Genomic DNA, 57671 nt, shown 5'->3' with positions numbered 1-57671 from the left:
AGCAGCGTGTTGCAACCTGGCAGAAAGTTTTGAAACAAATCCGTCAATTGATGTCAATTTTTCTGATGCCTTAACAGGGACCAAACAGATAAAAATGTTGGGTCTTACAAGTCCTTATCTGATGATTACCGAAGAAAACATCCCTTCGGTTCGTGGAGCTTCACAGGCTTACGGATTATCTTTTACTCCAGGAACATGGATCGAAAGTGTGCAGATTACCAAAGGTGCAGGAAGTGTAATTAATGGATATGAAAGTATTTCGGGACAAATAAATACGGAACTTTTAAAGCCTTTAAGCGATATTCCGTTTTTCCTGAATGCTTATGGATCTACCGATGCACGTTTTGAATTGAATACGCATTTCAACAAAAAATTATCTGATAAATGGGCAACAAGTTTGTTTCTTCATGGTAATGCGCGTGTAGCAAAAAACGATATGAACGATGATGGCTTTTTAGATAACCCGTTAGGAAAACAAATCAATGTTTTAAATCGTTATCAATATTATAATCCTGAAAGCGGCTTGGTGAGTTTTATCAATTTCAGATACATGAATGATAAAAAACAAACGGGAGAAGTAGATTTTGATAAAGATCGTGATCGCGGAACTACAAATTATTGGGGATCAGAAATCAATACAGAACGTTTTGATGTGTCTACGAAGATTGGGTACGTTTTTAAAGATATGCCATATCAGAGCATTGGTTTTCAAAACGCTTTTAATAGCCATAAACAAGATTCTTATTTCGGACTGAATCAATATAATATCAAGCAGGATAGTTTTTATTCGAATTTAATTTTTAGTTCGATTATTAATAACACGATGCATAAATTTACTACAGGTCTGAATTTTTCTTACGATAAATATCAGGAATTAGTATATGTAAATGATTATAACCGAATTGATAATTCTGTTGGGGCATTTTTTGAATATACTTATGATAATACGGATAATTTCAGTTTGATTTTGGGTGGAAGAGTTGATAATCATAACCGTTTAGGACTTTTTGTGACACCTCGTCTACATGTAAGGTATAATCCTTGGAAAAATGGAGTAGTTCGTTTTTCTGCCGGAAGAGGAAAACGTTCAGCCAATATTTTTGCCGAAAACCAGCAGCTTTTTGCAAGCTCAAGAACTTTCTCAATTTTGGATAACAGCGGAAAAATTTATGGTTTGAATCCGGAAATTGCATGGAATTACGGAGTGAGTTTTTCTCAGAAATTTAAAATTTTCAATAAAAATGCCGAAGCAGGTTTTGATATATACAGAACCGATTTTCAAAACCAGGCTGTTGTCGATTTAATGCAGAGCCCTCAGGAGGTTTTGTTTTATAACCTAAAAGGAAGTTCGTTTGCAAATAGTCTTCAGTTTGAGTTTAATTATGGGCTAATCCGTAACCTGAATTTGAGAACAGCATATAAATATTACGATATTCAGACCTCTTATTTAAGAGGAACTTTTCAGAGGCCGTTGCAGGCAAAACATCGTTTTCTAGGTAATCTGGAATATGAAACCACTGTAAATGATGATAAACAATGGAAGTTTGATTATACTTTCAACTGGACAGGAAAACAGCAATTGCCATACACGGCATCAAATCCTGAAGCAGATCAGTTTCCTGAATTTTCACCTTCTTATGTTGTGATGAATGCTCAGGTGACACGTGTTTTTTCTCCGGTTTTTGAAGTGTATATTGGAGGGGAAAATATAGGAAATTACAAGCAGCAAAAAGCAATCTTAGGTGCTGATGATCCGTTTGGTACTAACTTTGATGCTTCAATAGCATACGCACCTATTTTTGGTCAGATGTATTATGCGGGATTACGATTTAAAATAAAATAAATACAATTATCAATTTCAAAAATCAATTACAATTACAATAAATAATTTATAAAATGAAAAAATTAATTTTAATAGCAGTACTAACATTTTTAGGGTTTTCAGCTCAGGCTCAGACTAAAAAGAATAAGAATTTAAAATACACTACAGAAGTAAACGGTAATTGTGAGCAGTGTAAAAAACGTATCGAAAAAGCGGCTTTTGGTGTCCCTGGAGTAAAATCGGCAACCTGGGATGTTGACTCACACCAGTTAACGGTAATTTTAAATGAAGAAAAGTGTTCAACAGCAGATTTAAATAAGGCTGTGGCAAAAGCAGGACATGATACCAAAGAGGTTAAGGCAACGCAAAAAGATTATGATAATTTGCATAGCTGCTGCAAATACGAAAGAGAATAATTATTGATAGCCCGGCTTTAAAAGTCCGGGCTTTTTTAATAGTTAATTTATGTTTAAAATACCGTATTTTATTGTGGTTAAAGTAAATTATTGTTACTTTCACACACTTAATAAATATAACCAAACTCATTTATGAATAATTTTGAATGGACTCAGTTAGTCAACCCTGAATTTTACATAACATTAAGCATCGGAGGTGTTCAAATAGGTTTATTTATTGTACTGTTTATAGTTTTTGCTGAAACAGGACTTTTTGCGGGTTTTTTTCTTCCTGGGGACAGTTTGCTTTTTTTGGCCGGAATCTATAGCCGCGATTTAATTCAGAATGTTGTATTTATTCCAAGTGATTTTATAAATGTGCTTTTATTGTCGACTGCGGTTGCAATAATGGGAGTTTTCGGAAATATGACCGGGTATTGGTTTGGTGCCAAAAGCGGATACTATTTATTCAAAAAAGAAGACTCTTTTTGGTTTAAAAAGAAATACCTCTTACAATCGAAGGATTTCTTCGAAAAGTATGGAGGTAAGGCTATTATTTATGCAAGGTTTTTACCAATTTTCAGAACATTCGCTCCAATTATAGCGGGCATTGTTTCAATGGATAAAAAGAAATTTATGTTCTATAATGTTCTGAGTTCTTTTTTATGGTCTTTTATATTAATCTTCTCTGGCCACTACTTATATGGCGTATTTTTAAAACAGGGAATTGATCTGAAACATTATATTGAATACATAGTTGTTGTCATTATAATCATTTCTACATTCCCGGTTATATTGAAGCTTTTAAAGAAAAGACCAATCGAGAAAATATAAATTAATTTTAAAAGGGAAAAGAATAAAAATTAACTGTTTCCAAAAAGATTGAAAATAGATCTGGCGAAACGTGAATTGTTTTTTTCTTCGACTGTTTCATAACATGAAAAGCCTAAAATAATTTTAATTCCGGGAGGGATGCTGTTTAAGATGTCTCTTTTCTGATCATCTAAAAGCACTTTTAAACTTGAAATTAATTCGGAGTTATATTTCAAATACGAAATAATAAGTAGTGCAGAAAAATTTAAAACTTCTCGTGCTGTTTCACTTTTGATACCAACCTCGTTTGAAATCATTTCAGAAATCCTGCCTTTTTTAGCAGTAAAAATTTGTTCCAAAAGGGGATTGCCTTCTAATTTGTAATTGTCGTCCACAGATAAAATCCTGGCAGAAGCAAAATCAATTTCTTTGTAAAATGCTGATTTCTCAACAAGTTCAGTCATTTCTTCTAATGTTTTCTCTTCAAAATTATTGTAGTATCCCATTAAAACAGTACCTAACGAAACATCGATAGCCTTAATTAATAAGGCATCATTTTCGAAATAAAATTTGTTTAACTTGGAGATGACATTGGAAGAGATAAAGCGGCGTAGTTCAATTTGTAGATTTGGGGTCATAATTGTATTACTGGATTAATTAATATTTTGCTGTCAATAATCGATAAATGTGGTATTTCATCGATTATAGCGATAAAAATATAAAATATATTAACATATCCAAAAATAAAGTTAAATATTTTGTTTTTGTTTTTTTGGTAATTTAACCATGAAAAAATCGTACAATCAATAAATATAACTCCTTAGTTCTCAAATGAAAGTATAAATTGTTTCGAAAAAAGTTTTTTTACTTTTTCGAAATTTTAGAAAAATAAGAAAAAGCTTAAGATTTGATTAAGCCATTAAAACAAATCAGTTCTGTTTTGCCATACTATGCTCAGAAATAATCCCAAAAAAACAATGCAAAATAGAAAATTGATAAAACTTGAAGCCAAAAAGCCAAGTAACGACCCTGTAGCTGCTTTTAATGCTCTTTTATGATTTTTTGAGTCATAGATTATTTCACCAATAAAAGCGCCTGCAAAAGGTCCGATAATTATTCCGAAGGGTATAGGAGCAAGGATACCAATTATCAAACCGATGTTAGTTCCCCAAATCCCGTAAGAACTGCCACCAAATCGTTTAGTTCCTTTTGCCGGAATTATATAATCTAAAATGGTAATAGTAATCATTATGATAAAAGTGATACCCAAAATCCAATAGTTGTTTTCAACAGCTTTGGTTAAATACAATAATAATAAACCAACCCAACAGCTTGACAAACCAGGTAAAATAGGTAAAAAACTGCCTAATATTCCTACTATCATGCAAACAAATCCGAGAGAAACTAATAACAAGTCCATATTATTTTTGTAAATTGATTTATGTTTTATAAATGATAAACTGTGAAAAGATTTATTTATAAAAATAATAGAAAAAAAGACTTTTAAAAATATATCAGGAATATTTGCAATAGAAAGCTTGCCAAAAAAAATAATTGTATTTTTACATTATAAGTTAAATCAACATCAAAATCTTGAAACAGCATTTCCTTTTTTTAGTTTTTTTAATTTTTAACTCTTGTCAATATTTTGAGAAGCAGGTACCTTCTGAAAAAGAATTGCTTCAAAAAGAATTAAAATCAATTAACTGGAAAGAAGTTGATGAATATCCGTCTTTGGCAGATTGCGAAAAAATCAATAATAAAAGCCAGCGCCAGCGATGTTTTTTTGAAATTATGGCACAGCTAATACAGGAAAAATTAGATATCGACACTTTGTCTGTTTTATATCCTGAACTCGATACGATAGAAGTAAAGATAACCGTTTTTCCAGATGCGACCATTAATTTTGAACCGCAATTCCCTAAAGATTCTGTGAATTATGACAGAATTAAAATCGATAGTATTCTTCGTGCCCGTTTGGTTGATTTTCCCAAAATTAATCCGGCCATCAAACGTGGTATTCCGGTAAAATCACAATTTATTTTGCCCGTAATTCTTAAGGAAAAAGAAAAAAAACAAAATTTGTAGTTTAATTAGGAGCTATTTCCCGCTATTCACTGCACACGAGCGATAGCGAACTGACGAAGTAATCTTTTATGCCGAACCACGGCACAAAAGGATATCGGGGCTAGGAAAGAAAGTAATATTCAGGAGAAATTACTTTTGAAAACGACGACCTTTCCATTCATAAGAACCAAATAAACTGTATAACGCCACTGCAGAACTGAAAAAAGGATAGAATAAACTGCTCAGCAAAAAACTTTTAATCCTGGCTTTTGTCAAAAAATGATTGGTAACAGAAAGAAGGGCAAAATCTATTAAAAATTTAAAAAAAGCAAATAAAACAAAAAGTGGATACGACCAAATCCCCAAAAGGAGGAAGAAAAATCCAATAACAAAACTCAGATTTCCAAAGAAAACAATAAGTCCAAGAAACTTTCCGAAAGTACTTTTATAAGAGCTTGTTTTGGCTGCCCAGCGTACTCTTTGGTGAAATAGAGTTTGCCAGTTATCAGTTGGTTTTGTAATCACAATTGCTTCATCGGCTTTTAAATAATGAACTTCGTTTTGGGAATTTTCAATCGCTTTTTGTAATAAAAAAACATCATCTCCGCTGGCAATTTTGTCATTCCCTTCAAAGCCATTCAGATTTTCGAATAAAGATTTTCTGTAAGCAAAATTGGCTCCGTTACACATAAAACCTTTGTTCAGGCCAAAACTCCCAATCGTAGCGCCTTGCAGACTTGTTAAATCCAATTGCTGAAAATGCTCCAGAAAAGAATTTATACATTGATAGGTTACAGCACCTGCCAGCATCGAAATTTTGTTCTCCTGAATCTGAATATAGTTGTCAAAAGTCAAAAGCCAGTTTTCAGGAACAATACAATCGGCATCGGTTGTAATAACCCAATCGGTTTTTACATGTTGCATGGCTGTTGTAATCGCATCTTTTTTCGGAGAATTTGAAACACGAATATTGTCAATTTGTGAAATGTGAAATGTGAAATGTGAGATTTGAAATTTCTCATTTGAATTATCATCAACCAAAATAACTCTAAATAACTCCTTTGGATAATTCAAATTTGAAAAACTCTCTAAAAGTATGGGAAGATTTTCTTTTTCGTTTCGAAACGGAACTACAATCGTAAAACTTGTTTTGGGCTCTAAATCCTTTTTTTGATATGTTTTTATTCTGAAAAAACCATAAATCAGCAGCGAAATACTAATAAAATAAATTGCTAATATGGCGAACAATTCGAGAATCATGCTGCGGTTTTAGTTTTAAAATTCAGTACGAAATAACTTCCGAGAACTACCGGCAGAACCACGTTTAAAAACCACATCAAAGTACTGATGAAAATGACAATCCACTCATTTACTCCTAAAATTCCGAAGAAATAAATAGCAACACTTCCTTTTACAGCAAAATCCAAAAACTGAAAAGTAGGCAATGAAGATGCTAAAAAGTAAACCGACGTTATGGCCGCCATTAAAGTTAAATAAGGCAAATCAACATCAAAACCTAAAAATAAAAAGTAATACTGATGTGAAAATACCAAATAACGACAGATTCCTAAAAAGATATTTTTTTGATGAATTGATTTCGGTATTTCATTGATTTTGTGAATTAGTTTTTCGATAGAATATCCTTTAACTTTTATCTTTTTTATTGAAAACAAAACAATCAGAATAAGTATAAATCCGCCAAAAAGAATCAGGACGGTCTTCGTTGTGATAACATTAAATTGAGCATTGAAATACAGCAGTCCGAAAATTCCAAAAAGTACCGTTAAAACCATCTGGATTCCGTTGCAGATCAGGTTAAGGAAAACTACTTTTTTAGCTTCAGATTTTGGGTAATATAACGCTTTTCCGGCATATTCCCCAACTCCATTTGGTGTAAAAATTCCGGCGGTTAAAGCAGCTAAAACCTGTTTTGTAGATTCGTAAACAGAAATTTTATGAATAACCTGCGCCAGATTCTGCCATTTCAAAATCTCAAAATAGCGGTTTAAAATACTCAAAAGCAAAATAAACCCAATTCCTAAAACTGACTGATTTTTTCGAAACACAGCGATAAACTTCTGCCAGTCTAATTTATCATTGTTAGCCAGCTGATTGTAAATAAAATAAAATGCGCCGCCAACAATCAAAAGTTTGACTACAAGAACAAGGAATTGCTTAGCTTTGTGAGAAATTGAAATCATGTCGCAAAGTAAAGAAAACTATTGCGAAAAAGCTATTTCACAAAGATTCACAAAGTGATCACAAAGACATACAGAGAAACTAAAAAAACTTTGTGAATCTCTGTGTTAACTTAGCGAAACTTTGTGTAACCCAAATAAAAAATTTTGACAAAAGAACGCATCATATTAGGTATTGATCCCGGAACCACAATTATGGGTTTTGGACTAATTAGGGTAACCAATAAAAAAATGGAATTTCTGCAGTTGAATGAATTGCAGCTTTCCAAATACGATAATCATTACCAAAAACTAAAAATCATCTTCGAAAGAACAATTGAACTAATCGAAACGCATTGTCCTGACGAAATTGCGATTGAAGCACCTTTCTTTGGAAAAAATGTGCAGTCGATGCTGAAACTGGGGCGTGCGCAAGGTGTTGCTATGGCAGCCGGGCTTTCAAGAGGTATTCCTATCACAGAATACGAACCCAAAAAGATAAAAATGGCAATTACCGGAAACGGAAATGCCAGTAAAGAACAGGTTGCCAAAATGCTGCAACAGCTTTTAGGTTTAAAAGAATTACCAAAAAATCTTGATTCAACTGACGGTTTAGCGGCTGCGGTTTGTCATCACTTCAATTCAGGAAAAGTTGTTGCCGGAAAAAGTTATTCTGGCTGGGATGCTTTCGTAAAACAGAACGAAGATCGTGTAAAAAAATAATGTGTCAATTGAGAAAATTTGTCAATTAGATGATTCTATAGACAAAGAAAAAAATTATCTCATTTTCTAATTGACAAATTCTCTAATTAAAAAAATGTCAGGAATTTACATTCACATACCATTTTGCAAACAGGCTTGCCACTATTGCGACTTTCATTTTTCAACTTCTATGAAAAAGAAAGACGATATGGTTTTTGCATTAGCTAAAGAAATTGGAATGCGAAAAAATGAGTTTGAGAATGAGGTTATAGAAACTATATATTTTGGTGGAGGAACACCTTCGGTATTAAGCAACACAGAAATAAATTTTTTGACTTCTGAAGTTTATAAGAATTACAAAGTCACCGAAAATCCGGAAATCACACTTGAAGCCAATCCGGATGATTTGTCTTCTGAACGAATTTTAGAGTTATTTAAAAGTCCAATAAATCGTCTCAGCATCGGAATTCAGTCTTTTTATGAAGACGATTTGAAAATGATGAACCGTGCCCACAATTCGGCGGAAGCAAAAAAATGTCTGAAAGAAGCAACAAAATACTTTGACAATATTTCACTGGATTTGATTTACGGAATCCCGGGAATGAGCGATGAAATGTGGAAACAGAATATTCAGACTGCTCTGGATTTTGGTGTTCCACATATTTCAAGTTATGCTCTGACGGTTGAACCGAAAACGGCTTTGAGTAAATTAATCCAAACTGGAAAAATTGCAGAGCCAAAAGACGAAACTGCTTCCAATCATTTTATGATTTTGGTTGAAATGCTTCAGAAAAATGGTTTTATTCATTACGAATTATCGAATTTTGGAAAAGAGAATTATTTCTCGAAAAACAATTCGGCGTATTGGCTAGGAAAAAAATACATAGGAATAGGGCCTTCTGCGCATAGTTATGACGGTGAAAAAAGAGGCTGGAATATTGCTAATAATTCGCTTTACATAAAAGCAATTCAAAACAACGAACTCCCAATTGAAACTGAAATTTTGACTATTTCTGACCGTTATAATGAGTATATTATGACAGGTTTACGAACTATTTGGGGCGTTTCTTTAGATAGAATCGGAAAGGAATTTGGAGCAGAATATCTGGATTATTTATTAGAACAATCTCAGAAATTCTTAAACGACGATTTACTTTCTATCGAAAACAATATCCTAAAACCAACTTTAAAAGGGAAATTTTTAACAGATGGAATTGCAAGTGATTTGTTTTATTTAAATTTGGAAGAATAAAACTTGAGCGCTGATAAAAATCCGTTAAAATCTGCGTTAGAATATCCGTATAATCCACGTCCCTATGCTAGCAGTAATTGACAATCAATATCAAATCGATTTATCAAAACCCATTGATATATCCATTTCATTAACCAATACAGATGAAAACCCAATTGCCTGGTACATAGAAAAACCGGTTATTGAGCCCGTAGTTTTTGGTGACTGGATCGGGAAAGTTTCTGAAGGAAAATCGTCTACGAATTTCAATAATATCTTCTTCAATCCGCATGGACATGGCACACATACGGAATGTCTAGGGCATATTACAAATGATTTTTACAGCATTAATCAATCGCTTAAAAAGTTTTTCTTTACAGCTAAATTGATTACGATTGAACCTGAAAAAATCGGGGAAGATTTAATAATTACTAAAGAACAGATTTCATCTTTAGTAAACACAGAAACAGAAGCTTTAATTATAAGGACACTTCCTAATTTAAAAGACAAAAAATCAAGGAAATATTCGAATACCAACCCACCGTATTTATCTGAAGAAGCAGCGGCTTTCATCTGCGAAAGCGAAATTCAGCATTTATTAATTGACCTGCCAAGCGTTGACCGGGAACATGATGAAGGAAAATTATTGGCTCATAAAGCTTTTTGGAATGTAAAAGACACTCATAATCTAAATTCAGATGCTAGATTAAATGCTACGATTACCGAAATGATTTATGTTTCAGACGAAATCGAAGATGGAGATTATATTTTAAATCTTCAAATAGTTTCGTTTGAAAACGACGCAAGTCCAAGCAAACCTTTATTATTTAAAATCTACAATAAAAATGATTAGTGTCTCAACCGATAAAACCAAACTTGATGTTCGGTTTATTCAGAACTTCCTGAAAGATATTTATTGGGCTGCGGGGCGAACTATAGAAGAAGTCAAGACAACCATTGATGCTTCGGTTTGTTTCGGAATTTACTTGGATGACGAACAAATTGGTTTTGCCAGAGTAATAACCGATTATGTTGTTTTTGCTTATTTAATGGATGTTTTTATTGATGAAAAATATCGCGGAAAAGGTTATTCGTCTATTTTGATCGATGCCATGATGAATGAACCGCAGCTACAAGAAGTCAAAATATGGCGTTTGGCAACAACAGATGCTCACTTTTTATATGAGAAATTCGGTTTTACGGCCTTAGAGTACCCGGAAAAAATGATGGAAAAGAAAATAGTATAATTTTAGATAAAATGAATTTAGAAACATATTACGAATACTGTCTTTCGAAAAAAGGTGTTAGTGAACATTTTCCTTTTGATGAAGACACTTTGGTATTCAAGGTTGGAGGAAAAATGTTTGCGTTGTCTTCTTTATCGCAATGGGAAAAGAATGAAGCTTCAGTCAATTTGAAATGTGATCCAGAGCGTGCACAAGAACTCAGAGCAGAATATGATGAAATTAAACCAGGATATCATATGAGCAAAGTGCATTGGAATACAATTGCATTAAACGGAAATTTACCTACACCTTTTCTCAAAGAACTCATTGATCATTCGTACGAATTGGTTTTCAAAAGTCTGACAAAGAAAATTCAGAATGAAATTATTGAATTAGAAAATTAGGCATTACATTTGTATGGAATGTCAAAAACATAACACTCAATTAATTTGCAACTTAGTAGTTTATAGAATATGAAAGAACAATTTAAAAAGTTTCTGAACGAAGAACAAGACCCAAAAGCAATTGAAAAAATTACTTCAAAACTAAGTGATTTATTGATGAAAGGAGAAGAAGTAGGGTATATCGCTGTTCAAAAAAAACCGGCAATTACTGTTTTTCCGGACAGTATTGTATTAACGAATAAAAGAATTATTATTTGCGAGCCTAAAAATTTGGGGCTTTCAATGGATTTTACAGATTATACCTGGGACAATATAGCCGGTGCTTTTGTAAAAGAAAATATTCTGGGTTCAGAATTCTCATTTAATACAAAGACTGATTTCTCCATTTCGATAGATTATATTCCAAAAATTCAGGCTAGAAAAATATATACTTACGCTAAAGAACAATTGGATTTACTGAAGAATCCGGTTGTAATAGATGCGCCTGTTTTTGAAACTTCAAAAGCTATAGAAGAGGAAAGCAATACTATTGATGAGGTTGAAGAGGTTGAAGTTGAAGAAGTATCAAATTTTGCCGAAATTTTACCAGCAGCTCCGGTTTATACAGAAACTATTGAGCCTGTTCAACAAACTCAGTCAACAGGAGAACGCAAATTAAGCGAATTGTCTAAAGAAGAGCTCTTCGATAAGCTGCAGAATTACAAAAAGTTATTGGATAATGGACTCATTCTTCAGGGAGAGTATGATACTTATAAGAAAGAGATTTTAAGTTATATGTAAAAAAAAATCCGGAGTCTAAAACTCCGGATTTTTTTTTGTTTATTATTTTTAAGGTTACCATTCATTAACCTTATTCGCATCCATTTTAAGGAATATAAAAAGTAAAATGGTAAATCCCCATAAGCCCGATCCTCCATAAGAAAAGAAAGGTAAAGGGACTCCAATTGTTGGAAAGATACCGATTACCATGGCGATGTTCACAAAAAAGTGAATGAATAGAATACTGGCAACACAATATCCGTAGACCCTGCTAAATTTGGTTTTTTGTCTTTCTGCTAAGTAAATTATTCTTAAAAATAAACAGACAAAAAGAATAATAACTATTGAAGAACCTGCAAAGCCCCATTCTTCACCGACAGTTGTATAAATGTAATCAGTATGTTGTTCTGGTACAAATCCTCCTTTTGTTTGTGTTCCTTGTAAAAAACCTTTTCCAAGCCATCCTCCGGATCCAATAGCAATTTCAGATTGATTGGTATTGTATCCTATGCCTTTCATATCTACTGTTTTACCAAGTAAAATATTAAATCGGTCTCTGTGATGCTGTTTAAAAACATGATCAAAAACATAGTCTACAGAAAGAACAAATCCTGAAATAATGGCTAATAAAATAGTACTAAGAAGAAGGTTTCTATCAACAACTCTTCCTTTGAAATATATTATTGCCAATACACCAGCAGCAATTAAGATTACTGCATAAGTTTCTAAAACCAATGTTAAGACAAATAGCAGGATAGTAATAAAGCCAGTCCATACATACCAGGAAGGTAATCCTTCTCTAAACAAAACAAGAATGAAAACACTATATATTAAAGCACTTCCCGGATCTGGCTGAGGTAAAATAAGCATTACAGGCAAAAATATAATAGCTAAAGCCTGTAATTGTCTGTTTGTTTCTTTAAGGTTGATTTGGGTGTCGCTAAGATATTTGGCCAGCGCTAATGAAGTAGCAGCTTTAGCAAATTCTGAAGGCTGAAGTGTAAAACTTCCTATTGCATACCAGCATCTTTGTCCCGCAATTGTTTTTCCAAAGAGGAATAATCCGGCCAGGGACAATAATGAAACTATAAAAATTATACTGGCGTATTTTTCATAAAATTTTCCATCAACAAATAATACGACAAAAATCAAAGGGATGGTACAACCGATAAATATCAACTGTTTTTCATAAGTTCCCTCCGTAGAAGACAGGGAAGAAGAATATATATTTAACCAACCCAGAATCACCAGAGCACTGTAGATGATAACACTTATCCAGTCAATATTGTTTTTTACGCTTTGATTTTTCATTTGAAATAATCCGTATTAATTTTTTTTAGTAGTGTCTACTGCTGTTTTCGTAGGCTCTGTTTTTGGTGCTGGTGTTTTTGGAGTAACAATTTTAGCCTTAAGAACAGAATCTTTCGGTGTCGATTCAATTACTTCTGCTTCTTTCATACCGCCTAATTTTGCGTATTCGCTTCTAAGGCTTATGTTTAAAACTCTTGTTTCTAAATCTGTTCTTGAAATTTTCTTTTTCAAATATTTTTCAATCATCAAACTGGCAATTGGTCCGGCAATAGTAGCACCAAAACCTCCATTTTCAATCATAATTGCAATAGCTATTTTTGGATTGTCTTTTGGTGCAAAAGCAACAAATATAGAGTGGTCTTTTAGTTTTGTTCTTACGCCATTAATTTTTGTATAGTTTTCTGCTGTTCCGGTCTTTCCGCAAATATCGATACCTTCAACTCTAAGTCTGCTGGCAGTTCCCATGTTATAAACATCAAATAAACCGCTGATAATTGGCGGGAAATATTTTTTGTCAATGCTAGTGGTATGCTTGGTTGTAAATTTGGCATCAATTTTTTCACCTTCAATTTTTTTAATGATGTGAGGCGTATAATAATACCCCTGATTGGCAACAGTTGCCATCATATTTGCTAATTGTATTGGTGTCATTACGACTTCTCCCTGACCAATTGCATTAGAAACAATTGCTGTACTTCGCCAGCCTCCATTAGGGTACATTCTTTTATAGGTTTTTGAAGTAGGTATTTTACCTCTTTTTCCGGTTGGCAAATCGTATCCCATGAATTCACCCAATCCAAATGTCTTAAGGTGATTACTCCAAACATCTACTGCGGCAGCCGGTTTAGTATATTTATTAATTGTTCGCATGTAAGATGTTGCGAAATAACTGTTGCAGGATTGGTAAATAGCCCTGTGTAATTGCAATTGTCCTCCACTACAGTGACATCTCATAAATCGCCCTCTCGCATAACTGAAGCCATGATGGCAGGAAACAGAAAAGTTCTCGTCAATAACTCCTTCCTGTAAAGCTACCAGTCCAGTTAAAATTTTAAAAGGCGATCCCGGCGGATATTCTGCCAAAAGCCCTCTGTCATAAAGAGGTTTGGCAATAGAATCATGATATAAAAGGGTATAGTTTTTAGAACGCTGTCTTCCAACTAAAATTCCAGGGTCGTAAGAAGGAGCCGTAACAAGCGCCAAAATTTCTCCCGATTTAGGTTCAAGCGCTACAATTCCTCCTCGTTTATTAATCATTAATTCTTCACCGTATTTTTGAAGTTCAGCGTCAATGGTTAAAGTAATGTCTTCTCCTTGTACGGCAATAGTATCGTATTTTCCATCTTTATAAGAGCCAATCTCACGATTGTATTTGTCTTTTTGGATGTATTTAACCCCTTTTATGCCTCTTAGGATTTCCTCGTAACTTTCTTCAACACCTTGTTTTCCAATTAAATCACCACTATTGTAGTAAGGATTTCTTGCAATAAGCTTTTCATTTACCTGAGTGATAAAGCCAAAAATATTTGCACCATAGTCTACCTCATAATCGCGAAGAGAACGTTTTTGAAAATAAAAACCTTCATATTTTCTAATTTTTTCCTGAAAAGCAGCAAATTCGGATTTATTAAGTTGTGCTAAAAAAACAGAAGGTAATCTAGGGCTGTAAACCTTCGCTTTTTCTATTCTTTTATAATAATCTTCTTTTGTAATATTTAATAATTGACAGAACTCTGTAACATTCAGATCTTCTTTAATATCTCTTGGAATCACCATAATGTCGTAAGAAGACTGATTCGCAACAAGCAATTTTCCGTACCTATCATAAATATAGCCTCGTTCAGGATAATCGTATTTTATTTTGATAGCGTTATTCTCTGATTTTAGTTTGAAAGAATCATCAATAACCTGTAAATAAAATATCCTGATTACTAGCAAAGATGCTGCAATAATAATTAAAGTGGGCAGCAGAACTTTTCTCATCGTTTATTTGGCTTAATAAGATATATGATTATTATAGAAATGAGTATTGTGAAAACAGAACTGAATAAGGTCCTGAGTAAAATATCCCAGATAAATTTAAATTGAAAGGCGAGAAGGATAAATAAGACTATATGATGCAGTAAAACTGAAACCAGAATGAATGAAAATCGTTCAGGTGTCAATGACTCATTTAGTTTTATAGTCTGATATTCATAACTTAACCCAAAAGAAAATTTAAAAATATAAGGCCTGTAATACGATAAAATTACGCACGAAGCAGCGTGAATCCCACCTGAATTACAGAACATGTCCATGGTAAGTCCTAATAAAAAACTAGAAATTATTAAACCGGTTCTGTTACTGTTTACCGGATATAAAATGATATATAAGATATACGGAAAAGGACTTATGTATCCCAGAAAATTCATATTATTAAAAATAACAACCTGAATTGCCAGCAACATAATAAACCGAAAAATATTGACTAACAAAGCGCTATTCATCTTTTTCCTTGTTTTTGTTTTCTAAATTAATAAGTTCTTCTCTGTCTTTGCTTTTGATGATATAGACATGCCCTAAATTAGTCATGTCGTTAAATAGCTTAACATTAATTGTATAAAAAGTAGTCTTTTTGTCGGTATATACCTTATCGACTGTTCCAATGTTAATGTTTTCAGGGAAAATTACAGATTGCCCACCTGTGACAATAGTGTCACCTTTTCTAACCGAAGCTAGTCTTGGAACATCGGTCAGTTGTACGAAGCCTGTACTTTTTCCATTCCACGTAAGCGAACCAAAGTGATTTGATTTTTTTATTTTAGCATTAATTTGGGATTTCATATTCAAGATGCTGACTACTGTAGAATAATTTGGAGAAGTGTTGTCTACTATTCCAATAATACCTAAGCTATTAATTACACCCATGTCTTGTTTTACACCTTCATTAGATCCGGAGTTTAAGGTAAGGTAATTTTCGTGAGTACTGTATGAATTATGAATTACTTTTGAAACAATAATATCTGCCGGTTTCACACCTTTAAGACTGTCGATCATTGGTGCTTTTGTAGTGTCTTCTATGTTGAATAAAAGACTTTTTAATCTTGCGTTTTCAAGTACCAGTTCGTCATTTTCAGTTCTTAAATTCAAATACTCGTTTACAGTATTTATTTTTTCATAAACACCGCCACTTATAAAATTAGCAGAACTGATAACCCTGCTTCTGTGAAAAGAATGAGATTGAATTGTGAGTGCCAATGATACGCCTAAAAGCAGCAAAAACAGCAACCGGTTACTGTTTCGTATAATGAAATTAAAAATTTGCTGCATTTCTTGTTCGGTTATTTTGTTTCAGGATATGCTTTTGGTTTCAAATTTATCAGAGCCGAATGGTTAGATTCAACTCTGATTTTTTTTGATTTGTTATTTTGAATCTTATTTAATTAAGATGCTTTTGAATTTTGTAATGTTTTTAAGTGCCATTCCTGTTCCACGGACAACAGCTCTTAAAGGATCTTCTGCAATGTAAACAGGTAAATCTGTTTTTTGGGAAATACGTTTGTCAAGACCTCTTAACATTGATCCACCACCTGCTAAATAAATACCTGTGTTGTAAATATCTGCTGCTAATTCAGGAGGAGTCTGAGATAAAGTTTCCATTACGGCATCTTCAATACGCTGAATTGATTTGTCTAATGCTTTAGCAATTTCACGGTATGAAACATCAACCTGTTTAGGTTTCCCTGTAAGCAAATCTCTACCCTGAACAGACATATCTTCAGGTGGCCCGTCCAAATCTTCGATAGAAGCTCCGATTTGAATTTTTATTTTTTCAGCTGTACTTTCACCAACAAAAAGGTTATGTTGTGTACGCATATAATAAACTATATCGTTTGTGAAAACGTCCCCTGCAATTTTTACAGATTTGTCACACACAATTCCACCTAATGCGATAACGGCAATTTCAGTTGTACCACCGCCAATGTCCACAATCATGTTTCCTTTTGGCTGCATGATATCGATTCCAATACCAATTGCTGCAGCCATAGGCTCGTGAATCAGATAAACTTCTTTTCCATTTACTCTTTCACAAGATTCTTTTACTGCACGCATTTCAACCTCAGTAATTCCGGAAGGAATACATACTACCATTCTTAAAGCTGGAGTAAACATTCTTTTTTTCAATGCCGGAATACTTTTAATGAACATATTGATCATTTTTTCCGAAGCATCGAAATCAGCAATTACACCATCTTTCAAAGGCCTTATGGTCTTGATGTTTTCATGTGTTTTACCTTGCATCATGTTGGCTTCTTTACCAACAGCGATGATTTTGCCTGAAATTCTGTCGCGCGCCACGATAGAAGGGCTGTCAATAACAACTTTATCATTATGAATGATTAAAGTGTTTGCGGTACCAAGGTCTATCGCAATATCCTCAGTCATGAAATCAAAAAATCCCATAAGTTTTTTAGGGGTTTAAAATGTTATAAATTATTTTGAACAAAGTTAAACAAATTAATGTTTAAAATGACGTGTTCCTGTAAATACCATTGCAAGATTATTTTCGTTGCAATAATTGATGCTCAACTCATCTTTTATAGAACCTCCAGGCTGAATTACAGCTGTTATTCCTGCTTTTTTTGCCAGTTCTACACAATCCGGAAAAGGGAAAAATGCATCACTTGCCATTGAAGCTCCGTTCAAATCAAATCCAAAAGCTTTTGCTTTATCAACGGCCTGTATTAAAGCATCAACTCTCGATGTCTGACCTGTGCCAGAAGAAATCAATGTTCCGTTTTTTGCAAATACAATAGTGTTTGATTTTGTATTCTTACAGATTTTAGAAGCAAAGATCAAATCTTCAATCTCCTGAGCAGTCGGTTCTGTAATTGTAACGGTTTTTAAATGCTCTTTAGTATCTGTAATGTTATTTCTGTCCTGAATTAACAAACCATTAAGACAAGTTCTTACTTGACGAGTTGGTAATTCAACTTCATTTTGAACTAAAATAATTCGGTTTTTCTTCTCTTGTAAAACCGTAACAGCCTCATCATCATAAGCTGGAGCAATTACAACTTCGCAGAATAGTTTGTTGATTTCCTGTGCAGTTTCTAAATCAATTTTAGTATTAGAAATTAACACTCCTCCAAAAGCTGAAGTTGGGTCACAAGCTAAAGCTGCTAAATAAGCTTCGCTGATCGTTTTTCTTGAAGCTAATCCACAAGCATTGTTGTGTTTTAAAATAGCGAATGTTGGTCCGTCAGTTTTAAACTCAGCAATTAAGTTAACAGCAGCATCAACATCAAGTAAGTTGTTGTATGATAATTCTTTTCCGTGAACTTTTTTGAACATAGCGTCAAAATCTCCAAAGAAGAATCCTTTTTGGTGAGGGTTTTCACCGTATCTTAAAACCTGACCGTTTGCAATACTTTCTTTGTAAATAGTCTCATCTGTATTGAAATAATTAAAAATTGCTCCATCATAGTGAGATGAAACGTGGAATGCTTTAGTAGCAAATAATCTTCTGTTCTCCAAAGTTGTTGCCCCGTCTTGCTCGGTAATCAAATCTAAAAGCAAACTGTATTCGTTTACAGAAGCAACAATTACTGTGTCTTTGAAATTTTTTGCACCGGCACGAATTAGTGAAATACCTCCGATATCAATTTTTTCAATAATATCCTGCTCGCTTGCACCAGAAGCAACAGTTTTTTCAAAAGGATATAAATCAACAATTACTAAATCAATCTGTGGAATATCAAATTCTTTCATCTGCTGAACGTCACTTTCGTTATCCTGACGGTTCAAGATACCTCCAAAAATTTTTGGGTGTAAAGTTTTTACTCGTCCGCCAAGAATTTCAGGAAAAGAAGTGATGTCTTCAACAGGAACTACCGGAATACCAAGGTTTTTAATGAAATCTTCTGTTCCTCCTGTTGAATAAAGTGTTACGTTTTGTTCGTGTAATTTTCTAACGATTGGTTCTAATCCATCTTTCGAAAAAACAGATATTAACGCTGATTGTATTTTTTTAGTTGTGCTCATTGTGTAGTTATGAATTTTGAGACTGCAAAAGTAGTTTTTTTATATATTATTTTAAAGAAAATTAATGTAACATTATGCTAAAAAAATCTACTGATGAGTAAGTTAACTTTTATTAGGTTTTTGTTTTTAAAATATTGAATTTTACTTTATTGAAAAATACTATTATATGCTTCTTTATCTGAGATTATTAAAAGAAAGTCTGAGTTTTGCCATCAATGCTTTGCGCAATAATAAATTACGCACATTGTTGTCATTGCTGGGTGTTACAATTGGTATTTTTTCGATTATTGCCGTTTTGGCTGCTGTAGATTCTTTAGACAGGAAAATTTCTAAAGACCTGAGCAGCTTAGATAAAAATACGATTTATTTAATAAAATTTAGTTTCGGGCCTTCAGAAATTCCACAATGGAAGAGAGAGCAATTCCCGAATGTGAAATATGATGAATATGTGGCGCTTAAAAATTCGCTTAACAACACTAATCAGGTAGGATACCAGCTTTTTGTAAATCATGAAACGTTAAAATATGATTCAAGAACAGTTGCAGATGTAAATATTGTTCCGTCTTCATTTGAAATGGTAGACATCGACGGATTAAGTTTTGATAAAGGAAGGTTTTATAATGAATCGGAATCTAACTCTGGATCAGCCGTTATTGTACTTGGGTATGATATTGCAGAAGGGCTTTTTGGCGCAAGTGATCCCATTGGAAAAAATATCCGTTTGTACGGGCAGCGTTTTACTGTAATTGGTGTAATTGCAAAACAAGGTGCGGGTTTTTTTGGGGATAGTAATGATACCTCTGTTTACCTTCCTGCAAATTTTTTACGCCGAATGTACGGTGATAGTGATTCAATGACTCCGGTTATTGTTTTAAAACCTGAAAAAGGAGTTGATATGGATGCTTACAAGGCAGAAGTAACACAAAAACTTAGGGCTATTCGTGGAATGAAAGCAGGAGAAATGGATAACTTTTTTCTAAATGTGCTTTCCGGATTTACTGATTTTATCGATAGTATTTTAGGGCAGTTAAATGTTGTAGGATGGATTATCAGTGGATTTTCTCTTCTAGTGGGAGGTTTCGGAATCGCCAATATTATGTTTGTTTCGGTAAAAGAAAGAACCAATTTGATTGGAATTCAAAAATCGCTGGGAGCTAAAAACCGATTTATTTTATTTCAGTTTTTATTTGAAGCCATAATTCTTTCTGTAATTGGCGGAATCATCGGATTATTGATGGTTTGGGGAATTGCATTTATCTTAACAAAAGCACTCGATTTTGAATTTGTCTTAAGTTTCGGAAATATAATTTTAGGAACCACTTTAGCAGGTCTTATCGGATTGATTTCCGGGATTCTTCCGGCAATTTCAGCTGCAAATCTGGATCCGGTGGAAGCGATCCGTACTGGAATGTAGTTTTTTTATTTTAATTTTGGCTTTATAAACGGAAGAGTGATTCTATTTTGATCCCATTTTATGTCTTGAGGAGAATAATATTTATCTTCAAGTTTGTATTTTAAAACGGTATCTTCTTCTTGTGTTGTTCGTCTTATTTGATATGCTATTAATTGATTTTTATTTATAAAATTAAAAAAAGATGTGTTTTTTATTGTATCATTTTGAGATGCAACAATTAGTATTCTTCTGTTTATTACCTTGTTTAAGATGTTTTGTGAAAGGAAATTAGTTAAACTTTCTTCTGGAATTATGATTATATCGTTTGGTTTTAAATTTATAAAGTGTGGAAGTGTGTCGCTTTCTTCTTTTGTTCCGCATCCAGCTCTAAAATGTTCTTTTTGATAATAATAAAAATGACCTTTTTTATCAATTAATAATTGACTTTCACTGTAGAAACCTTTAGGTGGAAGAGGAATGTTTTTCTTCTTTAAATAATTTGATGATTTAATGTCTTCATAAGCAATAATATATGGTTTGTTTTTTATGATGATATTTTCTTTTTTCTTGGCACAATTCCCAAGAAGAAAACAAATTATAAAACCAATAATAATTCTAGCCATGAAGAATAAGATTTAAAATAAAGATATAAAAAATCCCAAGAAGCGATTTTTCTTGGGATTTTCTATTTTAAATAGTTAAAACTATCGGATATCATTATTCTGAATCAAATCGATATATAAGTTAATCTTATCTTTCAATTCTTTTCTAGGCGTGATAAAGTCTAAGAAACCGTGTTCTAATAAGAATTCAGCAGTTTGGAAACCTTCAGGTAAATCTTTTCCTGTAGTGTCACGAACAACACGCGGACCAGCAAAACCAATCAAAGCACCCGGTTCAGAGATGTTGATGTCTCCTAACATGGCGTAAGATGCAGTTGTTCCTCCAGTTGTTGGATCTGTACAAAGAGAGATGTAAGGTAATTTAGCTTCCGCTAATTGAGCTAATTTTACAGAAGTTTTTGCTAATTGCATTAAAGAATAAGCAGCTTCCATCATACGAGCCCCACCAGATTTAGAAATCATTACAAACGGAAGTTTGTTTTTAATAGCGTGATCAATACCTCTTGCAATTTTTTCACCTACTACAGCTCCCATAGATCCACCGATGAATGCAAAATCCATACAGCAGATCACAAGCTCTCTTCCTTTAGATTTTCCTACTCCTGTACGTACAGCGTCTTTAAGATGAGTTTTGTCCATTACGTCTTTTAATCTTTCTGCATATTTTTTTGTGTCCACAAAATGCAGAGGATCTTTAGAGGTCATGTTTTTATCTAACTCAACAAATTCGTTGTTGTCGAATAAAATTTCAAAATAGGTTGCGCTTCCAATTCGAACGTGAAAATCATCTTCAGGACTAACGAATAGATTTCTTGCTAATTCGTCAGCATCAATAATTTTTCCAGTAGGAGATTTGTACCACAATCCTTTCGGAACGTCCATCTTGTCTTCTGTCGCGGTCGTAATCCCTTTTTCTTGTCTTTTAAACCAAGCCATATTTTTAATTGATAATTGATAATTGACAATTGATAAGATTAATTGTCAATTGTTAATTGTTAATTACAACGTGTTTACGTTATTTAAATCAGCAAAAGCTTGTTCAAGTCTTGCATTGAATGTTACTTCGCTTTCACGAACCCATCTTCTTGGATCGTAGTATTTTTTGTTTGGAGCATCCGGACCTTCTGGGTTACCAATTTGAGATTTTAAATAGTCAAGGTTTTTAACCATATAATCACGAATACCTTCAGTGTATGCAAATTGTAAATCTGTATCGATGTTCATTTTGATAACTCCGTAGCTAATTCCTTCTCTGATTTCTTCAAGTGTAGAACCTGAACCTCCGTGGAAAACGAAATCAACTGGGTTGTGTCCAGTGTTGAATTTGTTTTGTACGAAATCCTGAGAATTTTTTAAGATTTTTGGAGTTAATTTTACGTTTCCTGGTTTATAAACACCGTGAACGTTTCCAAAAGCAGCAGCAATTGTAAATTTAGGGCTCACTTTAGATAATTCTTCGTAAGCGTAAGCTACTTCTTCTGGCTGAGTGTATAATTTTGAGCTGTCTACATCTGAGTTGTCAACGCCATCTTCTTCTCCACCTGTAATACCAAGTTCGATTTCTAATGTCATTCCCATTTTGCTCATTCTAGCTAAATATTCTTTACAGATTTCGATGTTCTCTTCGATTGGCTCCTCAGACAAATCGATCATGTGAGAACTGAATAATGGTTTCCCTGTTTCTGCAAAATGTTTTTCAGAAGCATCTAATAAACCATCAATCCAAGGCAATAACTTTTTTGCGCAGTGATCAGTATGTAAAATTACAGTTGCACCATAAGCCTCTGCCAAAGTATGAATATGTTTTGCTCCCGCGATTCCTCCTGCGATAGCTGCTTTTTCTCCAGCGTTTGATAATCCTTTTCCAGCGTTGAATTGTGCTCCTCCGTTTGAAAATTGAATGATAACCGGTGCGTTAAGTTTTGCTGCAGTTTCAAGAACTCCGTTGATTGTACTCGATCCTGTAACGTTTACTGCAGGTAAGGCAAATCCTTTTTCTTTTGCATAATTAAAGATTTCCTGTACCTGATCTCCTGTAGCCACTCCTGGTTTGATATTGTGTGCCATTGTAATTTTTTTTAGTTGTTTTTAGGTTTTTAGGTTGCAAAAATAAGAATTAATTAGCATTAGAACGGATAATTTATTCCAAAATTTAAAACCGAGTGCCCAAAATTGTACTCTTTGAACCAGCGTTCACCTGGTTCATGCGCCGGATTATAAGTCTTGAAGCCTAAATCCAGACGAACAACAAAAAAACTTAAATCATATCTCAAACCGAATCCAGAGCCTAAAGCAATTTCAGCTAAATCGTTTACGTTGTCAAATCTTGCCTTTTCATCAGTGACATTATCGAGCACATTCCAGATATTTCCGGCGTCAGCAAAAATTGCTCCTTTGACATCACCAAAAATTTTAAACCTGAATTCACCGCTAAGAGCAAGTTTCATATTAGCTTCATTAAAGTCATTTACTGCATTGGTGCTTCCGGGACCTAAGGAATAAGGCTGCCATGCGCGATTGTCGTTTGATCCTCCTGAATAATAACTTCGGGTGAAGGGAATGTAATTTGAGTTTCCAAACGGGATTGCGATTCCGAAAAAGCTTCTTACCGCTAATACTTTTTCCTTGCCAAAATCCCAGTGTTTGATATAGTCAAATTCGGTTTTTATGTATTCAGAATATTCCAGATTAAATATTTCGTAATTGCCACTTGAGTTTTTAGGTAAACTTGCTACACTTGAAATGGCTGATAATAAAGTACCCGCTGATTCTATTTTGGTTTTAAATTGATAAAAAGTGTTATCCGCTAAATCCTTTTTTGTTGTTTTGGTAAACGTATAACTGGTTGCTAAAATAAAATCATTTTCAGTTAAACGTACTCTTCTTTCTTCTATACTTTCAACATCCTGATACTCGTTGTCGCTTGGAGTCAGTGTAGTGTTTCCGGACAAGACATCGTTTGTAAATCCGGTAGTTCCCTGATTAATGATCAGATTTCCATTATTGTCGACATAATCAGGGTTAGTGTTATAAGTTTGAGCAATATCATTCAGTTCATCGTAAGAAGATGTATATACTTTAAAATAATTATCGGGATTTAAGTTACGTACATACTGTGCATTTAATAATTCTAATTTTGCCGAATTATATCTTTTTGGAGACCAAAGATAAGATAGCCCCCCTGTGAAGCTCTCTTTGTCTAAACCAATGTTTCTTTGTTTAGTAAATCCGGCATTTATTCCCGTTGAAGGAATCATACTTTTTGGAATAATTTTCTCTGTGCCAAAAGGCATTAAAATCCTTGGGAAATTAAGTTTCATGTCAACTCCGTATTCAGAAACGTTAAAAAAATTGTCATTCGGATTTGCCATATCTTTAGAAGATCCAACGTTTAAACGTGCAGAAATTTCTAAAGTTTCGGCTCTGTTAAATACATTTCGAATCGTTTCCGAAATACTGGCTCCAATTCCAAAATCCTGAATATTAGAATGTGTTAAATCTAAAGTAGCTCCGAAACTGTATTTTTTTCTTGGGGTTAAATAAACTTTTGCTATTAAGGATTGTGCCGTAGAATCTCTTTTATCTACTTCATATTGTATAGATGGATAATTGAAAATCTTTAGATTGTTTAAATAGCGGGATGAAAGGGTAGTCCTGAAATCAGCATAAGTGCCTCCTTTTGTAATAAAAATAGCATCTGTAATAGCACGTGGCTTGTATTTTAATTTGTTATAGCTGTACAAATTAAAGTTGTTATAGGTTGTACTATCCTTAATCGGTTTTTTGGCATTTGCAGTAGAATAGTCGGTATATATATTAACGGCACTTATTTTATATAATTTAAAAGGTTCTGTTCTGCTAGAATCCTTCTCCTGAATGTTGTTGTTTTTGATGATCAGGGTAATATCGGCTTTATTTTTTTTTCCGATTGTATCTACGTCATAAGTTACATAGGTAGGCTGAAAAAAGTAGGCCCCATGATTTCTGAAATAGGTTGTGATTCGATTTTTTTCTTCGTCAAAATCACTGGTTTTAAATTGATTTCCAGATTTTAATAAAGATGGATCGGGGCTTTTTTTGTATAAAGAATCTAAAGCCGGAGAGCTGATATTACTTCTGATCGAGTCAAGAGTATAAGCAGGTCCAGTAGTAATGTTATAATTGATTTTTGCTCTTTTAAAACCGACACTGTCAATATTGTAATTGGTAGCGACTTTAAAATAACCGTTGTTAAAATAATAAGATTTTAAACGGAGTAATGATTTTTTAGTTTTTGATGTGTCAATAATTACAGGAGCTTCACCTGTTTTTTTTAAGAATTCATGAATTCCTTTATACCAGAATGATTGTCCAAGTCGGTCTACCTGTTTTGCAGAAAATATTTTAGACATTCGTTCGTACTTTCCGGGATTGTTTTTAAATTTTGCCTGATATGTAGAATCCGGATTTAAATTGGCCAGATTATATAAATTTAAACGAAGGCGATATCCAAGTAAATTGTTATTAGGTTTTTGATACATCTGATTCGAAGCGACTTCGTCATTTGTAGATTTGCCGTTTACAATAATATCATTTTTTATAAGTAAGTTTTTGCCGTTGGGAACTCTTTTTACAGCGTTACAAGCGCAAATAAGTATTGCTATTAGAATAAATGCTGTTATTTTTGTAAAAATCTTTTTCAAGTGTTTTTTAATATTTAATTCAAAAGTACATTATTTTATGATTAGTAAAAACCAAATAAAACTTATATCGGGGCTGCATCAAAAAAAGCAACGTTTTGCTAATCAATTATTTTTTGCCGAAGGAGTAAAAGTAATTCAGGAATTGTTGCAATCCAATTTTGAATTAGAACTCTTGTTTACTACTCAGAATGATTTTGAAAAGGTTGAAATTTCAAAACGTATTTCTATTACAGACCAGGAACTTAAAAAAATAAGCGCTTTGTCAACTCCAAATACCTGTTTAGCAGTATTCAAAATCCCAGCCGAAAATACGATAATCGATTCAGGCTTAATTGTAGCTTTAGACGACATACGTGATCCGGGAAATTTAGGAACCATTTTAAGGCTTTGCGACTGGTTTGGGATTCAGCAGATTATCTGTTCAAAAGAAACTGTCGATATTTACAATCCAAAAGTTGTGCAGGCCACAATGGGTTCTATCACAAGAGTTAATGTAAATTATGTTGATTTGAAATCTTATATAACAAACGCAAAAACACCTGTATTTGGGACCTTTATGAACGGTGAAAACATTTATCAATCAGAATTGCCTAAAAACGGAATCATTATTATGGGTAATGAAGCCAATGGTATTTCGGCAGAGATTGAAAAAATGGTGACAAACCGACTTACAATTCCCAGATTTGGTGAATTACAAAAAACCGAAAGTTTAAATGTAGCCACCGCCACCGCTATTGTTCTCAGTGAATTTAAACGAAATAGTTAGGTTTTTGTTTTAATGAAAAGTAAAATTTATTAAAATTGCTCTAGATTTCATAGAATCAATGTTGTCTGTCCATGGACTGTTTGGATTTTCGGGAGTTTTATTGTCCCTGATTAACTCATCGCTTATACCAAACATCCCTCTGATAGAAGGTGAAAAAATAAAATATTCTGAAAAGATATCAATGCCAAATCCAATTTCATAAGCATTAGTCCATTGTTTTACTCTGAATTTACCTTCAAAATTGTCATCTTTAGATTTTGAATTACTGGAAAGGTTCAACGTCGTAGAAAGCCCGCCTGTCAAATAAGGACGAATGTTTCCCGTACGTAAAGCAGAGAATTTTAATAGTAAAGGAAAATGAATATAAGTACTGTTTACTTCCCTTAAGTAATCACTTTCTGAAGTGAAATTAGGAAAATATAAATTTCTTTTTGTGTAATAAAGACCTGGTTCAAAACGCAGGTTTAAATATTCCTGAAGTCTTACATCAGCGACAACACCTACATTGAATCCGACAGTTTTTTTTACCTGAATATCCTCTTGTACGACGTTTTTATAGTCAAATTTAAAATCAAAACTGTTAAAGCCTAAATAATACCCAAAGTAAAGGCGTTGTTTTTGCCAGTTTTCAAGATTAATAATAGGATCTTTGCTAAACATACTTTTAGCGAATTGAGAGTATCCTTGTGTTGATAATACTAATAAAATTAAGACTACTGTTTTTTTCATACTATTTTTTAGAAGCAGAATATATGGTTGCAACTCCAAATGTTTGAGGCATAGCCACAACATTTATAAACCCAATTTTTTTCAAAATATTGTTCAGAGCTTCTCCATAAGGAAAAGCAGCTGCAGATTCGGATAAATATCCATAAGCTGAATTGTCTTTAGAAAAAAGTTTTCCTATTAGGGGAAGTATATTTCTGGTGTAAAAACGATATCCTTGCTTATAAGGTGTTTTGTCAGGAACAGAAGTTTCTAAAATAACAAATACACCATTTGGTTTTAAAACACGTAATATTTCAGAAAAGCCTTTTTCCAGATTTTCAAAATTCCTAACACCGAAACCAACAGTTATGGCATCAAAATAGTTGTCTTCAAAAGGTATGTTTTCAGAATCTCCAAGAATCAGTTCAATGCGGTCAGAAAGTTTTTTTTCTTCAATTTTTTTTCTTCCTACTTCCAGCATTCCGGCAGAAATATCTAAACCGATAATTTTTTGAGCATTGCTTTGTGCCATCAAAATAGCCAGATCTCCGGTTCCGGTAGCAATATCAAGAATGGTTTTTGGCTTTGAATCTGAAACTATTTTCAAAACTTTTTTGCGCCATTTGACATCTATTCCAAACGAAATTACACGGTTTAGGTTGTCATAGTTTCCAGATATGGTATCAAACATTTGTGCAACCTGTTCTTTTTTGCCTAATGTTGAATTTTTGTACGGAGTTATTTTTTCAGACATTTTATTAATTTACGCAAATATAACATAAAGTATTTAACTGCAATTGCCTTTGCTTAATTCGGATAGAAAATGTTTTTAATCTAAAAAATATCGATTTAGTAAAATCACTAAAAGTGGGTATTGTAGGTAACATATTTATTGGTCAATTTAGCACTTGTAAAAATGTTAATATTTTTTCAATGATAAATAGAGATACAATGACCCAAATCAAATGGGTGCTCCTTGCGCTTAGCATCTCGTTTGTTCTTGTAAGCTGTTTTGAAAGTACTGTTTTTGAGAGCAGTATTATATTTAAAGCGCAAAATACGTTCTTAGGATTAAATTTGTTTTTGGAAATTTTAATTTTCTTTGCCTTTAGTACCTTCGTGGTATTTGGTATTAAGGGTTTTTTTGAGATGTACTCTCAAAAAATATCAAATGTTATTATATTCCTCTCTGGAGTATTTTTAATATTTGTAATTTTTATTTTATGTTATCAAATATTGTTTCAAGAGTAGGTCATTGCTCTAATCATTGAATTTAAAAAAAAACATCCTCAATTTTGAGGATGTTTTTTTTATTTCCGAATGTATGTTTCGTATGTATAATCATAAAGATGGGTGTCATCCTTAAAATTTTCCTCGGACTCAACCAATTGCCATTCTTTTTCATTAATTTTTGGAAAAAATGCGTCGGCGTCAAAAGTATGATGTACTCTTGTTATTTCTATGATATCGGCATATTGTAATCCTAAAGTGTAAATTTCTCCGCCTCCAATAATATATGAATCTTCATTTTCAGGGCATAGTGCAATGGCTTTTTCAATAGTGTCAACAACAATACAGCCTCCGGGATTATAATTTTCCTGACGGGATATTACGATATGTGTTCTGTTGGGTAATGGTTTTGGGAAACTCTCAAAAGTTTTTCTTCCCATTATAATATGATGATTGGTGGTGAGAGATTTGAATCTTTTAAAATCATTTGGGAGATGCCATACTAACTTGTTTTTTTTCCCCAGGGCATTGTTTTCGGCTACAGCCGCTATCATTATAAGCATAGTGTATTAGAACTAAATTTTGTTTTCTGGATTATCGTTGATGGAGGATTCTAATTGAGCAATCCGTTTTTGCTGTAATGCTACCAGACGGTCAATTTGTTCCCGTTCCCATTTTTTGTTCATAAATCTGTCTGTTATGTAAATTTTTATAAAGTGCAAAATAAAAATAAAAAACCACAGAGTAATAATCCAGATGCTCCAATTTTCTGTTGTTCTGATACGAACGCCGCAAAAATTATCGGCAACAAATAAAAATAAACTTCCTAAGAGAAAAAGAACCAAATGAAAATATAATGCTTTTTTTTGCCTGATTCTTTTACGGGCATACTCGTATTGTTCGTGCACTTCTTTTTCCATAATTTATTCAAAATAAGATTATAAAGTTATAATTTATTTTGAAAACTCGCTATTTTGAATAAATAATTATTTGTCTTAAAACTGTCTGTAAATCCGAATTCGTAGATTTTAAAACTTAAAATTAATGAAAGTGTAAAAAAAATGCCTTTGATTATTATAATGATAATTCATAACAGTAGGTATTGTTTACTCAGATGAATTTGCGAACTTTGGAATACGAACCTAAAAATGAAATAGTTATGTCTTTGAAAAAGCAATTTGTAAAAACGAAACCAGTTTGCAAAGTGACATTTGCAATTGAAGCGAAAGATGCTAATTCGGTCGCTGTAGTTGGAGATTTTAATAACTGGAATATAGAAGAAGGAACCTTAAGTAAACTAAAAAACGGAACTTTTAAAGCTACTTATGATTTGGTTAAAGATGCTATTTATGAATTCAAGTATGTTATTGACGGGCTTTACGTAAATGATCCTGAAGCTGATTCTTATAAATGGAATGATTATGCTGGAAGTGAAAACAGCGTATTAGTTGTATAAAAAAAATCCGCTTATTTTCATATTAAGCGGATTTCTATTTTTATATTGCAACACTTCCTTTTATAGCAGGATGTGGATTGTAATCTACAAGTGTAAAGTCTTTGTAATCAAAATCAAAAATGTTTTTGATCTCGGGATTTAAAATCATTTTTGGAAGTGGTTTTGGGTCACGTGATAATTGTAATTCTAATTGTTCGAAATGATTATTGTAAATGTGTGCATCGCCAAAGGTGTGAATAAATTCGCCTGGTTCTAAGTCGCATACTTGTGCAATCATCATAGTCAGCAATGCATAAGAAGCAATGTTAAAAGGTACTCCTAAAAATATATCAGCACTTCTCTGGTATAATTGGCAGGAAAGTTTTCCTTTTGTTTCTCCTTTTTCAGGATCTGGACTTGCTACATAAAACTGAAAAAAGGCATGGCAAGGAGGTAATGCTGCTTTGTTGTTTGCAACATTCTCTTCAAAAGACTTTTTAGTATCCGGCAGAACCGATGGATTCCATGCAGAAACCAACATTCGTCTGCTATTCGGATTTGTTTTTAATTCTGTGATCAATTCAGAAATCTGATCAATTTCTTCGCTGTTCCAGTTACGCCATTGATGTCCGTAAACTGGGCCTAAATCGCCATTAGAATCGGCCCATTCATCCCAGATTTTTACTCCGTTTTCCTGAAGATATTTGATGTTGGTATCGCCCTTCAAAAACCAAAGTAATTCGTAAATGATGGATTTTAAATGAAGTTTTTTAGTTGTAACCATTGGGAAACCTTCACTTAAATCAAAACGCATCTGGTAGCCAAAAAAACTTTTTGTTCCGGTTCCGGTACGATCTCCTTTTTGATTACCGTTTTCTAAAACGTGTTTTACTAAATCTAAGTATTGCTTCATTGTCGTTTAATCGTTTAATCGTGGATTTGTTTAATTGTAAATTTGTTTAATCGATTTAACGAATAAACGGTTTTAACGATTAAACATAAAAATTATCTTCTGGAGATTTCGTCTCTGATTTTGGCTGCTTTTTCGTAATCTTCCTGCGAAACAGCCTGATCTAAAAGCTCGTTTAATTCTTGTAAAGAATGTTTTGCATAAACGTCTCCCGATTGGTTGGTTTCTTCACCATGCCCGAAAGTTTCCGGGTTAGAAAGCACATCGTCTATTTCCTGAGCGCCCGAATCTGTTTCAGCAGTATTCGATTTTAAATAAATTCCGGCTTTATCTAAAATGTTTTTATAAGTAAAAATAGGAGCGCTGAACCTTAATGCCAGAGCAATTGCATCAGAAGTTCTGGCATCGATAATTTCTTCGATTTTATCTCTTTCGCAAATTAAACTTGAATAAAAAACACCGTCTACCAATTTGTGTATGATTACTTGTTTTACCACGATATCAAATCTTTCGGCAAAATTTTTGAATAAATCGTGTGTTAAAGGACGTGGCGGTTTTATCTCTTTTTCTAAAGCAATAGCAATTGACTGGGCTTCAAAAGCACCAATTACAATAGGTAATTTTCGTTCACCATCCACTTCATTCAAAATTAAGGCATAAGCGCCATTTTGAGTTTGACTGTATGAAATTCCTTTTATGGATAATTTTACTAGACTCATATATGTTTGTAAAAAAGGCACTTAGCGCCTCATTTTAATACTGTTTTTGATTGGAAAATAAAGGTGCAATTTTAATCAAAAAATATGGAACAAAAAAACTGCCTATAAACAAAGATACAACATCTTGTTTTTAGGCAGCTATATTTTAAAGAGAATTCTTTAATTAGGAATTCTGTGCTTTAAAAGCTTTAAATTTTTCTATTAATTGTGGTACAATTTCAAAAGCATCTCCAACTACACCGTAATCAGCTACTTTAAAGAAAGGAGCTTCCGGATCGTTATTGATAACTACTTTTACTTTAGAAGAGTTGATTCCTGCAATATGCTGAATTGCTCCTGAGATTCCCACCGCAATGTATAAGTTGGTTGCAACTGGTTTACCTGTTTGTCCTACGTGTTCGCTGTGAGGTCTCCATCCTAAATCTGAAACTGGTTTAGAACATGCAGTTGCAGCTCCAAGAACAGCAGCTAAATCTTCGATTAATCCCCAGTTTTCAGGTCCTTTTAATCCACGTCCGCCAGAAACTACGATATCTGCGTCTGCGATAGAAACTTTCCCTGATACTTTTTCTACTGATTCTACTTTTACACCAAAATCATTATCTCCAATTGTTGGATTAAAATCTTCTGATGCTGCAGCTCCTGCGCTTTCAAAAAGTCCGTAAGAGTTTTTAGCTAAGCCAAGGACCTTTACATCTGTACTGATTTCTGTAATGTTGAAAGCTTTGTTTGAAAAAGCATTTCTTTTTACCTGGAAAGGAGAAGTGCTAACTGGTAATCCTACAACATTTGATGCGAAACCAGCTTCTAAAGCTACTGCAACAAGTGGAGAAAGGTAAATACTATCTGTTGTAGAAGAAAGTAAAACTACTTTTGTGTCTTCTTTTTGAGCAGCTTGTTTAATAACATCAGCATAAGCTTTTGCATTAAAACCGGCTAATTTATCGTTGGTTACTTTAAGAACTTTATCAACTCCGTATTTGCCTAACTCGCTAACATCGCTGATGTTTACAGTCAAAGCTGTAACAGTAGTTCCTAATGATTCGGCTACTTTTTTAGCGTAAGAAGCTAATTCGAAAGCTACTTTTTTAAATTTTCCTTCTGCAGATTCTGCATATATTAATATTGACATAATTTTTTGTTTTGAAGTTTAAAGTTTCAGGTTTTCAAGTTTTGCAAACTGAAAACTGCGACTGAATACTGATTACTAGATTACCTTCGCTTCGTTGTGTAATAAATTAATTAACTCATCTAAATTATCTGCAGAAACTAATTTCACTGCCGATTTTGGAGCTGGTTTTTCAAATTTTACTGCTTTCGTATTTACAGCCGCATCAACAGGCTCAAGAATAGTTAAAGCTTTAGTTCTTGCCGTCATGATTCCTCTCATGTTCGGAATACGTAAATCTTTTTCTTCAACAAGACCTTTTTGAGCTCCAATTATTAAAGGAAGAGTTGTGCTTACAGTTTCTTTTCCACCGTCGATTTCGCGAACTGCTTTTGCATTGTTTCCTTCAACAGTTAAACTTGTACAAGAGTTCAGGAAGTTTGAGCCTAAAATACCGGCAATCATTCCAGGAACCATTCCTCCATTATAATCTAAAGATTCTTTTCCTGCAATTACTAAGTCATAACCACCGTTTTTGATTACTTCTGCCAATTGTTTTGCAACAAAAAAACCATCAGTAGGGTTTGCGTTTATACGAATTGCTTCGTTTGCACCAATTGCTAAAGCTTTACGTAATGTTGGTTCAGTATCAGGACCTCCAACGTTTACTACGGTAACTGTTGCGCCTTGTTGTTCCTGAAACCAGATAGCACGCGTCAAACCAAACTCATCATTAGGATTAATTACATATTGTACGCCGGCAGTATCAAATTCTGAATCGCCGTTTGTAAAGTTAATTTTTGAAGTAGTATCAGGCACATGGCTGATGCAAACTAGTATTTTCATAAGTATATATTTTGAATTTATTAATATGCTTTTACAAATTTAGAATTTAATTTGGAATAATTATACTATGCATGCATAATATTTTTAAAAACTATTACGATTTCGCAAAATGCTGATTTTTGGAATACTCTCATCGAAAAATAAAGTCAAAATTTTTATTGATAATATTGATTCTTAGCGGACTTTATTTTTTTAACTGCTGTATAATACTTAATGATAGTTAATTAAAACTGTTTGTGGGAATAACACCAAAAAAGATTTTTATCCTTTTTTAGAATAAAATTGATAAAATCGAGTTTTTATAAAATATCTTTTAGTGAAGAAAATTGACAGTATATCTATTTTGTAAATATCACAATAATTTTTAAAAAGTTAAAAGTGAAAGAAGAAGCAGAAGTTACTGTTATTTTAAACTGAATTTTTGCTTTTAAGTTATTTAAAATATTTATTTTTGCTCATCAGAAAAAAGAACATAATATACAACTATGAGAACAATACAATTTAGAGAGGCCATTTGCGAAGCGATGAGCGAAGAAATGCGTCGCGATGAATCCATATATTTAATGGGCGAAGAGGTTGCAGAATACAACGGAGCATACAAAGCTTCAAAAGGAATGCTTGCAGAGTTTGGTGAAAAAAGAGTAATCGATACTCCAATTGCTGAGCTTGGGTTTACAGGAATTGCAGTAGGATCTGCAATGAATGGTAACCGTCCAATTGTAGAATATATGACTTTCAACTTCTGTTTAGTTGGTATTGATCAAATTATAAACAACGCTGCTAAAATGCGTCAAATGACAGGAGGACAATTTAATGTGCCTATCGTTTTTCGTGGACCAACAGCTTCTGCTGGTCAATTAGGAGCTACTCACTCTCAGGCTTTAGAGAACTGGTTTGCAAATACTCCGGGACTTAAAGTTATCGTTCCTTCAACACCTTATGATGCAAAAGGACTTTTGAAATCTGCAATTCGTGATAATGATCCTGTAATCTTTATGGAATCTGAGCAAATGTACGGTGACAAAGGTGAAGTGCCAGACGGAGAATATGTAATTCCAATTGGAGTTGCTGATGTGAAACGTGAAGGTACAGATGTAACAATTGTTTCTTTCGGAAAAATCATTAAAGAAGCTTTTATCGCTGCTGATGAATTAGCTAAAGAAGGAATCTCTTGTGAAGTTATCGATTTAAGAACAGTTCGTCCAATGGATAAGGATGCAATCTTAAAATCAGTTAAAAAGACTAACCGTTTGGTAATTCTTGAAGAAGCCTGGCCATTTGCGAGTGTTTCTTCTGAAATTACATATATTGTACAGGAACAGGCTTTTGATTTCCTTGACGCACCAATTCAGCGTATCACAACTGCTGATACTCCAGCGCCTTACTCTCCAGTGTTATTAAAAGAGTGGTTGCCAAATGCTGGTGATGTAGTAAAAGCAGTTAAAAAAGTATTGTACAAGTAATACACATTTAAAATACTCACAAAACTTCATCATTCACAGTTAATTGATGAAGTTTTTTTTTGCCCTGACAATGAAAAGAATAATTTTACTCAGCCTATTTTTTGTATTCGCATTTGCGACTATTGCTACTGCACAAACGAAAGTGAGTGGAATTGTTTTGGACAAATCTAATCAGCCGATACCTTTTGCAAATGTTGTTTTTAAGGGTTCAAACACAGGAATAGTTTCTAATGAAGACGGGCGTTTTTATTTGGAATCGCCAAATACTTATACCGCATTGCTTGTTACTTCTGCAGGATTTTCAGATAAAGAAGTCTCTTTGGAAAAAGCAGTAAATTATAATTTTAAAATTGTTTTAAGCGAAGCTGAAGCACTTAATGAGGTTGTTATTTTTACTGGGAAAACATCCAAAAAAAATAATCCCGCATTGGATATTTTGAGAAAAATATGGGAAAGAAAACGGAAAAACGGTCTTTACCTGTTTAACCAGTATCAAATGCAGAAGTATGAAAAAGTGGAGTTTGACATGAACACGATTGATAGTGCTTTCATGAAAAATAAACTTTTCAAAGGGATGGAGTTTATCTTTAATCACGTTGATACTTCAGATGTCACCGGAAAAACTTATTTACCAATTTTTATCAATGAATCAGTTTATGATGTTTACGGCGATAATAAATTGAAAAAAGTAAAAGAAAATTTATCCGGGAATAAAATGTCAGGATTTAATGGGAACCAGCAGATTTTATCTTTTGTAAAAGATCTTTATTCGGATTATAATATTTACGATAACCATCTTAAATTTTTTGATAAAAGTTTTACAAGTCCGCTTTCAAAAACTGGAATTGATGTCTATAATTACGTATTGAAAGACAGTGCTTTTATAGACAAAAAATGGTGTTATAATATTGTTTTTTATCCAAGACGAAAAAATGAATTGACTTTTAAAGGGGATTTTTGGGTAAATGATACAACTTTTGCAATCAAGAAAATTAATATGGGTGTTACAAAAAGTGCCAATATTAACTGGGTAAAAGATATTTACATCGAGCAGGAATTTGAAGTTGAAAACGATTCTGTTTTCCTTTTGACCCGTGATTATATGATGTCTGATTTTGCTTTAAACAAAAAAGAAAAGTCAAAGGGAGTTTATGGAAAAAGAACGACTTTATACAGAAATCATAAATTCAATATTCAGAAACCGGAGAAATTTTATAAAGAAGAAGTCAATTTTGTAGACAATGCTGTTTATGAACGGCCACCTGAATTCTGGGAAGAAAATCGTTTTGAAAAATTAAACAAGGATGAACAGGGTATTTATAAAATGCTCGATACCCTGCAGACAGTCAAGAAATTTAAGCAGCTCTATAATTTGGTTTCTATTTTGGGAAGTGGTTATGTCGAATTTAAAAACTTCGATTTTGGGCCTATTTTCTCAACTTTTGGATATAATGAAGTTGAAGGGCTGAGATTAAGAGTAGGAGGAAGAACATATTTTGGTCCAAATGACCCTTGGCGTATACAGGCTTATACAGCTTACGGATTTGATGATAATAAATTCAAATACGGTGTTTCCGGGAAATGGATGGTCGACAAGAAAAAACGTGTTATCATCTCCGGAGGAAACAGACGTGACATTGAGCAAATTGGTGCCAGTTTAACCACAACAAACGATGTTTTGGGACGAAGTTTTGCTTCTTCGGCTTTATTTACGACAGGAAGTAACGGAAAATTGACCAATATTAATCTTAGTAATGTTTCTGTTGAAATGGAGCCTATGAAAAATTTTATTGTTCAGGCAGGTTTATCGTACAGAACATTAGAGTCGGCATCCAATACATTTAGTATGGATTATTATACTACTTTGCCAACTCCAGCAAACCCGGCCGGTGTTGTAGAAAGTAAGGTAACACAGTCTGAGGCTAATATCCAGTTTGAATTAATGCCAAATCGTAAAACCATAGGTTATGGTGTTGAGAGGGATTTAGTTGACAGTCCGTTCAGTCATTTCTTTGTTAATTTCAGTTATGGTTTAAAAGGGGTTTTAAATAGTGATTTTGCGTATGAAAAAGTACAATTATATTACAAACAGCCTATTATTATCGGACCATTAGGAAGATCAAACATTATTTTGGAAACAGGTAAGACATTCGGTACAATTCCATTGGGATTAATGAGTGTTGTTCCGGGAAACCAGACTTACTGGAATATTGAAAATACATTTAGTAATTTGAATTTCTATGAATTCATAACTGATCAATATGTAACAATGCAATGGAATCATGATTTTGGAGGAAGGTTATTTGCCAGGATTCCATTCATGAGAAAATTAAATTGGAGAGAAATTGTAGGGGTTAAAGCAGTTCATGGATCAATAACAAGTGCAAATCGTGCTATAAATGCTTCGGGTGTTCCTTATAATGCACCGGAAAATATATATTATGAGTATAGTGCCGGAATTGGAAATATCTTTAAAGTTTTCAGAATAGATTTTTCATGGAGAGGGAATTATTTAGATATGCCGGATGCTACCAGATTTGCAGTAAAAGGATCTTTCGGATTCTATTTCTAAACATTTTGTAATATTAAGTAAAGTTCAAACGTTTAATAATCTCGTAAAGACGCCAAGTTGCTAAGTTTTGTTAGTTACTTGGCGTTTTTGTGTAATTGTTTTTTGTTTAAATTTAGAGGCTATTCCCGCTATCCGTTGCAATCTTTTGTGTCGAACCCCGACACAAAAGGATTTCCACTACTATCGGGGCTAAAAAACAACGTCATGGAGGAAGCAATCGATTTTCTAGTAACTAAAAATCCAATATTTCAGCAAATCATAGAAAAATATGGATTGCCAACAATTCCAAAACGCCCACAAGGCTTCGAAACTTTAGTATTACTTATTTTAGAACAACAGGTTTCGGTAGATTCGGCGAAAGCCACATTTTTAAAAATCAAAGCTTACAAAACTTGTAATCCTGAAAACATGGCTGTTTTAACTGAGGAAGAATTTAGAAGCCTGGGAGTAAGCCGTCAGAAAACAAAATACATTAAAATTTTAGCGGAAGCGGTTTTAAATAAAGAATTAGATATTGAAAGCCTGGCTTCAAAATCGGCGAAACAAGTTCGGGAAGAACTTATTCAATTAAAAGGCATAGGCAACTGGACCATTGATATTTATCTGATGTTCTGCCTTCAGGAACCTGATTTGATTCCGCTTGGAGATATTGCAGTCATTAATACCATCAAAGAATTATTAGATATTCATAACAGAGAAGAAATGGAAAACCATACAGAACAATGGAGTCCGTACCGTTCTTATGCAACCTATTTGCTCTGGCATTATTACTTAAATAAACGAAATCGTAAGATTACCTATTAACTGTCTGTTATATAAATGGAAAGTATATTAATTAATGTACAAAGTTTCATAGATTAATGCAATTTTTTATTGTAAAAAAGGATTGTTTGGTTACTTTTGCAACCGAAATTATAGATATAATAAAAAAAGAAAATGACCGCAGACAAACTAACAACTTTCGATGTATTGATCGAAATACCAAGAGGAAGCAGAAATAAATATGAGTACGATTTTGAAATCAAAAGAATGCGTTTCGACAGAATGTTATTCTCTTCAATGATGTACCCTGCAGATTATGGATTTATCCCTGAAACTTTAGCTTTAGACGGTGATCCTCTTGATGTATTGGTTTTGATTAACGAACCAACTTTTCCTGGATGTGTTATTGAAGTAAAACCAATTGGAGTTTTCCACATGGCAGATGATAAAGGACCAGACGAGAAAATTATTTGTGTACCGGTTTCAGATCCAATCTGGAATTCATTAAACGACCTTTCTGATATCAACGGACACTTATTAAAAGAAATCGAACATTTCTTCCAGGTTTACAAAGATCTTGAAAACAAAAAAGTAGATGTTGAAGGATGGGGAGACGTAAACGAAGCATTCGCTATCATTAAAGAATGTACAGAGCGTTTTAATCAAATTGAAAACAAACCAGAAGGATTATTTAGCATTAAATAATTAAAGGCATCATATTTTGTAAAAAAAGCAATACTCCGTTAAGAGTATTGCTTTTTTGTTTAAATTCGTTTTGTTAGTTTGTTGACTATTAACCAAAACCATTAAAATATTATGAATGCATTTATGATTTACCTGCCTATAGTAATGGCAGTTTTAGGATTACTTTTCATGGGAATAAAAAGGAGTTGGGTTTTAAAACAAGATGCCGGCGATGGTAAGATGAAAGAAATCTCAAATTACATTTACGAAGGTGCTTTAGCCTTCTTAAAAGCAGAATATAAACTATTAACCATTTTTGTAATTATTGCAAGCTTAGCCTTAGCAGGAATTACTTTTATTCCGGGTGTAAAGACACATTTATTAATCGTAATTGCCTTTATTTTTGGTGCTTTATTTTCGGCTTATGCTGGGAATATCGGAATGAAGATCGCAACTAAAACAAACGTTAGAACAACGCAGGCAGCACGTACAAGTTTGCCACAGGCCTTAAAAGTTTCTTTTGGAGGCGGAACTGTAATGGGACTTGGAGTTGCTGGTTTAGCAGTTTTAGGTTTAACAGCCTTTTTTATAATATTCTTTAATTTATTTTCCGGAGGAGTTTGGAAAGACACCGAAACAATGACTGTTGTTTTAGAAACTTTAGCAGGATTTTCACTTGGTGCAGAATCAATCGCTTTGTTTGCCAGAGTGGGTGGTGGAATCTATACCAAAGCAGCTGATGTTGGTGCCGATTTAGTAGGTAAAGTAGAAGCCGGAATTCCGGAAGATGATCCTCGCAACCCGGCTACAATTGCCGATAACGTAGGAGATAATGTAGGAGATGTTGCAGGTATGGGAGCTGATTTATTTGGTTCGTATGTAGCAACCGTTTTAGCGGCAATGGTTCTTGGAAATTACGTAATAAAAGATATGGGAGGAAGTATCAACGATGCTTTTGGCGGGATCGGGCCAATTTTACTTCCAATGGCAATTGCCGGTTTTGGAATTTTGTTTTCAATTATCGGAACAACTTTAGTAAAAATATCAGACGATAATGCAAAAGAAGCACAAGTTCAAAAGGCATTAAATATAGGAAACTGGGTTTCGATTGTTTTAACGGCTATTGCATGTTTCTTTTTAGTAAAATATATGCTGCCTGAAACGATGCAAATGACTTTTTTTGGAGAAGGATCCAAAGACATTTCATCATTGCGTGTATTTTATGCAACTTTAGTCGGATTAGTTGTTGGAGGTGCGATTTCATCAGTAACAGAATATTATACAGGATTAGGAACAAAACCAGTTTTGGCAATTGTTCAAAAATCATCTACAGGAGCGGGAACAAACGTTATTGCTGGTTTGGCAACAGGAATGATTTCAACTTTTCCAACCGTATTATTGTTTGCTGTAGCAATTTGGATTTCGTATGCTTTGGCTGGATTTTACGGAGTAGCTTTAGCAGCTTCAGCAATGATGGCGACAACAGCTATGCAATTAGCAATTGATGCTTTCGGGCCAATTTCTGATAACGCTGGAGGAATTGCCGAAATGAGCGAATTACCAAAAGAAGTGCGTACCAGAACCGATATTTTAGATTCTGTAGGAAACACAACTGCTGCAACCGGAAAAGGATTTGCCATTGCTTCTGCGGCTTTGACTTCATTGGCATTATTTGCAGCATACGTAACTTTTACAGGAATTGACGGAATCAATATTTTTAAAGCACCTGTTTTAGCGATGTTATTTGTCGGCGGAATGATTCCGGTGGTTTTCTCGGCTTTAGCTATGAATTCTGTTGGAAAGGCCGCAATGGATATGGTGTACGAAGTGCGTCGCCAATTTAAAGAAATTGCAGGAATTATGGAAGGGACCGCAAAACCAGAATATGGAAAATGTGTTGAGATTTCTACAAAAGCCGCTTTACGCGAAATGATGCTTCCTGGAATTTTAACGATTGGTTTTCCAATTGCCATTGTACTTTTAGGGAAATTAGTTTACATAGACAATAATCAGTTGATTGCTGAAATGCTGGGAGGCTATATGGCCGGAGTTACGGTTTCCGGAGTACTTTGGGCTGTTTTTCAAAACAATGCCGGAGGTGCCTGGGATAACGCCAAAAAATCTTTTGAAGCTGGGGTAATGATTAACGGAGAAATGACCTATAAAGGTTCTGATGCACATAAAGCAGCCGTAACCGGAGATACAGTTGGAGATCCGTTTAAAGATACTTCAGGACCTTCAATGAACATTTTAATTAAACTGACTTGTCTGATCGGATTGGTAATTGCGCCAATTTTAGGTGACGGACATGCGCCTTCTGATATTGCGGCAAAAGGTTCCTGCTGTAAAATGGAAATGCATGTATCAGGAGTTTCTAAATGCGGAGATATATCAGGAATGACAAAAGAAGAATGTATCAAAATGTGCAAAGAAAAAGGATGCTCTGTAGAAGAAACTGCTAAATGTCTGGCTCATTTTGATGAAAACGGAAAATATAAAAAGACAGATTGTTTTGATACCAGTCAATATGATAAAAAACGTGTAGAGGTTAATTTGGCTACCGTAAATGGAGTTACCACAGGAACTTTAACCAAAACAGAAAACGGCAAAACAACTACTGAAGTTTTTGAAGGAACTGAAGAAGAAGTAAAAGCTAAAATTGAAGCTGCGAAATAAATATCTTGTTAGTTATAAATAAAAATGCCTCTAAATTTTAGAGGCATTTTTCGTTTAATAATTAAAACCTATTTTACTCTATTAATTCAAAATTAGATTTTAGTTGAAGAGTTTCTTGTGGAATTAAATTTCCTGCAATTATTTCAAAACAAAATCTTTTTTAAGGTTTGAAATCTGAAGAGTAAAAGTTCCTTTTTCAGAAATCCATTTTAAATCTTCGTTTACAAACTGTAAGTCTTTTTGGTTCAGTGTGAATTTTACTGTTTTAGTCTCATTTGGCTCTAAACTAATTTTTTCAAATCTTTTTAAAGTTTTAAATTCGGGAGTGATACTTGCGAAATTGTCTGATAAATACAATAGAATAGATTCTTTTCCGGCTTTTTTACCTGAATTGGTCACTTCTACAGAAACATTAATTTCGTCATTAGAATTAATTTCAGATTTATCAATTTTTAAGTTCGAATAAGTAAAAGTGGTGTAGGACAATCCTGTTCCAAATTCATATTGAGGCAAATAGCTTTTTTCATATTTGGCATCATCATTTTGTTCGCCTTCAGAGATACTTTCGGTATATTTTCGGTTGTATTTTTCTAATGAATTTGGATATCTCGGATAATTGTAAGGGAGTCTTCCGCTTGGATTTACATCTCCGTAAATAATATCAACCAAAGCTCTGGCTCCTTCGTTCCCGGGAAGATAACACTGAATTACAGCATTCATTTTATCTTCGAAATCACTAATTAATCGTGGTCTTCCTTCGTTTAAAACCAAAATAATCGGTTTGTTTAATTTTGATAATGCTAAAGCTAATTTGATCTGAGAGCTGCTCATGAACAGATTGCTGATATCTCCAGGAGTCTCGGTATAGTTTTTCTCGCCTAAACAAAGCACTATTTTAGAAGCATTTTTAGCTAAATCAACGGCTTTTTGAATTTCTGCCTCATTTTCGATTTCTAAATCTGCTCCGGGAGTGTAAAGTATATTCTCTTTTCCGATTTTATTTTGAAAAGCTTCCAGAATGGTGAATTTATCAGCGGCATACGTGTCTGATTTATCTCCCTGCCACGTATAAGACCAGCCACCATTAAGGTATTTCATACTGTTTGCTGTTGCTCCAGTAACCAGAATTTTTTCGTTTTTGTTTAAAGGCAAAACAGCATTATTGTTTTTTAGTAAAGTAATAGATTCAGCTGCTGTTTTATAAGCTTCCTGAATGTGTTCTGCAGATCCGAATTTTGGATAGTCTTTTAAATTGGCAACCGTGTTCTGAAATAAATCCAATTCAAACTTCATTCTTAAAATTCGGGCAACCGCATCATCAATTCTGGACATTGGAACCTCTCCTTTTTGTACTAAATCTACTAAATCTGTGTAAAAAGAAAATTCTTCAGGGACCATACTCATGTCAATTCCGGCCATAATGGCTATTCTCACAGCATCACGTTTAGTTTCGGCAACTTTGTGTCTGGTATGAAGGTAAATAATGTCTTTCCAGTCTGTAACTACAACTCCTGTAAAGCCTAATTCATTTTTTAAAATATCGGTAATTAAATGTTTGCTGGCATGAACGGGAGTTCCGTTGATTTCGCCAGAACTTACCATTACACTTTTGGCTCCGGCTTTAATGGCAGCTTCGTAAATGGTTAAATCATACTGTCTTAATAAGCGCTCCGGAATGATACTCGGTGTTCTGTCTTTTCCTGTGTAAGTGCTTCCGTAACCGATGTAATGTTTCATGCAGGAAGCTACACTGTATTTTGAACCTACATTTTTTCCTTCAAACCCATCTACTAATGCTACAGCCATTTTTGAAGATAAATAAGCATCTTCTCCAAAAGATTCCCACATTCTGGACCAGGCAGGATTTCTTGGAAAATCCAAATCAGGAGAAAAAACCCAAGGGATTGAAGAAGCCCTGGTTTCGTATGCTGAAATTTCGGCACCTCGTTTTACCAAATCTGTATTAAAAGTTGCAGCAAGCCCTATCTGCTGTGGAAATAAAGTTGCTCCTGCTGTATAACTGGCACCGTGAATGGCATCGATTCCGTATAAAACCGGAATTTTTAGCCTTGTTTTATTGGCTTCATTGATGATTGCAGTTAAGGTTTCCTGCCATCTTTGTATTGTTGGCGCTCCGGGATTCGGAACATTTAAGATAGAACCAATATGGTAATCCTGAATTCCCTGCTTTAATTTTGCAGGATCAAAATACCCGGGCTTTTTTGGGTCTTCAAAAATTGTAACTGTAATTTGTGTCATTTGACCCACTTTTTCTTCGAGAGTCATTTTTGAAAGCAATTCAGAAACTTTTGCATCAATTTCTGATTTTTTATTTCCCTGACTCCAAGTAACACTGCAAATGGAGAAAGTGAATAGCAGCAAAATAGTATTTTTCATTTTGTAATTTTAAGATTTGGAAACAGTTCATATTTTATAATTTACTGTTCAAATTAATTTTAGTCCTGAAGCACTTTTATTGTACAAGATATGATTTTGTAAGATAAAAACTTAATACACTAATGTTTGTATGGCATGCGCAGGAATTTTGACTTGTGTTTTTTGAGAGGCAATAATAAGGTTGTAATTTATTTCTTTGTCGGTCTGGTTCATGACAATGGTTGCAATTGTACCATCAGCATTAAGAAATGAAGTGCTTAATAAACTGCTTCTGCTTACGGCTGAACTGATACGAACGGCGTTTAAACGAATAAACTTCGAAAAATGTCCAATATAATAATAGGAGGGAGTATAAATTAATTCTCCTGTTGTAGTATCAGCATGAATGGGCGCGAAGCAAAAATTCCCCACATGATTCGGCCCGCCATTCTGATCTAAGAGGATGTTCCAGTCTGTCCATCCGTTTGTTCCGTTATTAAAATCATTAATCATTGCTGTCCCGTATCTTTCTGCATTTGGCCAGAATTGATATTTTGAAGCATCAAATCGTTCCACACAACCTTCTGTAAACAGCAGTCCTTTATCAGGATAAGCTTCATGTACCTTTCGTACATTATGAAACATTGGTAATCCTCCTGACCAGGTTTCGTACCAGTGAAAACCCATTCCCCAAATGTATTTTGCAGCTTCAGGATCAGAGTAAATTACATTGGCTCTTTGGTTCATCAAATCACGGTTATGATCCCAGATTATGATTTTTTTATTCCCAAGATTTTCTTTTTTTAGGGTTGGGCCTAAATAATTTTTTATAAAATCTCTTTCTGCTTCGGCAGTATAAATACAAGATTCCCAGGTTTGTACTGCCATTGGTTCATTCTGTGTTGAGGTTCCCCAAATTGGAATTCCTTCTTTTTCGTATTCTTTTATAAATTTCGCATAAAAATTAGCCCACGTCTGATAATATTCAGGCAATAATGTTCCACCCTGAAGCACATTGTTATTACTTTTCATAAAAGCGTTTGGAGACCAGGGAGCAACATAAGTAGTCAATTTTCCGCCAGCTGTCTGAATGGCTTTTTTGATTAAAGGTATACGAAATTGCCTGTCGTGGTCAATAGAAAAAGTCTTTAGTTCTTTATCTCCTTCTTTGATATAAGAATAGCTTTCGCTGCTAAAATCAGAACTTTGGATAGTTGTTCTTAGTAATGAATAACCTATGCCTTTTTGTTTGTCGTAGTAGGCATTTAAGAATTCAGTTTGTTTTTCTTTTGAAAGCTTAGCGAATATTTCGGCACTTGCATCCGTTATGGCACCTCCGATTCCGATAAAATTCTGAAACTTTTTTGCAGGTTCCACAAATATTGAAGTCTCAATTTCCAAAGGTTGTTTAGAAGCAGAGAAAACTAAATTATCTGTTAGTGTTAATTTTAAATTTGTTTTTTCAGCAGTCGTATAAACCGTTATTTTTTTATTTGCAGTAATGAATTTCTGTTCCTGTTTTGTTTTTTTTACCTGTGAATATAAAACAGTTGAAGAAAAACATAAACAAATAAGAATAAAGCCAATTTTTTTCATTGTATTATGTTTTTAATGAAACTCAGATTTATAATCTTGTTTCTAATAGATGTCTTTTTAAAAAATAGCCCATAATCAAAAAAGAATATGGGCTATTCTAACAACCAAACTTAACTTAACACTTAACTTAAATGATTCACTGTATGAATGCATTTTTATCTCTTTTGTAAAGAAATGTGTCTGTTACAGCATTTACTATTTCATAATATATTTTACTAACTACCCCAGCCAGGATTTGGTGTCATTTTTGGGTTATTAAGAATTTCTGCAGCAGGAATTGGATATAATTTATGTTTGTCTGCAAAGTTTCCGTTCTTTTTGAAGCCTTGGTTTTTCAGAACAGTTGCAGCATCACCCCAACGAATCAAATCAAGGAATCTGAAACCTTCAAATGCAAGTTCTAATCTTCTTTCGGTTTTAATTGCGTCTAAGGTTACTGTTTTTAGAGGTAAATCGACTCTGTCACGTACTGCAGTAAGATAATTTTGTGCTTTTGAAGTATTTCCTGCCAAAAGATTTGCTTCTGCAGCCATCAATAAAACATCAGCGTATCTGATTAATCTAACATTTGTTCCATAGTTTAATTCGGCTACAGGAGTACCTGTTTCAGCAGCTAATGAACCGTATTTAAGTCTGAAATAACCATCCATTCCCCAAACCGGAGGAGCTTGTGTCCAGTCCAGATCTTTGTCTACTACCCAGTCTCCCCCAAATTTTGATCTAAGGTCAGCAACTGATAGCAGGGATGCGTTTTTTCTAATTTCATCTCCTTCTGCATCAAACGCTTCTGCCATTTTAGATGTAGGATAGTTGAAACCCCAGCCGGCATTAAGTCCAGAGGTGCCTGATTTGAAATAATCGCTTCGTGGACCCATTAATTGCCAGTTTACGTTGTTCTCCATCGCACGGCTTCCGTCCCATTTGAAATTTCCCCAATCATAACCTGCAGTAGTAACGTAGCCGATTTCAAATAAAGATTCTAAACCGTATTCTGATGTTTTTAAAAATATTTTTGAAAAATCTGGTGCAAGATCATATTCATTAGAAGTAATGACATCCTCGAATGCAGTTGCAGATTCAGGATATTTTTTTTCATACAAATAGGCTTTCCCATTTATGGCCTGTGCAGTACCTTTTGACATTCTGAAACGCATTTCGGCACTGTATTCACTCTTTTTAGGTAAATTTGGAATTGCTTCACTTAAATCTTTGTGTATTTGCGCATAGATTTGCTCTGGTGTTGATTTTGCCATTGCGAAATCACCTGCTTTTGGCACTTCAAGTCTTAGTGGAACACCGCCCCACATTGAAACTAATTCAAAATAGAAAAAAGCTCTAAGCGCTTTTGCTTCAGCGATTAATTGCGTCTTTTTTGGCGTATCTGGTGTTGCAATATTAATGATGGCATTTGCTCTCATTACACCAAAATACATAGCTTTAAAGCAGTGTTCGATTGGTTTGTTTTCTGCTGTAAATGAATAATCATCTAATTGCTGATACGGTGGCTGATCTCCGTCTGAACCTCCGCCTGCATGAGTTTCATCAGCAGGAAATGATTTTACAACATACATGGAGTTCCAGTCGGCAGCATAAGCCCATTGCAAAACATCATAACAGGCAAATATTCCTTCTTGTAGTTCTGCTTCTGTTTTATAGTAATCTTCAGCTTTCAGCGCACCATAGACCGGTTTGTCTAAGAAATCTTCACTGCAGGAGATTAGCACTCCAACCAAACCCGCAATAAACGTTAATTTATAAATTATTTTTTTCATCGTTATTTATTTATGAGTTCGAATTAAAATGTTACTGATAGTCCAGTCATGATACGGCCTGCATTTGGATACAAACCTCTGTCAATACCTTGTGAGTTGTTTGAAAAACTTCCAACTTCAGGATCAATACCTTTGTATTTTGTAAAGGTGAAATAATCATCAAGGGAAACATAAAGTCTTAGACTGCTTACTTTTATCTGGCTTAATAATTCAGAACTGAAATTATATCCTAATTGTATTTGTTTGATTCTTACATATGAAGCATCCTGAACCATTAAATCACTTGAGTAAATGATTGGGTCACTATAAGAAGCTTTTGGAAAACTGTTTGTACTTCCTTCTCCGGTCCATCTGTCAGTATAGAAGAATGACGGGCGATTAGAAAAAGGATTGTCAACTCTGGCTAAAGCCATATAGTTTTCTCCGCCAAAAGCACCTTGCAAGAAAAATTTAAGATCAAATCCTTTGTATTCAAAGTCAATAGTTGTAGAAACTATCAAATCATGGTGAGGATCTCCAATGTACGTTTTATCCTGATCTGTGATATCACCGTCTCCATTTGTATCAACTACTACAGGCTGACCAGGTGTAGGATTCCATGTAGTTACACTTCCTAAAGATGTTTTGTAAGCATCAATTTGTGCCTGGTTTTGGAAAATACCATTTGTTTTGTACCCTCTGAAATACCAAACCGGTTTACCAAGTTCAAAAGAAGTTACAGTTCCTAATACCGGAATACTAGCTCCGTCAACTCTTGTAAGCAATGGGTTTAAATAGGTAACTTCATTGTCAATTGTGGTCAAGTTAAGATTTATACCGTATTTTAACTGATGTTGTGATTCTCTCCATCCTGCTTCGATTTCGAAACCTTTGTTTGTCACATCACCCGCATTTGCGTATGGAGCAGCATAACCTGTAGATAATGGAGGAGAAGAAGGTGTTAATAAATCACGCGTTATTTTTTTGTAATAATCTAGGCCTAATGTAAGTCTGTTATCAAATGCTTTGATATCAAGACCAAAATCTGTCTGTTCTGTCGTTTCCCATGTTATATCTTCATTAGGCAATATTTTAAGCTCACCAACTGTTTGATAATTTCCTAATGCGTCAGGATACTTTAAACCGTCTTTTGTAATCAAAGCCTGCCATTGTCCAGGTGAAATGTTAGAAGTTGAACCGTTTTCACCCCATGAAGCTCTTAATTTTACGTAATTAACGGCCTCAAGTTTCCAAAATGATTCATTTGAGATTACCCATCCTGCAGATACAGCAGGGAAATAGCCGGCACGTTTATCAGGAGCAAAAAGAGAAGAGTTATCGTTTCTCAAAGAAGCCTGAAACAGGTACTTATTGTCAAAGGAATAAGTAATACGTCCAAAATAAGATAACATTGATGTTGGAGTTCTGTTTCCAGCTATAGTCCCATCTACTGGGGTTTCTCCAACTGTTGCCCAATCGTCCCCTTCCTTGATCATCCCTGATGTACGACTGTCTAAATAACTTTTTTCGGAATCCTGAGATGACATACCTGCCATAACTGAGAATTCATGTTTATTAATTGTTTTGCTGTAAGTGGCAAAGTTTTCAAACAACCATGTTTTAAAGATGTTCTGATTGTAAGTTTTATTATTTGTTGTGTTTTCTTTATTCGTATTCCACCAATACTTTTGAGTCCAGTCGTTGTAATTGGTATATGTCTGCTCTATTCCATAACGTGTTGTAAAAACAAATCCTTCAAAAGGTTTGATATTAGCGTAAACATTACCAATAATTTTAGTTTCTTGTGTTAAACCGTGATCAAGTGCAATTTGTCCAACCGGATTGGCAATTTCCCCAACGATATAGTTAGATAAACCGTAGTATTCTCCATTTGCATTTGTTGGTACGGCTTTTCCGTCTGCTATGGCATCCTGAACATGTTGTGGAAGTACAGTACCACTTGGATAATAAACAGGTGTCAAAGGATCCATCAGCATGGCATGATTCATAATACCATTAAAACTATCGTCTTCAGTAAATGCTTTACGTTTGTTTACTGAAAGAGAGAAGTTTTCGCCAATTTCTAAATATTTACTTACTTTATGATTGGAGTTGAATCTAACTGTTGTACGCTTAAAATTGGTTTTGTCACCTCCAAAAATACCATCTTGTGAGAAAAAGTTTCCTGAAAGTAAAAAAGTCGAAACATCATTTCCTCCTGCAAGCTGAAGAGTATGGTGCTGCATAGGTGCTCCCTCTTCTGAAGCTTCATCAATCCAGTTTGTTCCTTGTTTACCTGTCCAGTCAGCTACATTAGGTCTGTTTCCAGCAGGTTTTGTTTCGTCAATCCAATGAACGTACTGATCAGCATTCATCATTTCTAATTTTGATCTTAAATACTGAAAACCGAATTGATTACTGTAAGAGATCTTCATAGAGCCTGATTTTCCTTTCTTAGTGGTAATCATTACAACCCCATTACCTCCATCAGCTCCATAGATAGCTGCGGAAGCCGCATCTTTTAAAATTTCAAGTTTTTCAATATCGTTCGAATCAAGGAAATCAATGTTGCTTGTACGCATTCCGTCAACTACATAAATAGGATCTGAGTTACCATTTGATCCAGCTCCACGGATACGAACTTTTGCTCCTGCTCCCGGAGCACCTGATTGTGATAGAACAGTAACACCAGCGGCTTGTCCTTGTAGCACCTGCGTAGATAAACCAACTGATAAATTTGCTATTTGTTCTGCTTTTATCGAAGAAATTGCTCCGGTTACCACACTTTTCTTTTGAGTTCCGTATCCAACTACGACAACCTCATTAAGGTTTTGGGATTCAGGTTTTAATTTAATATCAATTTTAGTTCTTCCGTTTACTGGTTCCTGTACAGTATTATATCCTACAAACGTAATTGTCAGTGTTCCGTCAGAAGGAACGTTAATCTGAAATTTTCCATCAAAGTCAGAAGCAGTTGCTTTATTAGTGCCTTTAATTAAAATTGTTGCACCCGGGACGGGCATTCCTCCTTCATCATTTATTGTTCCGTTTACTGTCACATCCTGAGCGATTGCGACTACTGAGAACAGTAAAGATGAAAAACAAAAAATAAATAATTTTGTTAATTTCATTTTTCTAAAAATTTTGGTTAATTAATTAGTAATTTGATGCAATAGTAGGGTTAAATTTTTATTAATAGTAATTTATTTTTATTACAAAAACACATCAAACTATAAATTAATACTTTACAAAAACACATCAAAATAATTTTAAAATATTTAAAATCAATTATTTGTATATTTTTTTATATTGTTACAATAATGTTAAGTATATTAAAAAAACACTACATTTATTAAAAAACACTTGTTTGGTTTTTTATACTAATTATCGCTTTTTAAAACTTTTTTATAAGTGTGATAATTACTGTTAAAAAATAAATAACAAGTATTACTAATAAAAAACAGGTATAAAAATTATGAAATTCATAAAACACCTTTTTAGCATAACGGCAATTTTTTTTCTGGGTTTGAATGTTTTAGCGCAAGTGAAGGATATCGGCATGCCGAATCTGAAAAATTATAAAAGAACCGAATATAAAGGAGGAACACAAAATTGGAGTATTGATCAGGATAGAAACGGAAATATCTATTTTGCAAACAATAGCGGACTTATTCAGTTTGACGGTTCTACATGGAGAAAATATGCTTTACCAAATAACACAGCCATCAGGAGTTTGAAAATCGATGATTCAGGGAAAATTTTTGTAGGAGGCAATAATGAATTCGGTTATTTTAAACCAGATGAAAAGGGAGAATTAAAATATTTCTCACTTTCAAAATTAATCCGTAATAAGGACAGTCAGAATATAAACTTAATCTGGAGGATTCATGTTTTTAAAGGAGAGGTAATTTTTCAGTCTTTTACAAAAGCTTTTTTTTATAAAAATAACAAACTGAGTGTACTGAATGCACCGAAGAAATTTCAGTTTTCTTTCGTAATCAATAAACGGCTTTTCTTTCAGGACAAAGTATTAGGTCTTTTAGAATATAAAAACCAAAAAATATATCCATTAAAAGGTACCACCGTTCTGAATGATAAAGAAATCTGGGCGATTTTTCCTTTATCAAATAATAAAATACTGTTGGCGACTTTAGAAAAAGGACTTTTTGTTTACGATTATAATACTGTAAAAGAATGGAATACTGAAGCAAATATTTTTATAAAAAAGAATACATCACTGGGCGGGTCAATTATAAAAGATAAATTCATCATTTTAAATTCGGTTTTGAATGGCATTATAATTTGTGATCTGAACGGAAAAATAATTCAGCATTTAAACCGTCAAAAAGGACTTCAGAACAATACTATACTGACTTCTTTTGTTGATAATAAAAACAATATCTGGCTGGGTCTTGATAACGGAATCACATTTATAAATGAGAATTCGCCTTTTACCTATTTTGATTACAGTTATAATATAGGTACAGTTTATGCCTCCGTATTGCACCAGAATAAATTGTATGTCGCAACCAATCAGGGTTTGTTTTATCACTCATGGGATACTTCTTTTGCAGATGAACCTTTTAACAGAGTCGAAGGAACTATTGCTCAGGCATGGAATATTCAGATCATAAATAATACTTTATTGTGTTCAAGCAATAGTGGGGCATTAGTGGTAGAACATAATAAGGTGTCCAAAATCTTGGATACCAGAGGATACTTTGGTTTTAAAAAGATACCCGGGCATCCGGAATACGCAATTGGTGAAAGTTATAATGGTTTTTCGGTCTTTAAAATCTCATCAAATAAAGTTGAATTTGTAAATCAGGTTCAGGGTTTTGATGAAACGACCAATACTTTTGAAGTCGAACTCGATACTGATTATTTATGGTTAAAGAAGAATCCGTATTTATATCGAATGGAACTTTCAGATGATTTGAAAAGATTTGAGTCTGTAAAAAAATATACTCAGATATCAGCCATTAATAAAGGAATTGGAAGCTTACAATTAATTAATGATAAAGTTTATTTTCAGTCAAAAAACCATTTTTACAGATTTTCTTCAGATCAGGACGGCTTTTTTGAAGACAGAAAAATGAGCCGTCTTTTTAATAAAATTCCGGTCATCAATACAGTGATTCAGGATTCAAAAGGAAATTTATGGTATTCTTTTAATGAATCTTTAGGAGTTTTGGAAAAATCAGGTGGTGAGAAATACATTCGAAAAGAGGCGCCCTTTTCTAATTTAACCGGAAATTTGGTTAACAACTACATCTCTGTAAATACAATAGATTCAAAGAATATTTTTATCGGATTGACAGACGGATTAACGCATTATGATTCTAAAATTTCGAATACATTTATAACAAAACCAATTGCTTTTATAGAAAGTTTTTCCTTTCCAGGAGATACTATACTAACCGGAAACTTAGAAATAGGGGATAAACAATATTGTCTGCCTTATAGAGATAATCATGTTAAGTTTACGTTCTCGTCCCCAACATTTGAAAATCAGGAAAATGTTACGTATTCCTATAAACTGGAACCGTTTGAAGATACCTGGCGCAGTTGGTCACCACTTTCAATAAAAGAATACACCAATTTAAGGGAAGGCAATTATATAATGAAGCTGAGGTCTAAAAATAGTTTTGGTGTGGTTTCAGATATCAGTCAGATTAAGTTTATTATTTCGCCACCATGGTACAGACATTATCTGGCCTATCTGATTTATATATTGTTGATTATTATAGGTATTTATGTGATTTCGAACAGAATTAAATTAAAGATCAGAAAAAACAAATATTATGAAACTATTGAGCAAAGGCGTTTGTATCTGGAAAAAGAAGCCAAAATCAGACATGAACAACACGAACTCGAAAAGGAAATTGAAAAACTGAAAAGTGATAAACTTCAGATCAAGATTTTAGCGAAGGACAAGGAGCTTGTAAACAATTCATTGCAGGTAGTAAAAAAGAACAAAACTTTGAATACGATAATAGGTAAACTGAAGGAAATTGATACCAATATATTAGACGATTCGACCAAAACAGAATTTAATAAACTTCATAAAAGCATTGTCAAAGAAGTTAATACCGATAAAAGCTGGAAAGATTTAGAAAAACACATTAAAAATGTACATTTTGATTTTCTGAAAAGATTAAAGGAAAAATATCCGACCATTTCGCCAAGAGAATTGGATTTGTCTACTTATTTATTAATGAATATGTCGACCAAAGAAATTGCCGAAATTATGAATATATCTAATGGAGGTGTAGAATTAGCGAGATATCGCTTGAGAAAAAAATTAGGTTTAAATAAAAAAGAAAATCTTATTGGATTTTTGATGAGTGTTTAATAAATTTAAAAATGCCAATGCATAATTATAAGGACTAAATCTTCGCATTTTATCTATCAGTGGGGCAATATTTATCCAACGTCCAAGTGCTGGGTCATAATTACGTGTTCCGTAATAGTACAAGTTAAGCCACAGCTCGTCTTGGAGCTCCTTGCCGCTGTACTTATATTTTAAAGCCGGATTAGTTGATGTAGAAACAGAATTATATCCTTTATGTTTTAAGCCATAAGGGTAATAGTTGTTTTCTTCAACAATTTCGGCAATGTTCACACTACCATTTTTATCAGCATCGCCATAGCTTAAACGAACATTCCCTAAATGATCTTTGTACTGGTAAATATAATCAAAAACTCCGTTATTGTAAACTGAATATCCTTCGGGTTGGGAGATAAATTTTAAAACACCATCTTCATAAATGTACTGGGCAGTGTTATTAACAAGCGTTACTTGTTGGCGGTCCTGAAACTCACACTTAATTACATTTTTAGAAACTTTTTGGCCGCTGGCATCATAGACATATTGTGTATAAAAATTAATATAAATCATTGATTATCTGTAAATGTTTGATGCAATAATTAACCACCAACTCATCTGATACATTACCCACGGCATTGGTATATCCCCCTTTACTATCATTTGCTTTCGGGTTTAAAATCATATATTTTTTTTGAAGACGTTACAATTTCCTTATAATCAAAACCTTGACTTATAACATATCGACATTTAAAAAGACTTTTAAAGCTAAAGGGCATTTTTACAATTTTTAAATAAAATATTTCTTTTGGATTTATAAAAAATTCAATAATATTATTTTGGTACTTCATAAGAAGCTTCAATTTATCTATCTTCAATTTTTCAGAATCGATAATTATTTTATCGCCAATCTTATCAAGAATAAAAGCCTTATCATTCTCAATAATATAGTAATTCACATTAGACATTTTTTTTCCTTTTATCATAAAAGTTGACTCTATTTCTAATTTTTCTTGAGAAAAAGACATTATTGTAATTAACAAGAAAAAAAATACTAACCTAATTTCCATTTCCTAATCTTTTAAAATTTTTAAAACTTAATGTTGTTATAACACCACCTCCATTATAAAAATTAACTGATGTTCCATTTGATGTTCCTACTTGAATTGCTGTAGCTGTATAGCCTTCATTAATCAACCTTCTGTGTACACCAAAATCACTTCTCAAATCGGTTCCTGTAGCATTTCCAGAAGGTGTCATAGAGCCCCTAAATGTATTTTCAGTACCATCAGCCTGGGTTACCGTTTGTGTTTTTGAAGTATGTACATGCCAATAATCTAATAATTCAGCTGCAGAAGGAGTAGCTATCCCATTAAATATACTTATTGAACCATTTCCTGTAACATCTTTTTTTGGACCTGGAGTCCAAGTTACCGTATCTATATTACCACTTTGATTTAACTGTGTATTTCCTCCTTCTTCATGTAAGCCTGCATCATTAGCAGTAGGCGATGTATTTGTACGTTCAGCTTCAACAGATGCTACAACACCATCAACAGTATTTGTACCTCCATTTAAAGTAACTTTATCTATACCATTCAAATTTATTGCTGTGTTACCTTCAGCGGTTTGTTTTTTAATCTCTTTTACCTGATCTTTATTATAAACGTAATGTATTTTTCCACTATTATTACCATCATCCCCGATTTGTTTTACAGTACCCCAAAAATTTTTACCAAATATTGGATCACTACTCGGTGACATCCCATCGGGATCAATAAAGAAAACAGGATTGTCAAAAGCGTAATTATAAGGACTATACCTTCTCATCTTTTCTGTTAGCGGGTCTATGTTCATCCAACGTCCAATTGCTGGGTCGTAATTTCTTGTACCATAATCATACATGTTAAGCCCCAACTCGTCCAGGAACTCTTTTCCGTTGTACTTATATTTTAAAGCCGGATTAGTTGATGTAGAAACAGAATTATACCCTTTATGCTTCATCCCAAATGGATAATAATTGTTTTCTTCAACAATTTCGGCAATGTTCACACTACCATTGTTATCAGCATCGCCATAGCTTAAACGAACATTCCCTAAATGATCTTTGTACTGGTAAATATAATCAAAAACTCCGTTATTGTAAGCTGCATATCCTTCGGGTTGGGAGAAAAATTTTAAAATACCATCTTCATAAATGTATCCGCCTGCGTATTCAGTAGTGCTATTGATGAGCGTTACTTGCTGGCGGCCCTGAAACTCACGCTTAATTATATTTTTATAATTCTTTTCCAGAGCGTAAACTAATTTTTCTTGTGTGTAATGCAAGTGTAAAGTTCATATACTTCATAGTTTTTGAATCTGATGATAATCGCTTTGTAATATTTCTGGCAATTGAAACAATTCTTTTCAATAATGTTGTGGCTGATATTTTTAGTATTCTTGCCGTGCTTCTTATTCCTAATCCCTCTTTAGTTAATTGAATTATATTTTGATTGATATCTGATTTGTAAGCTTGATTTGTATATTTTTCTATAAAGCGGTGACAGCACATTTTACAATAGGACTGCTGTTTATAGTTTTTCGTTCTCCCATTTTTAATAACCTTTTTCTCTTTACATTTTGGACAATTCATATAATCACTAACTCTGGAACATTATGTTGGTTGTTTATTCATTTTAGTTCATTTAAAGCAATATTAAAACAAAAAAGATGAGCACTACTGCTCATCTTTTTTGTTTTTCAGTAATAACTATTCTATTCCACTATGTTAGAAATCTAAATTTACATATCACTAACTTTGAAACACTACCAAAGACACCTATATGAGAACATTATCCGAATATTATTTGTACAGCTTTAAATCAGATTTTTTCACCATTCTTGATAGACTTCTGGTGTAACAAGCGAATCTTTAAACTGAATATTTTTGCACTTATTCTCCTCATACCATTCCTTCCATTTTATACGGTCCTGTTCAAAAACACCGATTGGATAGGTTGTTGAATAATTCATAATTTTCTCTAATGAAACCGGAGCGTAATTGGAAATAAAAATTACAGATTCCCTGAATTTAGAATCCTGCGAAACTGCGATATTATTTTCAATGTAGTTAACATGGTAAAAAAACATCTCTTTAAATTTGATGTTTTCATAGCAATCGCTTTTATTGATATTTGCCGATTTACAACAAATTAAAATCGGGAAGAATAAAATTAATATTTTTTTCATAATTACGGAATTTTGGTCTTAGTTACTGTAATACCTCCAGCAGGAGTTGGAGTTACAGTTTGGGACGTTTTGGTACGGTCTGGTTCGAAAAAGATGTTATCACCAGTTGAGTAATTCTCTACTCTTCGATTACCATTAACTTTATCTTCTGCAGTTCGTATTGCACTTCTATGCATTCCTAAAGCCCCCGCAGGATAAGTCCCTTTTACTCCCCCAGCTTCGGCTTTTAATTGCTGCTCTTTAGTTTCATGTGCTAATGTTCCTGCACTCGATGCTGCACCCGGACCAGTTTTATCAAATTCTTGAACATCGCCAATATCGATTTGATTATCCTTAATTGAGCCAACGTCAACATTTGCATCATTATTAACTATTTCTACATCAGCAACAGCTGGGCTGTACACTGCGCTACTATAAACATCAATAAATGCCTGTTGTTCAGCAGTAACTGGACCAGTAGCAACCTGCGTAAATTGCACGTTTCCCGTGACTAAATTGATATCTACCTTATATGTATTTCCGGTCGCTTTTTGTACTTCGTTAACGTAAGCAGCTTGTGTTGAGCCTGTTGCAGTGCCTGGTGCGTCTGTAAATTTAGGATTTATTATGTCTTGCGCTAACATTCCATCAGGATCAACAAACCTCATTGGGTTATCATAACAATAGCTATATGGCGACCATCGTCTACTCACCTCCGCTTTTGGGTCAATATTCATCCAGCGACCAATAGCAGGGTCATAATTACGTGCTCCATAGTCGTACATATTAAGCCCCAGCTCGTCCAGGAACTCTTTTCCGTTGTACTTATATTTTAAAGCCGGATTAGTTGATGTAGAAACAGTATTATATCCTTTATGCTTCATCCCAAAAGGGTAATAATT

The 57671-nt window shown here is 33.7% G+C and carries 50 protein-coding genes and 1 pseudogene (1 of these 51 running past the window's edge); 19 read left to right on the top strand and 32 right to left on the bottom strand.

Going from position 1 to position 57671, the window contains the following annotated elements; all coding sequences use genetic code 11:
* The 3 genes from GWR14_RS10425 to GWR14_RS10415 form a co-directional block, all read left to right on the top strand.
* On the top strand, positions 1–1843 hold the 3' portion of the coding sequence (locus GWR14_RS10425; RefSeq protein ID WP_163408971.1) for a TonB-dependent receptor plug domain-containing protein. Its footprint begins 164 nt before the window's first position; only the last 1843 of its 2007 coding nucleotides appear in the window; its start codon lies beyond the left edge, outside the window; the stop codon is at positions 1841–1843.
* 53 nt (positions 1844–1896) lie between these two features.
* Entirely contained in the window at positions 1897–2238 is a 342-nt protein-coding gene (locus GWR14_RS10420; RefSeq protein WP_163408970.1) for a heavy-metal-associated domain-containing protein, read from the top strand.
* A gap of 132 nt (positions 2239–2370) precedes the next feature.
* Positions 2371–3051 (top strand): DedA family protein, encoded by a 681-nt coding sequence (locus tag GWR14_RS10415; RefSeq protein ID WP_163408969.1) that lies wholly within the window; start codon positions 2371–2373, stop codon positions 3049–3051.
* Positions 3052–3080: 29 nt separating this feature from the next.
* Here GWR14_RS10415 and GWR14_RS10410 read toward each other — a convergent pair whose 3' ends face one another.
* Positions 3081–3668 (bottom strand): DUF937 domain-containing protein, encoded by a 588-nt coding sequence (locus GWR14_RS10410; protein ID WP_163408968.1) that lies wholly within the window; start codon positions 3666–3668, stop codon positions 3081–3083.
* 281 nt (positions 3669–3949) lie between these two features.
* Positions 3950–4450, bottom strand: a complete 501-nt coding sequence (locus tag GWR14_RS10405) for a DUF456 domain-containing protein (protein ID WP_163408967.1) — start codon at positions 4448–4450, stop codon at positions 3950–3952.
* 173 nt (positions 4451–4623) lie between these two features.
* Here GWR14_RS10405 and GWR14_RS10400 point away from each other — a divergent pair, with 173 nt between their 5' ends.
* Positions 4624–5118 carry a hypothetical protein gene (locus GWR14_RS10400; RefSeq protein WP_163408966.1) on the top strand — a complete coding sequence of 165 codons (495 nt, stop codon included), beginning with the start codon at positions 4624–4626 and terminating at the stop codon, positions 5116–5118.
* Positions 5119–5247: 129 nt separating this feature from the next.
* Here GWR14_RS10400 and GWR14_RS10395 read toward each other — a convergent pair whose 3' ends face one another.
* Entirely contained in the window at positions 5248–6357 is a 1110-nt protein-coding gene (locus GWR14_RS10395; RefSeq protein WP_163408965.1) for a glycosyltransferase family 2 protein, read from the bottom strand.
* A complete protein-coding gene (locus GWR14_RS10390; RefSeq protein WP_163408964.1) occupies positions 6354–7298 on the bottom strand; it encodes a lysylphosphatidylglycerol synthase transmembrane domain-containing protein in 945 nt (314 codons plus the stop codon). Before GWR14_RS10390 ends, GWR14_RS10395 begins: the two co-directional genes overlap by 4 nt.
* Before the next feature lie 144 nt (positions 7299–7442).
* Here GWR14_RS10390 and ruvC point away from each other — a divergent pair, with 144 nt between their 5' ends.
* The 6 genes from ruvC (at position 7443) to GWR14_RS10360 (ending at position 11617) form a co-directional block, all read left to right on the top strand.
* Positions 7443–7997, top strand: coding sequence for a crossover junction endodeoxyribonuclease RuvC (gene ruvC, locus GWR14_RS10385; RefSeq protein ID WP_163408963.1), 555 nt, complete (start codon positions 7443–7445; stop codon positions 7995–7997).
* Between the two features lie 94 nt (positions 7998–8091).
* Positions 8092–9228, top strand: coding sequence for a radical SAM family heme chaperone HemW (gene hemW / locus GWR14_RS10380; RefSeq protein ID WP_163408962.1), 1137 nt, complete (start codon positions 8092–8094; stop codon positions 9226–9228).
* A gap of 64 nt (positions 9229–9292) precedes the next feature.
* Complete coding sequence (locus GWR14_RS10375) at positions 9293–10060, top strand: cyclase family protein (RefSeq protein WP_163408961.1); 768 nt, start codon at positions 9293–9295, stop codon at positions 10058–10060.
* A complete protein-coding gene (locus GWR14_RS10370; protein WP_163408960.1) occupies positions 10053–10454 on the top strand; it encodes a GNAT family N-acetyltransferase in 402 nt (133 codons plus the stop codon). Before GWR14_RS10375 ends, GWR14_RS10370 begins: the two co-directional genes overlap by 8 nt.
* An 11-nt stretch (positions 10455–10465) precedes the next feature.
* The gene (locus GWR14_RS10365; protein WP_163408959.1) at positions 10466–10837 is read left to right on the top strand and encodes an MmcQ/YjbR family DNA-binding protein; all 372 of its coding nucleotides are present in this window, start codon (positions 10466–10468) and stop codon (positions 10835–10837) included.
* Between the two features lie 69 nt (positions 10838–10906).
* Positions 10907–11617 (top strand): PH domain-containing protein, encoded by a 711-nt coding sequence (locus tag GWR14_RS10360; protein ID WP_163408958.1) that lies wholly within the window; start codon positions 10907–10909, stop codon positions 11615–11617.
* A 54-nt stretch (positions 11618–11671) separates the two neighbouring features.
* Here the strand turns inward: GWR14_RS10360 and rodA are convergent, their stop codons facing one another.
* From rodA to purH, 6 genes are all read right to left on the bottom strand, one after another.
* On the bottom strand, positions 11672–12907 hold the full coding sequence (rodA, locus tag GWR14_RS10355; RefSeq protein WP_163408957.1) for a rod shape-determining protein RodA: 1236 nt from the start codon (positions 12905–12907) through the stop codon (positions 11672–11674).
* A 15-nt stretch (positions 12908–12922) separates the two neighbouring features.
* Complete coding sequence (mrdA, locus tag GWR14_RS10350; protein WP_163408956.1) at positions 12923–14890, bottom strand: penicillin-binding protein 2; 1968 nt, start codon at positions 14888–14890, stop codon at positions 12923–12925.
* The gene (locus tag GWR14_RS23900) at positions 14887–15393 is read right to left on the bottom strand and encodes a rod shape-determining protein MreD (RefSeq protein WP_163408955.1); all 507 of its coding nucleotides are present in this window, start codon (positions 15391–15393) and stop codon (positions 14887–14889) included. Before GWR14_RS23900 ends, mrdA begins: the two co-directional genes overlap by 4 nt.
* Complete coding sequence (gene mreC / locus GWR14_RS10340; protein ID WP_163408954.1) at positions 15386–16216, bottom strand: rod shape-determining protein MreC; 831 nt, start codon at positions 16214–16216, stop codon at positions 15386–15388. The genes GWR14_RS23900 and mreC overlap by 8 nt, the downstream gene beginning before the upstream one ends.
* Before the next feature lie 105 nt (positions 16217–16321).
* Positions 16322–17350 (bottom strand): rod shape-determining protein, encoded by a 1029-nt coding sequence (locus GWR14_RS10335; protein ID WP_163408953.1) that lies wholly within the window; start codon positions 17348–17350, stop codon positions 16322–16324.
* A gap of 54 nt (positions 17351–17404) precedes the next feature.
* Positions 17405–18931, bottom strand: coding sequence for a bifunctional phosphoribosylaminoimidazolecarboxamide formyltransferase/IMP cyclohydrolase (gene purH, locus GWR14_RS10330; protein WP_163408952.1), 1527 nt, complete (start codon positions 18929–18931; stop codon positions 17405–17407).
* Between the two features lie 166 nt (positions 18932–19097).
* Between purH and GWR14_RS10325 the strand changes: the two genes are divergently transcribed.
* A complete protein-coding gene (locus GWR14_RS10325; protein WP_163408951.1) occupies positions 19098–20345 on the top strand; it encodes an ABC transporter permease in 1248 nt (415 codons plus the stop codon).
* A gap of 5 nt (positions 20346–20350) precedes the next feature.
* On the opposite strand, the gene GWR14_RS10320 is transcribed toward GWR14_RS10325, so the two are convergent.
* The 4 genes from GWR14_RS10320 to tamL all read right to left on the bottom strand — a co-directional run bounded on the left by GWR14_RS10320 (position 20351) and on the right by tamL (position 25629).
* Positions 20351–20947 (bottom strand): hypothetical protein, encoded by a 597-nt coding sequence (locus GWR14_RS10320; RefSeq protein ID WP_163408950.1) that lies wholly within the window; start codon positions 20945–20947, stop codon positions 20351–20353.
* A gap of 81 nt (positions 20948–21028) precedes the next feature.
* Positions 21029–21883, bottom strand: a complete 855-nt coding sequence (accD, locus tag GWR14_RS10315; protein WP_163408949.1) for an acetyl-CoA carboxylase, carboxyltransferase subunit beta — start codon at positions 21881–21883, stop codon at positions 21029–21031.
* A gap of 63 nt (positions 21884–21946) precedes the next feature.
* The gene (gene fbaA, locus GWR14_RS10310; RefSeq protein ID WP_012023542.1) at positions 21947–23014 is read right to left on the bottom strand and encodes a class II fructose-bisphosphate aldolase; all 1068 of its coding nucleotides are present in this window, start codon (positions 23012–23014) and stop codon (positions 21947–21949) included.
* Positions 23015–23073: 59 nt separating this feature from the next.
* Positions 23074–25629: a translocation and assembly module lipoprotein TamL gene (gene tamL / locus GWR14_RS10305; RefSeq protein WP_163408948.1), complete on the bottom strand. Its 2556-nt coding sequence runs from the start codon at positions 25627–25629 to the stop codon at positions 23074–23076.
* A 37-nt stretch (positions 25630–25666) separates the two neighbouring features.
* Between tamL and GWR14_RS10300 the strand changes: the two genes are divergently transcribed.
* Positions 25667–26395 carry a TrmH family RNA methyltransferase gene (locus GWR14_RS10300; RefSeq protein ID WP_163408947.1) on the top strand — a complete coding sequence of 243 codons (729 nt, stop codon included), beginning with the start codon at positions 25667–25669 and terminating at the stop codon, positions 26393–26395.
* A gap of 9 nt (positions 26396–26404) precedes the next feature.
* Here GWR14_RS10300 and porT read toward each other — a convergent pair whose 3' ends face one another.
* The 4 genes from porT to GWR14_RS10280 form a co-directional block, all read right to left on the bottom strand.
* Positions 26405–27124 carry a type IX secretion/gliding motility protein PorT/SprT gene (gene porT / locus GWR14_RS10295; RefSeq protein ID WP_163408946.1) on the bottom strand — a complete coding sequence of 240 codons (720 nt, stop codon included), beginning with the start codon at positions 27122–27124 and terminating at the stop codon, positions 26405–26407.
* A gap of 1 nt (position 27125) precedes the next feature.
* Positions 27126–27857: a bifunctional demethylmenaquinone methyltransferase/2-methoxy-6-polyprenyl-1,4-benzoquinol methylase UbiE gene (ubiE, locus tag GWR14_RS10290; protein WP_163408945.1), complete on the bottom strand. Its 732-nt coding sequence runs from the start codon at positions 27855–27857 to the stop codon at positions 27126–27128.
* A gap of 556 nt (positions 27858–28413) precedes the next feature.
* Positions 28414–28896 carry a dihydrofolate reductase gene (locus GWR14_RS10285; protein ID WP_163408944.1) on the bottom strand — a complete coding sequence of 161 codons (483 nt, stop codon included), beginning with the start codon at positions 28894–28896 and terminating at the stop codon, positions 28414–28416.
* A gap of 12 nt (positions 28897–28908) precedes the next feature.
* Positions 28909–29253, bottom strand: coding sequence for a 2TM domain-containing protein (locus GWR14_RS10280; RefSeq protein WP_163408943.1), 345 nt, complete (start codon positions 29251–29253; stop codon positions 28909–28911).
* Positions 29254–29492: 239 nt separating this feature from the next.
* On the opposite strand from GWR14_RS10280, the gene GWR14_RS10275 reads away from it, so the two are divergent.
* Entirely contained in the window at positions 29493–29789 is a 297-nt protein-coding gene (locus GWR14_RS10275) for an isoamylase early set domain-containing protein (RefSeq protein ID WP_163408942.1), read from the top strand.
* Between the two features lie 40 nt (positions 29790–29829).
* On the opposite strand, the gene GWR14_RS10270 is transcribed toward GWR14_RS10275, so the two are convergent.
* From GWR14_RS10270 to GWR14_RS10255, 4 genes are all read right to left on the bottom strand, one after another.
* Positions 29830–30681, bottom strand: coding sequence for a thymidylate synthase (locus GWR14_RS10270; RefSeq protein ID WP_163408941.1), 852 nt, complete (start codon positions 30679–30681; stop codon positions 29830–29832).
* 92 nt (positions 30682–30773) lie between these two features.
* Positions 30774–31397: a bifunctional nuclease family protein gene (locus GWR14_RS10265; RefSeq protein WP_163408940.1), complete on the bottom strand. Its 624-nt coding sequence runs from the start codon at positions 31395–31397 to the stop codon at positions 30774–30776.
* Between the two features lie 163 nt (positions 31398–31560).
* Positions 31561–32529, bottom strand: coding sequence for an electron transfer flavoprotein subunit alpha/FixB family protein (locus tag GWR14_RS10260; protein ID WP_163408939.1), 969 nt, complete (start codon positions 32527–32529; stop codon positions 31561–31563).
* 75 nt (positions 32530–32604) lie between these two features.
* Complete coding sequence (locus GWR14_RS10255) at positions 32605–33351, bottom strand: electron transfer flavoprotein subunit beta/FixA family protein (RefSeq protein WP_163408938.1); 747 nt, start codon at positions 33349–33351, stop codon at positions 32605–32607.
* A 485-nt stretch (positions 33352–33836) separates the two neighbouring features.
* Here GWR14_RS10255 and GWR14_RS10250 point away from each other — a divergent pair, with 485 nt between their 5' ends.
* The 5 genes from GWR14_RS10250 (at position 33837) to GWR14_RS10230 (ending at position 41508) form a co-directional block, all read left to right on the top strand.
* Complete coding sequence (locus GWR14_RS10250; protein ID WP_163408937.1) at positions 33837–34814, top strand: pyruvate dehydrogenase complex E1 component subunit beta; 978 nt, start codon at positions 33837–33839, stop codon at positions 34812–34814.
* Between the two features lie 70 nt (positions 34815–34884).
* Positions 34885–37386 (top strand): DUF5686 and carboxypeptidase-like regulatory domain-containing protein, encoded by a 2502-nt coding sequence (locus GWR14_RS10245; RefSeq protein WP_163408936.1) that lies wholly within the window; start codon positions 34885–34887, stop codon positions 37384–37386.
* A 204-nt stretch (positions 37387–37590) separates the two neighbouring features.
* Entirely contained in the window at positions 37591–38190 is a 600-nt protein-coding gene (locus tag GWR14_RS10240) for a DNA-3-methyladenine glycosylase family protein (RefSeq protein ID WP_163408935.1), read from the top strand.
* Positions 38191–38322: 132 nt separating this feature from the next.
* The gene (locus GWR14_RS10235) at positions 38323–38853 is read left to right on the top strand and encodes an inorganic diphosphatase (RefSeq protein WP_031454287.1); all 531 of its coding nucleotides are present in this window, start codon (positions 38323–38325) and stop codon (positions 38851–38853) included.
* A gap of 111 nt (positions 38854–38964) precedes the next feature.
* Entirely contained in the window at positions 38965–41508 is a 2544-nt protein-coding gene (locus GWR14_RS10230) for a sodium-translocating pyrophosphatase (protein WP_163408934.1), read from the top strand.
* 138 nt (positions 41509–41646) lie between these two features.
* Here GWR14_RS10230 and GWR14_RS10225 read toward each other — a convergent pair whose 3' ends face one another.
* From GWR14_RS10225 to GWR14_RS10210, 4 genes are all read right to left on the bottom strand, one after another.
* A complete protein-coding gene (locus GWR14_RS10225; RefSeq protein ID WP_163408933.1) occupies positions 41647–43905 on the bottom strand; it encodes a glycoside hydrolase family 3 N-terminal domain-containing protein in 2259 nt (752 codons plus the stop codon).
* A 111-nt stretch (positions 43906–44016) separates the two neighbouring features.
* Positions 44017–45480 (bottom strand): glycoside hydrolase family 30 protein, encoded by a 1464-nt coding sequence (locus GWR14_RS10220; protein ID WP_163408932.1) that lies wholly within the window; start codon positions 45478–45480, stop codon positions 44017–44019.
* A 215-nt stretch (positions 45481–45695) separates the two neighbouring features.
* Positions 45696–47252, bottom strand: coding sequence for a RagB/SusD family nutrient uptake outer membrane protein (locus GWR14_RS10215; RefSeq protein ID WP_163408931.1), 1557 nt, complete (start codon positions 47250–47252; stop codon positions 45696–45698).
* 23 nt (positions 47253–47275) lie between these two features.
* Complete coding sequence (locus tag GWR14_RS10210; RefSeq protein ID WP_163408930.1) at positions 47276–50362, bottom strand: SusC/RagA family TonB-linked outer membrane protein; 3087 nt, start codon at positions 50360–50362, stop codon at positions 47276–47278.
* Positions 50363–50706: 344 nt separating this feature from the next.
* On the opposite strand from GWR14_RS10210, the gene GWR14_RS10205 reads away from it, so the two are divergent.
* Positions 50707–53586 (top strand): triple tyrosine motif-containing protein, encoded by a 2880-nt coding sequence (locus GWR14_RS10205; RefSeq protein ID WP_163408929.1) that lies wholly within the window; start codon positions 50707–50709, stop codon positions 53584–53586.
* On the opposite strand, the gene GWR14_RS10200 is transcribed toward GWR14_RS10205, so the two are convergent.
* From GWR14_RS10200 to GWR14_RS10175, 6 genes and pseudogenes are all read right to left on the bottom strand, one after another.
* Positions 53542–54132, bottom strand: a complete 591-nt coding sequence (locus GWR14_RS10200) for an RHS repeat domain-containing protein (protein WP_163408928.1) — start codon at positions 54130–54132, stop codon at positions 53542–53544. The two genes, GWR14_RS10205 and GWR14_RS10200, sit on opposite strands and share 45 nt — an antisense overlap.
* A gap of 86 nt (positions 54133–54218) precedes the next feature.
* Positions 54219–54629: a hypothetical protein gene (locus GWR14_RS10195; RefSeq protein ID WP_163408927.1), complete on the bottom strand. Its 411-nt coding sequence runs from the start codon at positions 54627–54629 to the stop codon at positions 54219–54221.
* Entirely contained in the window at positions 54619–55611 is a 993-nt protein-coding gene (locus GWR14_RS10190) for an RHS repeat-associated core domain-containing protein (protein ID WP_449528531.1), read from the bottom strand. Before GWR14_RS10190 ends, GWR14_RS10195 begins: the two co-directional genes overlap by 11 nt.
* Positions 55612–55791: 180 nt before the next feature.
* A pseudogene (locus GWR14_RS10185) lies at positions 55792–56194 on the bottom strand (IS1/IS1595 family N-terminal zinc-binding domain-containing protein); the annotation flags it as partial.
* A gap of 239 nt (positions 56195–56433) precedes the next feature.
* The gene (locus tag GWR14_RS10180; RefSeq protein WP_163408926.1) at positions 56434–56790 is read right to left on the bottom strand and encodes a hypothetical protein; all 357 of its coding nucleotides are present in this window, start codon (positions 56788–56790) and stop codon (positions 56434–56436) included.
* A gap of 2 nt (positions 56791–56792) precedes the next feature.
* The coding region (locus GWR14_RS10175) for an RHS repeat-associated core domain-containing protein (protein WP_163408925.1) at positions 56793–57671 on the bottom strand (879 nt) is incomplete at its 5' end.

This window comes from Flavobacterium ajazii (genome assembly GCF_010614725.1).
Classification (GTDB): domain Bacteria; phylum Bacteroidota; class Bacteroidia; order Flavobacteriales; family Flavobacteriaceae; genus Flavobacterium; species Flavobacterium ajazii.
The sequence above is the reverse complement of the archived record's forward strand: the minus strand, read 5'-3'. Positions and strand labels throughout refer to the sequence as shown.

Coding starts and splice junctions, on each gene's coding strand:
- mreC (WP_163408954.1), bottom strand. CDS start 16,216: ATGCAGCAAATTTTTAATTTCATTATACGAAACAGTAACCGGTTGCTG.
- GWR14_RS10265 (WP_163408940.1), bottom strand. CDS start 31,397: ATGAGTCTAGTAAAATTATCCATAAAAGGAATTTCATACAGTCAAACT.
- GWR14_RS10405 (WP_163408967.1), bottom strand. CDS start 4,450: ATGGACTTGTTATTAGTTTCTCTCGGATTTGTTTGCATGATAGTAGGA.
- GWR14_RS10275 (WP_163408942.1), top strand. CDS start 29,493: ATGTCTTTGAAAAAGCAATTTGTAAAAACGAAACCAGTTTGCAAAGTG.
- GWR14_RS10195 (WP_163408927.1), bottom strand. CDS start 54,629: ATGGAAATTAGGTTAGTATTTTTTTTCTTGTTAATTACAATAATGTCT.
- GWR14_RS10260 (WP_163408939.1), bottom strand. CDS start 32,529: ATGTCAATATTAATATATGCAGAATCTGCAGAAGGAAAATTTAAAAAA.
- fbaA (WP_012023542.1), bottom strand. CDS start 23,014: ATGGCACACAATATCAAACCAGGAGTGGCTACAGGAGATCAGGTACAG.
- GWR14_RS10335 (WP_163408953.1), bottom strand. CDS start 17,350: ATGGGATTTTTTGATTTCATGACTGAGGATATTGCGATAGACCTTGGT.
- GWR14_RS10415 (WP_163408969.1), top strand. CDS start 2,371: ATGAATAATTTTGAATGGACTCAGTTAGTCAACCCTGAATTTTACATA.
- GWR14_RS10240 (WP_163408935.1), top strand. CDS start 37,591: ATGGAGGAAGCAATCGATTTTCTAGTAACTAAAAATCCAATATTTCAG.
- GWR14_RS10225 (WP_163408933.1), bottom strand. CDS start 43,905: ATGAAAAATACTATTTTGCTGCTATTCACTTTCTCCATTTGCAGTGTT.
- GWR14_RS10420 (WP_163408970.1), top strand. CDS start 1,897: ATGAAAAAATTAATTTTAATAGCAGTACTAACATTTTTAGGGTTTTCA.
- GWR14_RS10360 (WP_163408958.1), top strand. CDS start 10,907: ATGAAAGAACAATTTAAAAAGTTTCTGAACGAAGAACAAGACCCAAAA.
- GWR14_RS10375 (WP_163408961.1), top strand. CDS start 9,293: ATGCTAGCAGTAATTGACAATCAATATCAAATCGATTTATCAAAACCC.
- GWR14_RS10215 (WP_163408931.1), bottom strand. CDS start 47,252: ATGAAAAAAATAATTTATAAATTAACGTTTATTGCGGGTTTGGTTGGA.
- GWR14_RS10205 (WP_163408929.1), top strand. CDS start 50,707: ATGAAATTCATAAAACACCTTTTTAGCATAACGGCAATTTTTTTTCTG.
- GWR14_RS10410 (WP_163408968.1), bottom strand. CDS start 3,668: ATGACCCCAAATCTACAAATTGAACTACGCCGCTTTATCTCTTCCAAT.
- GWR14_RS10180 (WP_163408926.1), bottom strand. CDS start 56,790: ATGAAAAAAATATTAATTTTATTCTTCCCGATTTTAATTTGTTGTAAA.
- GWR14_RS10390 (WP_163408964.1), bottom strand. CDS start 7,298: ATGATTTCAATTTCTCACAAAGCTAAGCAATTCCTTGTTCTTGTAGTC.
- GWR14_RS10365 (WP_163408959.1), top strand. CDS start 10,466: ATGAATTTAGAAACATATTACGAATACTGTCTTTCGAAAAAAGGTGTT.
- GWR14_RS10395 (WP_163408965.1), bottom strand. CDS start 6,357: ATGATTCTCGAATTGTTCGCCATATTAGCAATTTATTTTATTAGTATT.
- GWR14_RS10250 (WP_163408937.1), top strand. CDS start 33,837: ATGAGAACAATACAATTTAGAGAGGCCATTTGCGAAGCGATGAGCGAA.
- GWR14_RS10325 (WP_163408951.1), top strand. CDS start 19,098: ATGCTTCTTTATCTGAGATTATTAAAAGAAAGTCTGAGTTTTGCCATC.
- GWR14_RS10220 (WP_163408932.1), bottom strand. CDS start 45,480: ATGAAAAAAATTGGCTTTATTCTTATTTGTTTATGTTTTTCTTCAACT.
- ubiE (WP_163408945.1), bottom strand. CDS start 27,857: ATGTCTGAAAAAATAACTCCGTACAAAAATTCAACATTAGGCAAAAAA.
- rodA (WP_163408957.1), bottom strand. CDS start 12,907: ATGAAAAATCAAAGCGTAAAAAACAATATTGACTGGATAAGTGTTATC.
- mrdA (WP_163408956.1), bottom strand. CDS start 14,890: ATGAGAAAAGTTCTGCTGCCCACTTTAATTATTATTGCAGCATCTTTG.
- GWR14_RS23900 (WP_163408955.1), bottom strand. CDS start 15,393: ATGAATAGCGCTTTGTTAGTCAATATTTTTCGGTTTATTATGTTGCTG.
- purH (WP_163408952.1), bottom strand. CDS start 18,931: ATGAGCACAACTAAAAAAATACAATCAGCGTTAATATCTGTTTTTTCG.
- GWR14_RS10200 (WP_163408928.1), bottom strand. CDS start 54,132: ATGATTTATATTAATTTTTATACACAATATGTCTATGATGCCAGCGGC.
- accD (WP_163408949.1), bottom strand. CDS start 21,883: ATGGCTTGGTTTAAAAGACAAGAAAAAGGGATTACGACCGCGACAGAA.
- GWR14_RS10235 (WP_031454287.1), top strand. CDS start 38,323: ATGACCGCAGACAAACTAACAACTTTCGATGTATTGATCGAAATACCA.
- GWR14_RS10210 (WP_163408930.1), bottom strand. CDS start 50,362: ATGAAATTAACAAAATTATTTATTTTTTGTTTTTCATCTTTACTGTTC.
- GWR14_RS10300 (WP_163408947.1), top strand. CDS start 25,667: ATGATTAGTAAAAACCAAATAAAACTTATATCGGGGCTGCATCAAAAA.
- GWR14_RS10370 (WP_163408960.1), top strand. CDS start 10,053: ATGATTAGTGTCTCAACCGATAAAACCAAACTTGATGTTCGGTTTATT.
- GWR14_RS10320 (WP_163408950.1), bottom strand. CDS start 20,947: ATGGCTAGAATTATTATTGGTTTTATAATTTGTTTTCTTCTTGGGAAT.
- GWR14_RS10230 (WP_163408934.1), top strand. CDS start 38,965: ATGAATGCATTTATGATTTACCTGCCTATAGTAATGGCAGTTTTAGGA.
- GWR14_RS10285 (WP_163408944.1), bottom strand. CDS start 28,896: ATGCTTATAATGATAGCGGCTGTAGCCGAAAACAATGCCCTGGGGAAA.
- hemW (WP_163408962.1), top strand. CDS start 8,092: ATGTCAGGAATTTACATTCACATACCATTTTGCAAACAGGCTTGCCAC.
- GWR14_RS10245 (WP_163408936.1), top strand. CDS start 34,885: ATGAAAAGAATAATTTTACTCAGCCTATTTTTTGTATTCGCATTTGCG.
- GWR14_RS10255 (WP_163408938.1), bottom strand. CDS start 33,351: ATGAAAATACTAGTTTGCATCAGCCATGTGCCTGATACTACTTCAAAA.
- GWR14_RS10270 (WP_163408941.1), bottom strand. CDS start 30,681: ATGAAGCAATACTTAGATTTAGTAAAACACGTTTTAGAAAACGGTAAT.
- porT (WP_163408946.1), bottom strand. CDS start 27,124: ATGAAAAAAACAGTAGTCTTAATTTTATTAGTATTATCAACACAAGGA.
- GWR14_RS10280 (WP_163408943.1), bottom strand. CDS start 29,253: ATGGAAAAAGAAGTGCACGAACAATACGAGTATGCCCGTAAAAGAATC.